This window comes from Sphingomonas sp. BE123 (assembly GCF_031456015.1).
Taxonomy (GTDB): Bacteria; Pseudomonadota; Alphaproteobacteria; order Sphingomonadales; family Sphingomonadaceae; genus Sphingomonas.
In genome coordinates, this window is the sequence record NZ_JAVDTW010000002.1 from 554,395 (window position 1) to 612,065 (window position 57,671).

Here is a 57,671-nt window from a genome sequence, read left to right on the forward strand (position 1 = left end):
CGAACTCGACATCGACTTGCGTGCGGTGCCTCATCCAAGGATCGGCGACGGCATCCCCGACGTCGTCGAGCGTATCCTCGCGCGCGCTGGCCGCGACGGGGACGACGATGATCAGCTGGACAGGAGCGCGGTCGTTTTCCTCAGCGGCGAATGATAGGCGTGCGACGCCGCGTGAACGCCACGGCGACTTCGGCTTGGCCATGTCACTGAGGAGGGGTGGAGGCCTGCGCCGAAGCGAATGCAGCCGTGAACCATAGCATACGGCCGGAATTGCTCGTCTCCCTTCCGCCAACTCTCTAAGCGACTGTCGATGATGTCGATCGATCCGTACACGCAGGCGCACCTAACGCTTTCCATTGAGGTGAACGGGTTCGCCCTTGCCGCTCCCTCGGTTCCGGGAAGCCTACTGCGCTTTGTCCGGCCGCTGGCGTTCTACAACGAGGGCCAAACCCACGAGCTTTCCTTCTCAGGAACCAGCCTCCGCGTCCGGGTGAGGAACCGCAACTTCCTGCTGTGCAGCCGGCACCAACTGACGAATGCGGGTCGCGGCCCGGGGGACATCGTAATGATAATCGATGTCGAGGGCGGCCGACGGGTGGCGATCAACCCGAACGAGGTGAGCCAAGCGGTTCTCGATCCGGCGGTCGACCCCGACTATGCGGACGTGGCCGACATCCTGCTAGCGGAATACGCGCCGCATAGTGCTGAACGCGATCTCGCCCCGCACTTCCTGCAGATGGATCTCCTGAACGTGCCCGACCTACGCGCGGTGCCCGCAGGCTCGATCGACGCGATCTTCACGCTCGGTTTTCCGACCAGCGACACCGACTACGAGACCAGCTACGACGAGGATTATAGCGTCACGGGCGTGGATATCGTCTCGAGATGGTGGAAGCTCTACTTTCGCCAGGACGAGACGAACGATTGGGATAAATCTGGGCTCGTGCCGCTCGAACCGGCGAGGCGCGAGGATCCAATTCCGAAAGACCATGATGGCATGAGCGGTGCACCGGTGTTCTTCATCCATGGGATGAAGCAGCGAAGGCCGGGTCTGGGCTTCGCAGGGATCATCCTTCGAGCGAACAAGCTGGGTCGTGCCAACATGCTTGAGGCAGAGGCGATTCGCCGGGCGTTTAGGATGCATTTCGATGGAGCTTGAGCTCGACGAGCGTGGACTGTTCCTAGTCCAAGACCCGGCGCTGCGATCCATGATCATGCCGTTGTTCGCGATCGATAAGCGCGACCTGTCGGAACGACCAGAGGGACGGGGGACGACCTTCAGGATCAATCCGTGGGGCGCCTGCGCTACTGCGTATCACGTCATCGAGGAGCTGCTAGAGGCCAGGGATGGCAAGGCGGCGTTGCGCGAGAACGTCCGACTTGTCGCGCTGGAGCTGGAAGGGATCCCCTATGGTGCGCCGGTGGTGAAACCGGAGCAATGGCGGACGTTCGAGGAGATGTTCACCATATGCGGTGTGCGCAGCGAGTTCGGACAGGCGCCCGAACTGCGCAACGTGACTGAGCTAGCGTCGTTGCAGATTGCGCGCTCGTCGGTAGCCGCTGGGCCCGCGCTCCATCTGGGCCTTGACCTTCGGCGGTGGCGGCCGACCATTGGCGACCAAGTGAGCGCGTTCGGGTTCGCCGATCTCGACGTCGGTGCCGAGGCCGAGAAGAACGACAAGCTGAGGCCGATCTCCCAGTATCTTTATGGGTCATCGGCGATGATAACGGACGTCGAGCCGGCGGACGCCGGGCGCGGACGGCCGTGGCCGTTCTTCCGCGTCGACCGCGACTGGCCGGGGGGCATGAGCGGGGGACCGGTGGTGAACAAGGAAGGCCACGTCATCGGTGTCGTGAGCACCGGCATGACCTTCGCCGCCACGGGGTCCGCCGTCTTCTTTTCCGGTAGCGGGCTGGCCGAGACGCTGTTCCCGATGGTCGATCCGGGCTCGCCGGGACAGATCTTCTGCTGGGGCGGTTTCGACAAGGATGACAACGTCGCGATGATCGCGCCGACGCGGGAGGCGCTGATGGCGATGGAAGGAGCGTCCGATCTGAAGGAGGTCGGACGCATGTCGTTCAACAGTAGGACCGGCGATTACATCTGCGTGTGAGGTCGGGTTTCGCTGTGCTTCCACCTGAAAGCGGTCGGACCGCTACCGGCCACAATCGGCCAGCGTCAGCGCGGAGCCCTTGGTGAGGCCTCTTGAGCGGCGGGACTATTCCGGTGCGGAGCCCGCCTGTCGGCACAACGGTGATCATTCGCACTATGGCAGACAGGATAAACTACTCGATAGTCTCCAAGTACTATCACGTGAGTCTAAATCCTGTCAAAGTTTATCAACGACTCCCCCGTCAGCTATGATTTAGTCGCACGAAGGTTACTTTCTCTATGAGCAGAGTGATTGCTCAAATGAGGAAATGTTTTGTGTTGAAGGATGCGCAATGCAAGGGGGCAGCTCCGCGCGAGAAGCCGTACAAGTTGGCTGACTCTGGCGGACTTATTCTTTACGTAACCCCGACGGGTCATCGGTCTTGGCACTTCAAATATCGCTTTGCGGGCAAAGAGAAGCAGCGAGTGCTCGGCACCTATCCGGACGTCTCACTAAAGGAGGCGCGTACTCTCCGTGACGAGGACAAGCGGCTGCTCCGCCAAGGGAAGGATCCCTGCGTTGAAGCTAAGCGCGCCGCACTAGCGAGCCGCCTCTCGGCTGCGGATACGTTCGAGCTTCTGGCGCGCGAGTGGCACGGCAAGCAGCTTGCACGCTGGAAGCCGGTCCATGCGGCTGATGTCATCGAAAGCCTGGAGCGGGATATCTTCCCTGATCTTGGCGCTCTGCCCGTTGCCTCGATTGATGCTCCTCTCGTGCTGGCGACGCTCGAGAAGGTTGAAGCCCGGGGCGCCATTGAGACCGCTCACCGCCTCCGCCAGCGGATCTCGGCCATTTTTGTCTATGGAATTGCGAAGAGTCGAGCCGCCTTCGATCCCGCTGCCTCGCTTGGCAAGGCGCTCCAGCCAAAGCCTGCTGGGAAGCGCTGGCCGAGGGTCAAGAATATCGAGGATGTGCGGAAGGTGCTCGGCATCACCGACACCGCCGAGGCATCTCCGACCGTCAAGCTCGCTTCGCGGCTGCTCGCTATCACCGCCCAGCGCCCCGGAATGATCCGGTGGTTGTGCTGGGATGATTTGCACAACCTCGACCTGACCGGCGTGGACGAATGCCCGGGGGCAGTCTGGCGCGTGCCTGCAGCGAAGATGAAGCTCGAACTTGGACGGCAGCATGACGACGACCACGACCACGTCGTACCCCTGGTCCCTGAGGCCGTCGAAGCCCTCCGCGCGTCCTACGCCATTAATTGGGGAAGCGACTATGTTTTCCCTGGAGGACGGTCGATTCTCAAGCCGATGTCCGAAAATGCTTTGAGCTACCTTTACTTGAGGGAAGGCTTGCGAGGCCGTCACGTGCCTCATGGATGGCGTGGGACGTTTTCCACAATTATGAACGAATGGGCCGTGGAGCATGGGCGGGAGAAGGACCGCTTGGCAATTGACCTGATGCTTGCTCACATTCCTGAAGGGGTCTCCGCGACCGAGCTGAAATATAATGAGGCGAAGATTCTCAAGCGGCGGCGGGAGTTGTCGACGATCTGGGTATCCATGCTGATGCAAGATGCTTGCGCCGCCGAAGACCTCGTAGCTGGTCGTCGGCGGCGCAAGAGCTGAGGTGCTGCAGCACGCACTAGGCGCGCCGCTTCCCACGGCGGCTCATGAACCAAGCCAGAACCTCCTCCGCCAGCCAGACCTTCTTTCCCGGGCTGAAATAAAAGGGCTCCGGAAAGTCCGGTCCGATGGAATACCGGTTAGCAGTTAACTCGCTTATGCCGAAACCGGCAGCGATCTGCTTGATGTTGATGAACTTCGGAAAACTAGACTTCATATGACCTCCTTGGCTGGTGAGATCATTGTCGCCGAAGTGCTCCACCCCTGTAGACATAGGGGAATGGATTTTCCCTAACTATCTGAAGTTCCGTTGGATTTTTCGGATTTTGCGCCCTGCTTCTGCGCCTTTCGGCGGCCCTGTCGCCGCTTCAGCGCCGCTCGGATTGCGTCCACCGAGGGTGCGTCAAATCTGTCGTCGTTCGGGAGGTAGGATTGCGCACGAAGTTCATGGAATACACGCTCGACGAAGCGGGCAAAGGGTGAGACGTCACCGTTGGTCAAGGATCCACGATTGGCCTTGGCCTGATACCCTGAGCCTCGCTCATAGATGGCGGCGAGATCCTCAATGAAGGCGTCGCGGTCCCGGTTCGGCCGCTTTCCGCTTTTCATCGGCAGCGTCTTCGGTTTCGATGCTGTTGCGCCCCGGCGCGCGGGTGGCGCGGCGCGCATAATTTTGGCCCATGCCCGATAGTCCTCCAAGACCCGTTCAGCTCGGTCGGCAAGCATGACGCAGTTTGCCATTCCGTGGTTCATATCGAGGCCCCCAAGTGGGTGGCCGCTAAGCCGGGGCATCAACGATCGCTCGAAACTCCCGATTCCCTCATCGAACCCTCCTTCGAGCGCGTGTCCGAGCCGATACAGCGCCTCAGCCCGTAGGCGGTCGACCTGGCCAGTCTCCTGATAGTGCGTAAGAACCTGAGCGGCGAGAGTATCGGCCGCTTGTGCGATCCGGGTCGCGCCATGAGCTATTTGGCGTAGCAGATCCTCGAACTTGCTCTCAGCCGGGCGGTCAATCTGATGCTCGAGGGAAAGAGCGTAGGCCAGGCAAGCTCTTGCGACGGCGTCATGCCCCCCTTTGTTGATCCACCTGCGAAGCGCGAGATCCGAACGCTGCTGCGTGCTGCAGTCCTCGGTTTTGCTCCTTGATCGGTGCCCCCCAGCCTCGAATGCCGCAGTCATGAATGTTTGAGAGAACAGCGCTTTAGCCGCCTCAAGATCGATGACCCGCTTGCGCAGCTCATAACTCGTCGGAAACCCCTTATCTTTCACCAATGCTCTCACCGACGCTAATCCACTTAAGGGGTTTGGTCGGTAAGCATCTGATGATGAAGGAAAGATTTACTTCAGCGTCCGCGTTGCTGCAGCCCACGCCGCCCGTTCACGGCGATAGGCACGAGCCGCGTCCAGCAGCGCCGAACCTTCGATGCCCGGCGCCAGCAGGGCATCGTCGGCCCTCGCAACCCGAGCGTTCAGTTCGATGGCTGCGTCCGTCGCAAGCGCTTTGCGCGATACCGTGAAGTGGAGCCTGGGTGCCGCCCGCCGGGCAAGAGCATCCAGCCACTCCGTGGCGGCCGGCGAAACCACCTCGCGGATGATCGGCTGCGCAGCGAAGGCGAGAAGGCGCTGAGCCATGAGAGCCGTGGCGAGATGGTAATCGCTCGCCGGCGTCCGCAGAACCGTGCTGAGCGGTTCCTGCCGAGCCAAGCGGACAGATTGAATGCCCGCAGCCAACTGCCGCAGGTTGAGTTTCGGCTCCGGCCGACCGGCGAGCTCCTTGGGGAATTCCTTAGAGCCGTCCTGATTGTTGCAGACGATCGCGACCTCACCGAGATCGCCGAAGCTCCGACCGATCCTGTCGATGAAGGAAGAGGTCGGCGCGTTGGTAGACACGACGGCGCAGAAGATGATGCGTGCGCCGCCCTGCTGAAGAAGACTCCAGACGGTCGCCAGAAAGGCCATGATCGGCAGATCGGAACTGTCGATCCCCGCGCCGAGGTCGAAGATCAGCGCGTCGGCGTCAGCGGCGTTGGTTCCGAGCCAGGCAAACGCCTTCATCACCGAGCTCGTCCAGTCTGTCTTAACAACCGACCGTTCGCCAACTCGCCGCTTCAGCCCGCGATTGCCATCGTCGACGTCCACCAGCACGCACTTCGACCCGCTGAGGGTCAGGCCGGCCTCAAGAAGGTCGGCGGTCTCGGTCTTACCAGCACCGCCCTTAGGCGTGCTGGTAACGAAAACGGTGAGACCGGAGTAGCGGCCCAATTTATCAGTCATTATGAATATCCCCAGGAGCATTAATGTTGATGCGAGCGGACCGCCGCGCCCTAATCGCCATCATCGACCCAGCGCTTCTGCGGCCGGTCGACAAGAGTGGCTTGCCCGTCGCTCGCCGCTTCGCCGCCGCACGTGACGGGCTTCTGCGAAGCCTTGTTCGCGGACGAGGAGGGCTTCCGCATTCGCGGTGGTACCACACCACGCTCATTGCAAATGCGCTTGCAAGCGCTCTCAACGGCGTCGGCACTCACCGGCCCATCAGTCTCGAGCGCTAAAGCAATTTGAGCCCACGGCATTCCGCGACGGCGAGCGTTCAGGATGGCTTCGAACCTGTCCTCAACCCGGCCGGTAATCGAATTGATGTTCCGCTTCCGCTCGACCGGAGCCGAGAGCATGCGATCGGCATCACGACGCCACTTGTCTACAGTGTTCATTTCTACCTCTCGGACACATATCTAAAACGAACACGGGCGTCTTGTAAGATCAGGCTATGTTGATGGCGTAACGTGACAGGAATTGACTACGGTTTACGGTAGTTGAGCCAGCAATATCGATAAGACCTGTTGACCAAGGGAACATTCTACTTGATTCAAGCGGAATGGATATTTTGATCTGGTCTCAGTCCGTCTTGTCGCCTAACTCGCCCATGGGCGTACTTCCGTCCTCATGGTTGCGTTGGCCTGCGCGCGGCGGCCCGACTGATTGCGAATTAGCCGGTCTCTCGACCGACAAAGTTGCCCGCCCGATGACAGGTCGGAAGCGCCTGCCAGCGCCAAGCGCATCGCTTGATGCGACGGTGGCCGCTGCCTTCCCGGTTTCCTGCAGGACGGATTGCCTGAGCGCCAAGCGCCAGCCGGTAGACCGTTGTGCTGACTTTCCTCTGGCGGATTTTGCGCAACTGCCCACGGCCGGTGTGCCAGAGCTCAGACGACTTCTCGACTGTCAGGGCGACACTCCCTCTGACAACGCCCAGCCAACGGTTCCCACGACTGCGTTCGTGTCGGCAGATGCAAACCCGTTTTTGACCGCTATGTGGCGGGGCGCCTGGTGCTTAGCCCGCGCTCGCCAGAATCCCACGCTGATCGACATCGCGGCTCGCAACCGTGGCTCTGGCTGCCCGGGATCAAGCCGGCCATCTCGGTGCTTCGCAGAACGCCACTTCGGCGGCTTCCATGCAGCCGACGACATCGCCTCGATGACGGCCGACCCCCGGCCGAGTCTTGCGAGGCTCGTTGGTGACGCGGCGCTTGGAATGCCGCAAGCGGGAGGCTGCTGCGGTTGCGCCAGATGGCCGTCCGCTGTCGGATCCGCCGGCGGGTCACGTGGCTATACTCGAAACTCCTCTTTGACGTGCGGCCTGCTCGGACCAGTAATGCCGTCGCGGTGCCTCCCAGGCCGCTCCGACAGCTCCAATGTGACGGCGGGGCCGGCCGGCGGCCTGCCCCGGAAATTGGAGGAAAAAGGGAAACAGGATGGGTCACGTATACGTGACCGCGTAGCTGCTCGGCGGAGAGCCTTCTCGCAGCTGGAGCTCGCGCAATGACCGCGCGCAAGGAAAAGTCGCCAGAGGCCCGGGAGACCGTCTCCATCCGGCTCCCGCCCAAGCGGGTCAGGTTCTTCGAGGCCAAGGCCGCTGAGGCCAGCACCTACCGTGGCACGTACATCGCCGACTTGCTGCTCGGCGACGAACCGGAGTCTTGGCCGTCAGTGGCCGCGCTTGGATACGTGATCGCCATTCACAACGCGGTCATGACGAGCAGGACGATCACCGCCGAACAGCTGGACGAACTTCGATCGATCCTGCGCGAATTCGCGCGGATCGCGCGCGAGGAGGTCTTGCGGTGATCGGCAAGCTCATCAGGATGAACCGAAGGCAGCGGCGAGCCGCCCTGCAGCGGCTGCGCGAGAACCTGTTCGCGCTGACCCGCTACATCGTCGATGCCGATCCTTACTCGCTCATCGCCGACGTTGGGCGCGATGTTGTCTCCTTGTCCGACTATGCGCTCGCCGTCGAGGCGGCCGGTATCGAACCCGGAGAGAAGGTCGAGGCCTCCGGTGTTCGGAATCTGTTCGGTGCGAACTTGGCCGAGCGGCAGGCCGAGATGCTCGCCGTCGCAGCGCGCGCCCCGAGGATGAAGAGCCCGGTGATCCACATCATCCTGAGCCTTCAGGAAAGCGAGTCGTGGACCGAGGAGCAGCGCGAGGAGGCGATCACCATCATCCTCGAGACGTTGGGACTTGAGCGGTGCCAGGTGATCTGGGCCCAACATTCGAACACTTCGAACGCCCACCTTCATCTGTCGATCGTCCGGGTCGACCCGCTTACCGGCTATAAGGCCGGAACTGACTGGCTCGTCGACGACCTGCATCAGGCGCTGGCTCTTGTGGAGGAGCGCCAAGGTCGGGCCCGGGAGCCGAACGCGCTTTACGTGGCGCGCGAGGGCGCGGTTTACGACGCGGACACCGACATCATGGTTCGCGATGCGAACGGCCAGTTCATCAGCGGCTGGTACAAGGCGATCGGGCGGAAGCACCACCGGATCCCGGCGAGGATGCGGCCCAAGCGTGCTGACATGATTGCGGCTGCGGAGAGCGCTCTCAGCTGGTCGGAATTGCACTCGACCCTAGAAGAGATCGGGGTCGCCTACGATAGGGCCGGCAGCGGTGCGCGAATTTCGTACAAAGGCGCGTCGGCTACCGCTTCGGAGGTTCACGCAACCCTGTCGCGCCCGCGACTGGAGCAGCGGCTCGGACCCTTCGAGCCGGATCTAATCCGGCTGAACCCCGCCTACGAGGCCTACCGCAATGCGTTCGATGGGCAGCTGAAGAGCCTTCGCCTAGCCCGTGACGAGGAACGTCGGCGATTGGCGAACTGGGTGTCGGCGACGACCGCCACGCTGCCGCCGGGCGCTGCCAAGGTGGTGACGCAGTCGATCAAGGCTGAGGCGAAGGCGGCGGACGAGAGCATCGCCGAGGCGTTCAAGCGGGCGATCGCGCGCTGCACCAAGCATCGGCTGACCGAGAAAGCGTGGACCCAGGCGGGCGAGCCGGTGGCGCCACCGCCAGCCATCTCACCCTGCCTGCTCCTTCCGGCGGCCGTCGATGGCGTCGAGGAACAGTGGAAAGTCCCGTCTCATCTTGATCGCAATGAGACAGGCTGGGCGACTGAGTATCGGCTGCCCGAGGGAACCCCGCTCTTCACCGACCATCGGATAGCGATCGTCGTTCATGCCGTCGATCGCTCCGACGGCATCGACGAAGCGCTTAGGATCGCCGCCGCCCGCTGGGGCTCGGTCACGGCTCGAGGCCCGGAAGCCTACCTTCGATTGGTCGCCGAGCGCGCCGCTGTTCTCGGCATCGAGGTTCTTGATGCGGACGGCTTGTCGCTGACGGCGGTGAAGGAGGTCGTGGAACGACCCGATCTCTCGACCCCGGCCACAGCTCCAAGTGCCATCCACTGGGAAGAGCCCGACCTCGCTGACGATCTTGTTCGAGAGATGCGCATCGATCGGGCGATCAGAGAGCTCGAGAACTTCGCTGGCCCTTCTTCGGCGTCGCGAAATGCCCGGAGATACCAAGGAGAGTGGCCGCTCGGGCCCGCTCGAGATCGTGTTGAACGATGACCCGGCCGACGGTCGCAACAAGCGCTTGGCTGAACATGCGATGTTCGACGACAATCCCCGGGTTCAGGAATTCCTGCAGCGGAAGCGTAATGAAGCGCTCGATGATTGGAGCCGATCGCTGTTGAGCTCCTCGCTCGACCCTTCCTACATGTCCGCGCGAGATATGCTGAACTCCCTGCCGAGCCGTTACGAAGTGAGGCGTCCGGCGTTTCTCGCCCTTGAGGACTCCGATTGCATCGCGATGCTGCAGCACGTCCGAGAGCGGATGCTGCTCAGGGGCGAGGCTGAGCCCGAGCGTAGAAGCGCGACGGCCCTCAGGGCTTCGGGTTTGGATCGTGATCGAGAGCCGCTTCACGCCGAAGCTCAACCCCAGGCGGGCTACTCGGCTGAGGATCTGATGGCGTGGCAGGCCGCGCAGATGGAAAGGGACGAGTGAGCCTGCCCGGTCCGGGATCGCCAGCCCGGCGCACGCTCAGCTCGCCAACTTGATAAAGGCGGCGTTGCGGGCTCGGGCGTCGCCGATCAGATCCCGCCATTCGATCACTTCGATCGAGCCGCGAAATTTGCCGCTGAGCTCGGTCCACCGGCCTCGGCCATCGGCCGTCGTCTTCCATGTGGAGGTATGGATATCGAGCGCGCCGACGATGTCGGCGACAACATAGCAATAGAAGACGCAGTCCGGCGCCACTCTCACCCGCTGGCGGTTCAGGCCCTCAATTTAGCCCTTTTCCAGCTGATTGAGATAGCGGGACACCTGGTTGAGCGGTGAATATCGCTCGCTGTAATCTTCACGGCCTGGCTTCTTGAACTCAATCAGCAGCACCCGCTTGAGCGGATCCTCGCTCTCGACACCCAGACCGTGAATCTTGTCCCAGATCACAATGTCGGGTCGCTCGGTGCTCCGGGCTTCGCTGACCAGCTGAGAGATCGGGACGTCCGAGGCAAAATATGTAGCGAAGGTCAGGCGCTCGTCGACCACCCACAGGTCGTGGTCGGAGGTCTCGATCCGGTTCGAATCGTCACCGCGCACGCGCATCGGACAGATGAACTGGTGGAGGGTTTCCTCCAGATGGAAGTCATCCTGCCCGGTCCGCTCGCGGACGCGGGAGATAAGCAATTCTATTACGTCGAGAACGAGCTTCCGGCGAAGCACATATTCGGTCAGCTGACGCTGCTCTTCCGCCTTCACGTCGTCGGCGGCCGCGCGCACCAGCTCGGCGAAGTCGCCGGACAAGGCTTCTCCGGTACCGAGCTTGTTCACCACCTCCTGGACCCGCCGATCACGCTCGGTGTCGCGGCGTATGCGTGTCGGGATTAGAGCCTGGGCGAATTGCTCAGGTTTGACCGCGTTCTTCGGGGTTTTCTCGAGCAACTCCTCCGGGCTCGCGAAGCCAAACGACGGATATTTTTGCAGAAATTCATTCATCGTCGTGAGGCGTGAGCTGTCGAAGGCCTTCACCTCATCGTCCAGTGCTTCTTCCGAGACGGCGCGCGCGCAAACCTTGGTGATCTCGTCCGCAACCGCTTCGCTGAAATTGAAGTTGGTTCGCTCCTGATTGACGCGCTCGTCCAGGAAGTCGCCCTGAACGCACCCGTGATAAACCGCTCGCGCGTTCTCCCCGAAGCGGCCGACGCCGAGCAGTCCGTCGACCTTGCGCGTTGTGACGGTTCGACCGTTGGCGACGAGGTGGAGCTGGTGATTCCCGTCGAAGTCAGAGCTTGCGGCCTTGTCGAACACGAAATGATCGATGGTCAGCGCCCCGAATTCTCCTGCATCTATCTCCGACCGCCCCCTCTCCTCGATCAGCAGATCCTTGATCGCGCCAGGGAACTCCACTGTCTGATCGGCAACGGTCAAATGGACGGGAGGCGACTGGCCCAGAATGAACTCGGCAAGGAAATGCGAGCCGAAATGACGCACGATCGTCTCGGGGCGGCTCGGGAACTTCCCTTGGTAGGCGGTTCCTCGCAGCCCGCGCAGCGTGATCCCGGTTCCGCTTGCGGCGGAGCCTTCCTCAAGCTCCTCGACAATCTCGCCCTGAACCTGTTCGTTCTTAGCCAGAACGAAGTTGAAGGCACGGCGGAAGAGCTTGCCGTCATGCTCATAGATGCTGTCGACCGAGATGCTTTCGAAGGCGTCAAGCCAGAGGAGCCGCCCAATACCCTTTCCGCCCCGGTTGCTTTTGAAGTCGGTGTCCGTCGTCAGAAAGGCCTCAAAGCGACCCGGATCAAGTCCAACTCCCGTGTCGAGAACGGTGATGACATGCTCGCTGGGCTTGGCTCCCAGCGTGATCGTGACGTCGATTCGCCCCGGCCGGCCCAGATCGTCGACGGCGTGCATCGCATTGCTCACAGCCTCGAACATCGGCTGGAGCGCTTCAGCGGCGCTGGTCGGCTTTGGCAGGCGACGGACTCGGTTGATGATGTCGCCGGTCAACGATGGCATTTGGCCCCTCCGGGGTCGCCGATAGCGGGACGCTGCTGGCCGGGAAAGGCGCGAAGACGGTCAGCTCGCATGCGAAATGTTCGCCTCAGCCCTCCGCCTCGGCGACGGGATAGACCTTCATCACTTCGTCGCCGTAGTGATTGATCACCTTGACGGCGATCTTGCCGGTCGTCGGCGCAGGGAAGGCGCGGGAGACAGTGGAGTTGAGCACGCTCCAGGCGTCCTCGTCCAGCTCGGCCTTGAGCGCGGTCTTGAGCTTCTCGTAGGGATCCTTGCCGCCGAGAAAATAAGCCTGGCGGACGAAGAAGCTGGTATCGTCATAATCATCGTCGATGAACCAGCAGGCCACGTCGTCCTCGACCTTGCCGGATGATTTCTGCTCGCCGGTGTTGGGGTTGAAGATGTCCACGCCTTTGATCTCAACCTCATAGTCGCCGTCGCCGCGCCGGCGGAGCTTCACGTCGGGCTCGCCGAACACGACGAACAGGTTGCCCTGATCGGCGGTCTTGAGCCGATCCCCCATGCGGAGATCCTGGTTCATATTGACCTTGAGCACGGTCAGGCGGCCCAGCTGCATGGTGTCGGCCGAGGCATGCGCCTCGAAGGCGAAGCCGCACACGACCAGCACGTCGAACAGATCGGCGGCCTCGCGCGCGGCCTGGACGATCATCGCCCGGGTGACGGTGTCATATTCGGGTCCGATGAAGATGGCGGCGCGGCGCTCGGGAGCGCCCTCTGTGTCGCCCTCGGTGTAGCGCCCCTCGGCATTGACATAGCGGCCGGCGAAGGGGCGGATCGCGGTGAAGCGCAACCGCTCGCCCTTCTTGGTGTTGCCGACGCCCGCGACCTTCAGATTGTCGAGCACGACGCGCATGAAGTCGTCGCTCGCCTCGCCGCCGTCACTCCGTGCCGCGAGCCGGGTCGGCGCCACCTGATCCTCATCGAGCGCGGCGAGCAACAGCGGGTCGTCCTCGTCGGCGGGAAGCACGCGATGGGGCGAGAGGCTGTCGACCGTGAACGGCCCGGCGACCCGCACCGTGCCCTTCAACTCGACGGGCTTGTCCACCAGATATTCGGTCTCGGCATTGTCGGCGATCGACTTGTCAATCTCCGTCTGCCGGCCGATCCGGGCTTCCCACCAGGCGGCGTGCGGCTCCAGCGCGGCAGCGGGAAGCGGATCGCCGGCATGCTCGGGCAGGGTGTCGATGCTGTAGGTGCGGCCGAGCAGCTTGTTCAGCTCTCCGATCGCCTTGCCGATCTTCTTGTCCTGTTTGGCGATGTCGGTCTCGTCGATCTCCTCGTCGCCGCGATCCCAATTCGACCGCATCCGCTCACGCTCGGCGATCAGCGCCTTGACCTTGATGTACACTTTGGTCGGCTTCTCGTCCCACGGATGCACGGGCGCGCGCGGAATCTGCCATTCTTCCCATGAGGTGCCGGCAGCAGCGTTGAGCGCGTCGCGAAGCGGCTCAAGCTTCTCCTGCCACTGATCCCAAATCACATCGATCGCCTTGTTGTTCGCGATCGACTTAAGCGTGATGTGCGGCACGCGGTTCAGGACCAGGCCGTGAGCGATGTCGTTCGTGAACGGGCCTTTGCGCACCTCGGCTGCCTCGGAGTCGGTCGGCTTGCGGCCGAGCGTGAGCGCCAACTCCTCGACTGCACCCGCCTCGCTGTCCTTCAACGCATACCAAGGATAGCGAGCGCCCATCAGCCGCGTCCGCGCGAGCGTCAGCGCGACCCGGCTGGTGTCGATGGTGATCCAGCGCCGACCCCATTGCTCGGCGACAAAGGCCGTTGTGCCTGACCCGCAAGTCGGGTCGAGCACCAGGTCGCCCGGATCGGTGGCCATGAGAAGACAGCGCTGGACGACGGTGAGGCCGGTCTGCACGACATACAGTTTATCGCCACCAAACTGGTTCTGTCCGAGCGTGTCCGTCCAGATATCACCGAGCGCATATGCAGCGAAATCATCGAGATATCGAACGTAGCCTAGCTTGTCCGAGCTGCTAGCTTCAACACGATCTGCTTTCAGCAGCCTAGCCATGCCCTCCTCGTTCGTTTTCCAACGAACCGTTTGCGCTGGTCTGACCTCATTGCCTTTGAGGGTCACGGGAAACCAAGAGGCCGCGCCCTCTCCCTTGCTTCGACCGATGCTCTGACTGGTCAAATTGTCTCGGAAGTATGTGCGCCAGCCTTCAGGAAGCGTGGCTGATCCAGACAGTTCGGCATCCGAGAGGGGGCGACGCTCACCGGAAACTGCGCGCGCATTTTTGTATCCAGTTCCGCCCCTTTCGCCCGGCCTCTTTCTTATCCAGAAAGGTCGCCATTTGAGGCGTTCTTTGTTGACGGCAAACCACAGAATGCGATCAATCGTTGGGGCGATAACCTCACCGGTCGAGCTGCTCGTCTTTGAAAAGACAATCTCGACGACGAAATTTTCTCGCCCGAATACCTCTTCAAGGACTGCGCGAACGCGGTGCGCATTTTCATCGCCAATTTGAACAAAGATCGAGCCGCTCTCGCTCAGCAACTCGCGCATGATGATCAGACGGTCACGCATGTAGCTCAGATAGCTATGGATGCCGTCGGCCCATGTGTCTCGGAACGCCTTTACTTGCTCTGGTTCGCGGCTGCGATCGTTTGACTTGCCGTCTTGAACTTCGCGCGAGCGGGTGCTCACCTGCCAGTTCGAGTTGAATTTGATGCCATACGGTGGGTCGAAATAGATGCACTGGACCTTACCGCGAAGATCTTCCTTCTGCGCTAGGCTCGCCATCACCTGAAGGCTGTCGCCCAGGATAAGGCGGTTGGTCCATTTTTGGGTGTGCTGGTAGAAGTCGAGCCGGTCCTCGTCATCAATGCCGTTAAAGTCGGCGAACAGGTCCGGGGAATCGGTTTCCGGCGCGTTCGCCGCCGCGCGCCGGCGGATGTCGTCGATGATCGCCTTGGGATGGATCTTCTCAGCCGTATAGATCGGCACCGCATCCACGCTCAGCGGCTCCGCGTCCTGCTCGTCCTTGCCCCGCCACGCCAATTGCACTGCCCCTTGTCCGTCATTGCCGTTCGCCCACACCAGCTGCGGGTCGAGCGCCTTGTTTCTTTCGTAAAGCTCCGGATGCGTTGCCGGGCTAGTCGCGCGCGCTAGCGTCACCGTCTCAGGCGCGGCCTCCTCTTCCGAGAGGAAGCTCTGCAGCTCCATGGTTGGATTATTGCGCCGCCGGTCGCGCCGGTGCTGGACGGTCGCCACCTCCACCGGCTTCTTCACCCCCCGCGCCACGATCAGGCCGCGACCTTCTGGGCCGGCGGAACGGCCGCCTCGAACGCCTTCACCATGTCTTCGAAAGCCTTTTCCATGTCATAGGGCTGGGTGATCTCGATCGGCGGCCCCCAGCGGCCGAACCGCCCGTCATTATTCACGGCCTCGATCCAATAGGAGCGCAGCGTGTCGATCTTCGCCTCGTCATCCGCATCGCGCCGCCCCTTAATCTCCACGACGAGCTGGAGCGGATCGGGCTTGCCGTCATCCCAATGGACGATAAGATCGGGGCGATACCTTCGCTCCTGGCCCATGAAGACATAGGGCACCTCGAAGTTCAGACCGTGGTTTTTCACGTAGCCCAGCACCTGCGGGATGCGCTCGAGCCGCTCCGCGAAGGCGCATTCCCAGTCCTTGTCATAGACGACGTAGTTCACCTGGCACTTCGCCGGATCGGTCTCGAGCAGGGTGGTCTTGGCGGTGAACATGTCAACATGCCGGCTCGACCCCTCCTGGTCGAAGGGTGGCAGGACGGGGAGGATCTCCTCCTTACCCGCGCGGTCGAGCGCCTTGGCGCAGGAGCGGACGATCCTCTCCACGGCCTCGTCGCGAAAGCCGGCCAGGCTCAGATAGCCGACGGTGCGCCCGTCGGCGAGGTGCAGGCATTCAGACAGCCAGCGCCGCGCGATGGCGAGAAACTGCGGGAATAGGAACAGAGGCTCGTTGCCCATGTTCTCGGCCATCAGCGCCCAGCGCTCCAGCGCGCGCTTAGCGAGCATATAGGCGATCGTCTGCGGCCGGATCGCGTCAAGCTCACCCAGGTCGAGCCGGTTGCCCGCGCCCACCAGCGGATCGATCTCGGTCTCCCGGGGGATGGGGGTATCCGCGCCCAGTCGCATCGTGCTGCCATCGCCGAACGTGGCGTTGAGCCGGCCCTTTGGGAACTGCACGCGATAGCCGAGAACGCGAGGGAAGCGGATCTCGGGCGCGGGCCGCTTCTCGTCGGCGAAAATGCGAGTGCGTGGTTTGGGCGGCGCGAAGTCCTTGGCTGAGTTGGCCGGCATGAAATCGAACGGCACGCCCAGCACCTCGGCATATTCCGGCCTGAACATGCCCTCGTCGTCGGGCTCGTAGGAAACGCGGCGAAGTGCGCGGCCGACGACCTGCTCGCACAGCAGCCGGGTGCCGAAGGCGCGGCATCCGAGGATGTGCGTAACGGTGTTAGCATCCCACCCCTCGGTGAGCATCGACACCGAGACGACGCAGCGCACCGGGCCGCCGAGCTTGCCGTTCTGCCCGACGGTGTTCATTACCTCCCGAAGCAGATCGGCGTCGGTCAGCGCGTCCGCATCCCGTCCGGGCGTGCGGCGCAGTTCGCGGCGGAAGGCCTCGATCTCGTCTGATGCAACCGCCTTGAAGGCGTCTGAGATCGCGTCACCGCTGTCGAGCTCGTGACTGTCGATCAGGACGGTGCGGCGGCGGTTGAGCGGCTGGCCGTCCTCGACATTGTTGAAAAGCGGCAGGTTGCCCGCACGCCAGCGGCGTTTGGCGGGATCCTCCTCGTCCGGATTCTCGCACCAGCCCGCGATCCAATCGTGGATCAGCTTGGAGGTCGAGGTGTTGTTGGCGACGACGATGAACACAGGCGGCGTCTCCGCGCCCTTCGCCATCCATTCCTCGTAGCGCGCGGCATAGTCGCGATAGAGCGCCTTCAGCGCGGCCTCGAGCTGGGCGGGAAGCTCGCCCGGCGACAGCGAACCACCCTTGCGCCGGCCTTTGCGCGGCAGCCCCTCGCGAACATGTTTGTAGACGTGGCGGAAGATCGGCTCCTCGCGCTTCACCACATCGTCGTGCGTCGGCACGCGCGGCACTTTGACGATACCGGCCTCGATCGCATCCATCAGCGAAAAGTCCGACGCGACCCATGGGAAGAGCTTGCCTTCCTCCTGTCCCGACCCACGCAGGAAGAAGGGAGTGGCGGAAAGGTCGTAGACGACTTTCACGCCCAGCACGCGATCAACGGCACGAATGCCGTTGATCCAGACCCGCGCTTCCTTGCGGCTCGCTTCGGCTTCAGCGTCCGCTTCGGCCTGGCTCTCTTCCTCTGACCGCGCCACCGGCTGGGTGGCTGTCGTCGGCGGCGCTTCGTAGCAATGGTGCGCTTCGTCGTTGATGACGATGATGCCGCGCCGCCCCATCAGCGGCCGGGCGACCCGCATCACCATCTCGTCCTCGGTCTCGCGGAATCGGGCGTCGAACTCCTCGGGATCATCGCGGCCGCGCATAACCTCGCGGGTGCCCTTGCTGATCTCGGTCTTGGTTTTGAGCTGGAAGGCATGAAAGTTGGTGATGACGATCCGCGCCTTCTTGAGATCGTCCATCATGTCGCGCGGCACGATCGACAGGCGCTCGTAGATCGAGTTCGTTGTCTCGGGGAGAAGGACGCGCAGCCGATCCTTGATGGTGATGCCGGGCGCGATCAGCAGGAAGGCATCGGTGAACGTCTTCGACTGCGGGCGGCGGGCCTTGTTGATCGCCTGCCATGCGATCAACATCGCCATGACGGTCGTCTTGCCGGCGCCAGTCGCCAGCTTCATGGCCAGGCGGAACAGGCCGGGATTCGCAGCCTCGCCGGCTTCCTCGAAATAGCCGAGATGGCCGCTGCCTGCCTTCGACGCGACTTCGGTTAGCCAGATGATGGTCTCGGCCGCCTCGACTTGACAGAAGAACAGCGGGCGCTAGCGATCACTGGTGTCTCGCCAATGCTTGAGCAGCCGGGCGGTCTCATAGGTGACGCTCCAGGATGATTCCGGCGCGGCGCGCCACTTGTCGACCTCGGCGCGGATGGCGTTAATTCGATCGTTGGCGCGCTGCTCGGACCGCGCATCCTCGTCGAAGATCATCTCTTCCTGCCCGCCGCGCTTCCGCTTCGGCGTCGCGACCGCGACGATATATTCGGAGCGCCGCCGCTCGGCCACGCACTCGCCGGTCGGCTTGCCGGAATCGTCGAGCACCCAGTGCCGCGTCGGCACACGATAGGGAGAGTTCAGGATAGGATTGTCGAGCGTCGCCATGCGCTTGCTTTGTGCATGGGAGAAGGCTGCCGAGCAAGCGTGACCGACGTCGGGCTTGCAATCCATGCCGCAGCCTAAGGCCAACTGGTGTTAGATTAGCAATCGCACCGTTCGGCCGGGCGCGCCTTGCTAAGGGGGAAAGGGGATGAATGGCGCTAAGGGCGAACGATCGCCATTTAATCAGGGAAAGCTGGGCGGGTATGCTCCGCCCGGTGGAATGAAAGAAGATCGAGTTGAGGAGCGATCCACCTCCAAGAGGATACGCCCTTGTTCATCAACCCTCATCACAAGATCGCCTTCGCGGTCGACCCCATCGACCCCATTCTGGCCGCTGTTCGCAGGCTGGCCGGGCTGCCCGCTAAGGATAGACCCGGCGGGGTGATGGTGGCTGCCATCGAGCAGACCGGCCTCAAGTTTGCCGAGATCGAGCGTACCGGAGAGCGGCTCAGCTCCGACATCATCCTGGGACGCCTCAACATCAAAGTCGGAGCGGCTCCCGCCCCTGTGTTCGCCATGGGGGTTCGGCTTCACTGGAAGTACATGTGGCACCCCCGCTTCTACCTGTGGCTCCCGCGCGCCGACGAGCCGGCAGTGTTTGTGCCCGCGATGGGTCGGGCTGGTCCGTGCTTCCGGATCGAAGATCACAGCCTGTTCGCCGACCAGAACATGCCTTTCGCGACCATGGACGAGCGCCAGCGGGGCATCCTTGACGCCCGCGCGGCCCTCTCTGCGTGTTGGGAGGGCTGAGCCATGTCGGATTACAAAGCTGACCGAACCAAAGTGGCAGCGGACGTTGCCGGCGGCATCATCCCGGGGGAGCACCGAGGCAGGTATAACCACACGCACGAGGTCATCGGCCGCAGGTTGGCTCTGCATGAAGGTTCATCGAGCTGCCATCGGCACGAGCTTCTGATCCCGCCGCGAGCGACGGACATGCTGCGCGACCTGAGCACGATTCTTCAGCGGTATGAAGGGCAGCGAATCCCGGACACGCGCGACCTGATGATCCTGTTCACGGTAAGGTTCGAAACCGGGGGGACGTTTCACTCACAATTCGAAATCGCACGATCCTTCGCCTGGACCAAGCTTTGCGTGGAGCGGGCGGTCCCTCTTGTCCTGGTACAGCACCAGCCGGGTCTGAGCGGTTACGCCGGAGGCAAGCCGCACTGCCACCTGCTGATTTTCGCCCGCGAACTCCACGACAGCAATTTTCTAGGCTTCACGCCGCTGCTGAAGGGACCGCCCAAAGCCGTGCTCGCAGACGAGTGGGTCGGTTGGCTCGCCCAGCACGGCTGACCGCCACAACCGATCCCTCGCTCTCCCGCTCACGGGCGGGAGAGCTCGCCTCAACACACCCGCTTCCACAGGCTTGCCCGATGAAAACTGTCTCATTCGATATCGAAACGGTCCTCGACCACGAAGTCGCAGAGCGCTGCGATTATACGCCCTCCGACGAGTTCGCGCCGTTTACGCTGCACCAGATCGTTTGCGCCAGCGCGTTCTCCGTTACGCGCATGGTCGACGGCGAGCACCTCTACGCAGTCGAAAGCTTTTCCAGGCGCACCCATTCCGAAGCTGGACTCATCGCCAGTGTCGAAGCGGCGGTTGCAGATGCAAACGTAGTGTTCACGTTCAACGGCATCCGCTTCGATCTGCCAGTCCTCGCTACACGGGCCATGGTGCACGAAGTGCACGTCCCCAGGCTCATCGATCTGCAAAATCGGTCGCGCGTTGGGAGACACGCGGACCTCTTCGAGCAGGTCAAGCGCGACGCCGCGCCAGTCAGCCTGCGCCAGCTCTGTTCGCCATTTTCGATTCCCGTGAAGCAGACACCAGCTGCGCGCGTGGCGAAGCTCGTTGCTGACGGGGACTGGACGAAGCTTGAGAGCTACTGCGAGACTGACGCCGTAGGATGCTGGCTTGCAGCTCAGTTCTGGGGGAAAGTGCAGGAGCCCGGCCTCGCCCGCCAGACGTGGCGCGATTTTGCCACCTGGATCACCGATCATGTTGACGAGCACCCTGGACTGGCCTCCTTCGCTGAGGTGCCGGATGTACCCCGCTCATCATTTCGCTGGGCCGATGTCGATAGCCTCGTTTTTTGATCGAAAGTGCGGCGGGATCGGACACGGTACCGTCGTCACCGTCTCGTCCTCCGCCGGCAGAGACAGGGGGAGTGGATGTAGAACCCTGCTGGACGAAAGAAATGACGATCAACAATTCCGAGACATGTGATGCTGTACTGAGCGATTGGGTCCGCTGCGTTCTGAGTGACGGGCGGTTCTTTATCGCAGGCAAGGTCAGCGGCGACCGCAGGCAGCGTTTCCGCGACGGCACCCATATCACGACCTCACTGGTGCAGAGCCCGCCGGAGACGGTGGTCGACGGAAACATCGTTCAGACGCTGAACGGCCGATATCTGCTTGTTCAACGATATGCTGTTGACGACGCCTTGTTCGCGAAGCTCGATGCGTGGATCGCAGCGCAGCCCGAGCCGCCGACACTCCGCGACGTGCTTGCGGCCGACGATCGCGAACTGGCAGCGGCCTACATCCTGCGCGGCTTCCGGCTCGCGACGGCTGAAGCTGTTTGGCAGCGCGATGGCAACGACCAAGCCTAACACCACCCCTCCTCCTGAAAAGATGTATTCGCGTGCAGCGGGGTTATCGACCTCGGACCGCGCTCTCGCTGCTAGCTCAGCGTTACCTGTCCTTCGCGACTGGCCTAAGTGCTGCTAACGGATCGCGAAACGGGGGAGAAACCATGGAATATGATGAGGCGCGGGAGTTACTGCGCAGAGCCACCGAGGGTGCTGCGTCAGAGTTCAAGGACGGCCAATGGGCCGCGATCGATGCCATAGCGAACAGCCGACAGCGCGTTCTCCTCGTCCAGCGCACGGGCTGGGGCAAGAGCATGGTCTATTTTCTAGCGACTCGCATTCTACGCGACACCGGCGCGGGGCCGACACTCATCATCTCTCCGTTGCTGGCTCTAATGCGCAATCAGCTCGAAGCTGCGGAGAGGCTCGGCATTCGGGCGGTGACCATCAACACGACGAATCGTGAGGAATGGGACACAATCATGGCATCCGTCCGCGCCGATGAAATCGACCTCCTCCTTGTGTCCCCGGAGAGGCTGGCCAACCAAGACTTCCTCGACAACTGCCTTCTGCCGATTGCAGATCGAATACAATTTCTGGTCGTGGACGAGGCGCATTGCATCTCTGACTGGGGGCACGACTTTCGGCCTGATTATCAACGAATAGACCGTATTCTTGCCCAGCTGCCGCCGAACGTGGCGGTGCTCGCGACGACTGCCACGGCCAATGACCGCGTTGTGGCCGACGTTATGGCGCAGCTCGGCAATGGCACCCACTTGCAGCGTGGACCGTTAGCTCGGCAGAGCTTAAGCCTTCAGACAGTGGCGCTGCCTGATCGCGCGGTGCGGCTCGCTTGGTTGGCAGAGGCGCTGCGCCAGCTCCCCGGGAGCGGCATTGTCTATGCGCTCACAAAGCGAGACGTGAATCGTGTTACAGAATGGCTCGTGTCACAGGGGATCGACGCCCGCGCCTATCACGGCGGCGTAGGCGGAGAGGACGAGGATGGCGAGCCAGTAGCTACCCGGGAAGAGCTCGAGGGCATGCTGCTTCGGAATGAGATCAAGGCCTTGGTAGCGACGAACGCCCTCGGTATGGGATTCGACAAGCCGGATCTGAGCTTCGTCGTTCACTTCCAGGCCCCGCAGTCCATCGTCCATTATTATCAGCAGGTAGGCCGAGCCGGGCGTGGCATCGAGGATGCATATGGGGTGCTCCTCGGCGGCGCCGAAGATGACGAGATCAACAGCTACTTCATCGGCCAGTCGTTCCCTCCGGAGTGGCAAGTTGAAAGGATTCTGGAAGCTCTGGGGCAGGCTGAGAATGGCATGTCCGTGATAGGCCTCACCCAAGAGATAAACCTTCGCAGGTCGCAGATCGAAAAGGTTCTTAAGATGCTCTCGGTTGCGAGTAGCGGCCTCGTGACGAAGGAAGGGTCACGTTGGTACCGGACGGTAAATCCATACCAGCCCGACCAAGAGCGTGTTATGCGGCTGACCAACCAGCGACAGGAAGAGTGGGATCATGTCCAAGCCTATCTGAAGACTGATCAATGTCTCATGCGATTTCTGGGGGAGGCGCTCGACGACCCCGATGCCGCCGATTGCGGACGCTGCGCCAACTGCCTTGGACATCCTGTGGTCGATGTCGAGGTTAGCGCCGCCGCGATCGCCGAGGCGAGCCGTTTTATCAAGCGAAGCGACGTGGCAATCAAACCTCGGAAGCGTTGGGAGGGTGGAGCGTTCCCCGCTTATGGCTGGACTGGTAATATCCCGGCGGAGCTTCAATCCGAAGAAGGACGGGCACTTTCCATCTGGAGAGACGCAGGGTGGGGGACTCGGGTCGACGACGATAAGGAGGCGGGACGGTTTAGTGATGAGCTCGTCGAAGCGTGCGCAGAAATGATCGAGGAGCGGTGGCACCCGCAGCCCGTTCCGACGTGGGTGACCTGCATCCCCTCCCCGCGGAGTGAAGCCCTCGTTCCCGACTTTGCGGCGCGCTTGGCCGCTCGGCTTGGCATTCCATTCATCGATGCTGTGTCAAAGGTGAAGGAGACGCAGCGCCAACGAAACATGATGAACAGCTGGCAACAATCGAGCAACCTAGACGGAGCGTTCGAGGTCGACAACGACCTGGTGCAGGACGGACCAGTGCTGTTGGTCGATGACGTTGTCGACTCCCGGTGGTCACTCACCGTCATAGGAGCGCTGCTCCGGGAGGCTGGAGCAGGTCCGGTATTCCCGCTGGTGCTGGCTTCGGCATCGGCAGCAGGAGATTGAGTCCTGTGCTGGAAGCATTGACGCCGGACACCCAGACAACGTTGTTACTAGTAGGGCGCTTTTCCAAGTCGTCTGAGGCCAAGCCCCTAACGACTGTCGAGTACAACCGGCTGGCGAAACAGTTGCACGAGCTTGGTCTACGACCAGCGGACATCATGCACGAGGTTCCGAAGGGTCTCGTGGCGGACAGGGCTCGACTAACGACTCTGCTGTCCCGTGGAACGTCGCTGGCCTTGGCTGTCGAGCGCTGGGCAAGGCTTGGGATAAGGGTCGTTGGCCGAGGCGACACCGCATATCCTAAGTCCCTAAAGAAGAAGCTGAGGGGCGCAGCGGCGCCGGTCCTTTACATTGCTGGGAACTCTGACCTGCTGGATTCTGAAGCAGTATGCGTCGTCGGATCTCGGAACGTGTCGCCCTCTGGACTGGAGTTCGCGGCCGAGCTGGGAAAACGATGCGCGTCAGAGGGTCTTACTGTCGTTTCTGGCGACGCGCGCGGCGTCGACCGTGCAGCAATGGACGGGGCGCTCGAGGAGGGAGGCAGCGTTACTGCGGTCCTTGTGGACGCGCTCACAAAGGCAGTTCTGGCGAAGCGAAACCGCGATCCCATTCTCGCCGGCAAGCTCGTGCTTATCTCTCCCTACGATCCGGAAGCAAACTTTACGGTCGCTAAGGCCATGGACCGGAACAAGTATATGTACGCGCTCGCCTCGGCGGCGGTGGTTGTGGATAGCGATATCAAGGGCGGGACGTGGTCCGGCGCCATCGAGAATGAGAAACATCGGTGGACTCCCGCATTTGTGCGAGTGGCCGCCGACGCGCCAGCGGGCAACCCCCGCCTTGCCGACCTCGGTTTGCGGCCTATCCCCCAGCGTTGGGTCGGCGAATCATCAAGCCTCAAGGAGTTCTTGTTCGCGGGCGAGGACGCAGGCTCATCACAGCTAGACCTGTTGGCAAAAGAGAACCCACCGAGCCGTGCTGCAGTCACCGACCCGGCGAAGTCGCTGTACGCATTCTTCTTAGAGGGGCTTACCGCTTGGCTGACGGATGGACCTCAACCGGACACGGCGATTGCCGATCGATTCGAACTGGAACGCTCTCAAGCCCGGCTTTGGCTGGATCGGGCGCACAAGGCCGGCATTCTCGAGAAGCTGCAGCGCCCCGCCCGGTACGCCCTCCGACGCGACGATCCTAGTTCTGGCCTCGGAAAACGATCTCAGTTCATGTCCGAGCTGCCCCTCTAAGCGGCCATTAGGAAGCGTTGCACCGATTCATCGAGCATGCGCACGCTCACCCGCGTGCAACATGCGTCTTTGGTGTGCTCGCGATGGTATTCGAGCCGGCCGACCCGCGTTTGTAGGAGTTGGCGCTCGCTTCGGCGCGCCAACTCGAAACCGCAGTGCGGCTTGGCTTAAGCTTGCGTCTGGCCGAGGCGTTGGGCAACCTGCAATCTAGGGGGAAAGACCAATCGCCACCGCCGCCGATTCGACCGATGTGCACTTCGGAGCAGTTGCGCCGATACCTCGTGCGCACGTCGAGCGCATAGCTACGCGCAAGATCACAGGTTTCCTGGGCACGATCGATGATGACGGCGAGTACTACGATCCTGTCCACAAGCAGAACCAGAGTCTCTCGCAGCACATCATTGCCGACTACCATGGCCGTTTCCTGATCGAATTGATTCAGAACGGCCACGACGCGCACGACAGGGAGCGTCGAGACGGTGAGATCGCGATCCTGCTCGCCAGCGATGAAGGTGAGAGCGGAACGCTATATGTCGCAAACCGGGGCCGGCCGTTCGGACCGAAGAACGTCGACGCGCTCTGCGAGATGGGCCTGTCTAGCAAACCGCCGGGTGAAGCGGTCGGGAACAAGGGGCTCGGCTTCCGCAGCGTTCGCCACGTCACCGACGCACCGCAGGTTTTCTCGCGTCTGATCGAGGGCGGGCCCGGCGATGGTTTTGATGGGTACTGCTTCACTTTTGCACGCGGCGCGGAGCTCGATCCGCTTCTGCCGGACGAGACCACGCGCGCGCTAGCGCGCTCGGACTTACCGGCCTTCTACATCCCGCGCTGGATTGACGACGTGCCGAGCGCGGTGGTCGATTTCGCGTGTCGCGGGTTCTCAACCGTGATTAGGCTCCCGATTCGCAACGGTGCGGCGCTTGAGGTGGTCCGTAACGAGATGGTCGGCTTGGCGAAGGCCGAGGCGCCTATGCTGCTATTCCTGCGGCGCATCGGCCGCCTCGAAGCCAAGATCGAGGGCGAACGTCTCAAGGATGACGCATTCGCGCTTGAGCTCGACAGGAACGAGGAGCCGCTCGTCGGCACGTCGGGCCCGAGGTTGGTCGATCTTGGCGAGAACGGGCGGTTCTGGGTGGCGCGGGCGGATATTCCCGAGCCAGAGATGCAGGCTGCCGTGGCGGAGGGCCTCGAGTCCGGGGAACTCCCGCAGAGCTGGAAGGGCTGGAAGGGCACGGGCGAGGTGGCGGTGGCCGTGCCAGTAAGTGAGGACCGGCAGAGCTTCCATCCGCGCCTCTACACTTTCCTTCCGATGGGGCGCGGTGCCACGTCGCCATTCCGAGGACACCTCCACGGCAGCTTCTTCCCTAGCTCGAACCGCGTGAGCCTGGACCCGACGGTCCGTGTCAATTCCTTGGTGTTGGAACACGCAGTTAGGCTGGCATCGGACACCGCGCGGTGGCTTGAGGAGCACGGCTCGACCGAGAAGGACTCGCCCGTTCCAGTCGTCACCGCCGCGAGGGCAGCGGTGGACTTTCTGATCTGGACGACGCCGACGAGTCTGCTCGCCGGCTGGGATGAAGATGAAGACGACGAGGAGGCCGTCGATCTCGGCAAGGTTATGGCGGCCGAGATCGCGCGTCGCTGGTCTGCGTCGTCGCTGGGCAATGCGGCGTTCGTGCCGTGCCTCGGGGACTGGACGGGCGATGCCCTCGGGCGGCCAGAATTCGGCCCGATTACGTGGATGAGTCCAGCGACTGCGAGACGCCCAGCCGCCGGAGTGTTCTTCTCGTTGGAGGTCATCGCGCGCTACGGGCGTTCCGCAGGTGTCGCTCCGATTTGGCCAGGCCTTGGGCAACGCCGGACCGAGCTGCTGGCAGATTTCCTCCGGCTCCATGCACCCGGGCGCTTCAAAGAACAGATGACCACCATGGAGCGCGCCGAGATCGTGGGTGGTGTAGCGAAAGCGCTCGCTAAAGCGAGGAAGCCTGATTGGAAAAGTTGGACTGCCTTCTACCGCGACCTCTCTGATTTCATGGGTGGCGATTCTGGCGGGCTGGTCGGGCTAGAGATACTGATTTGTCAGGACGGCACCCTGAGGGCGATGCGGCCGAACCTATCTGCGGAGTTGACCGACGCTGATGGCGCGAAGCGGCGCAGGCGCCGAGGCGCGCGTGAGGCGTCGGTGTTCGTTCCTCCCCGTCGCGGCGACGCCGAGGAGAGCATTGGCGAGGACTTCTATCCTCCGGCACCGGTCCGCGAGTTCTTTGCGTTCCTGCATGACGCGCTCCCCTGGTACGGAGACCTGGCCGCCGCGCGCCAGTTCCTCGAGAAGGACTTAGCGACGCCGTTTGAGAGCGAGGCGCTGCTGACGCGGATCTCGCAGATCGTCGAACGAGACGCGACGAAGAAGGTCCGGACAGCAGGTCTTCGCTGGGCATTCGCCATCTGGCGCCGTTCCGTCGCCATCAAGCGGCCGGTGGCGCTTTCCGCCGCCTATCGACTGTTCGTCCCGACCATGGACGGCGAGTTCGTTCGAGCCTCGGAGGCGGTGTTCTCGTCTTCTTGGCCAGACCGGACACTCGGCGACCAGCTGCAACAGTTCCTCGAGCTTGCGCCAGCAGACTCGAGGGACATCGACGAAGTGCGTGCACGACGGATCGCGCCGCCCTCCAGCGCGGTGTTCGGGACGCGGTTCACTGAGGAGTGGACCGATTTTCTCGCCGGTGTAGGCGTCCAGCGAGGACTGCAGCCTCGGTCTGACGAGCTGAAGCACTACGTGTCTGCATCGCGCGTCACGAGCTTCGACTTCCTGGGGGATCTCGGGCTCCCGGAATCGTTCGGCCCGTTGCTCAAGAAGGACATTGCGAGCCGGGCGGGGATTTCGCTCTGGTTGCCGACTTCGACCGACTACGACGTGGGCGCGCTTTGGTGGATGCCAGGCCAGGCCGACATCGACGAGTTCAGCGACGACGCCCTAGACGCTTACGCGAAGCTGATCGTGGAATGGGTTGGCCGTGTGGAGCGCAGGCATCTCTGGACCGAGGTGAAGCACCGTTACAGCTACCGATCGGACAACCGCGACTGGCCGACTCCGCTCGCGGCGTTCCTCCGTTCTACGGCGTGGATACCGTGCGACGAGCCCGGCGGTGACGGCCTGAGGCGGCGGCGATGCACCGGTCACGAGGTGTGGCTGTCGAGAAGCACGGACCGCTACCCGCCGTTTCTGCGGCGTCCATCTTACAAGCTGGCCAGGGCACTGGACCGCGCCTCCGACGGCGCGATCGACAATCTGCGAAAATACGCAGAATTCCGGACCTTCAACGCGAATGACACGCTACTGGAGCAGGCCGGCTTCCTCGCCGCGCAATTCGCGGAGGGCTGCGTCAGGCGGTTCTACGAACGCGAACTGATGAACATCTATAGCCGCTGCTGGGCGCGGCTGGCGGAGCAACACGGCTCTCCCGACGCGGCTGCGCCGATAGGCGAAGCGCCGTGCTGGCTAATCGTCCGGCGATGCGGTCAGTTGGGTGTCGCGAGGGTCACCGGGAGCGATGCTGAGACAGTGTACGTCCGCGACAGCGCGGACTCGATTGCGGCAAGCCTGGTGGAGGTCATCGGGGATCCCTTGGTAGATGTCCGATTGACCGAGCCCGGTCGCTTGGGAGTGCTGCTGCAGAAGCTGTACGGCGAGCGCATCCGCCGCACGTCCGAACTGGCCTACGCGATCCAAGTCGATGGTGCTCCGTTGGAAGAACTGCCGGTCGGACCCAGACTAGTGGAGCGGTGCCCATGGCTCCGGCCCGTGCTGGCGGTGGCGCTTGAAGCATTGGACAGCGTGGATCTCAACCGCCTGCCGGCGGACAGATCGGGCATCGTGCAGGCGCTCGACCGCATCGAGCTGCAGTTGCAGGCGAGCGTCAAGTTCCTGCTCGAGGGGCGTGATGTGACCCCGCCGACAGCGCGGGCAGCCTATCAGTTCGAGCGGGTTGAGGGCGAGCCGCTCGTGATCATCGTCGGCGAGGGCGCCTTGACTTGGTCGCATGTGGAGGCAGCGTTGCCCGCGATCGGCGAAGCGGTCCAGCACTCCGCCGTGGTGCCCCACATGAAGCTGCTAATCCGGCAGCTATCCTTGGAGGGCGCGGCAGTCGAAGACAGACCGATGGGGCAGGAGGATCTGCTCCACCTTTGCCAGGCGCTCGATCTCACTGAGCAGGCGAGCGAGGCCGCGAGGGATTCGCTTGGGGAGCGGATCGACCGCCTGCTTCCCTGGTTCAGGGCGGTTGTTTTTCATCTTGGCGGCGAGGCAGCACTCGAGCGGTGGTCGGAGAGCGAGCTCGCTGCGACCGGGGACCGCGCGACCTTAGTGGATCTGTTGCGCTCGTGCCTTCCCCCAGACGGCACGGAGCCGGAGGAGGTCATGGAGGCGGTGAAGGTCAGCTTCTCGACTGGCGAGCTGCGCGAGAGGCTGGGGTTGGATTTTGCCGAGTTCAACGCGAGCCTAATGGCGATCGGCAGCCCGGCGGACGTCGACCCGGAAGGTCAGGCGCACCAGCTTGAATTTTACGTCCGGGACAACCGCATCGCTGTCGTTGACGCACTGCGCAATATGGTGGCGCCCACGATTCTCAAGTTTGAGCCGGACTCGCGCTACAAGTCCGCCTTGGAGGCACTGTCCGGTCTGAAGCCCGATCCAGAGTGGCTCTGGCGGTACGAGCGGATACCCGAGGATCTCCTTGCGGCGCACATAGCGACGTGGCTGACTGCCACCGGAGCCCCGTCGATGGGTGGGAACCCGAACGGCCTAGGCGAACTGATGGCGGTGCGCGCCGCCAACACGGCGACCCTGCGGCAATTCGCGCGCATTGCGCAGCCGCTGGTTCGAGCCTGGGGTGTTCAGCGCTCCGTTCAGGTTCACGACCTCTGGCGCGACGCTGCCCAAGCGGAGGTCGAGCTTCGGCGGCACCTCGACGACGCGGGGGCGTTCGACTGCCGCACCTGGAGTGAGGCCGAGTTCCTGATCTGGTTTGCGAGGCTAGGCGCATGGCCGGCAAACATGCCGCGCACTCTGGATCGTGATGAGCTCGGCGTTCCCGAAACCGAGATCGAGGCGGAGGCTCAGAAGGCGCGCCTGGAACGTGACCGCCGGAATCGGGAGGCGCGGTCGGTGCGTCTCAACGGTGAACTCCGAGATCCGCAGGACGTGGATTGGCTGAAGCTGTCGGAGGAGATATCCGAAAACCTGTCGAAGAAGCTGCTGAACCGACCAATCGGTAAATTCGTCGATCTCTCGCCGGTCGAGTCGGCACGCAGGCGGGGTCGGACGCCGGGGAGCGGCGGAGGCGGTGGCGTCTATAAGGGGATCCCGCAAGAAAAGAAGGACATGATCGGTCGGCTCGGTGAACTGACGGTCTACCACTGGCTCAAGGCGCGGCAGCCTGGCCAGGATATTGATCGCTGCTGGGTGTCGGGAAACGCAGGTCCGTTCACCGGCCGCGAAGGCGAAGATGGCCTCGGCTATGACTTCTGCATCAGCTTCAACAAGCAAACTTGGTACATCGAGGTGAAGGCGAGCACCGAGGATCCCTGTCAGTTTGAGCTGGGGGAAACCGAGGTCCGTCGCGCGCGCGACATCGCGCGATCGAGATCGGCCGACCGCTACGTGATCGCCTATGTGGCAAACATCGGCCAGACCGGCTCGACGACGATCGACATCTTGCCCAATCCGCTCGGCCCGGATGCGGACGGGGTCTTGAACATCGCTGGCGACAGTATCCGGTATACGTTTGATAGGGCGCGCTAGCAGCATTCTCCCCTCCAGAGCCGAGAACCAACAGAGCCTTCTAGAGGCGTCGCTGCCGCCAATGCGATGGCAGCCTAAAAGTGGACCACAATCGTGAGGAAGGTTTGCGCTGTAGCCGCTCAAGCGTGGTCGATATCGATCGATGATTGCGGCACGCGAACGACTGGGGGCACCGCAGGGGGCATTCTCGTCCCTCCCCGTCGGACTCGGGACCGGATTTCCCTCAGTCGGTCGGGAGTAGTTCGAATCCCTCCCGCTCCGCCATATCCACGAACTCGCGAAACCGATTGTCGTCCCTCGTCCCGCCGGGGGCCCGGAAGGGTGCCCGGCCCATATCGGAGCTCAGGCACACTTCATGGTCGGGCGCTCGGAGCGCCGTTGCACCCGGAACGCGCACGTTCCGGCACAGCGGTCTGGCCTGCCGCGTGCAGGCCAGACGCCCCTTGCGTCAGTTCACCGCCCAGCGCAGCCTTAGAAAGGCGGATCGACCCGCGCCCGGCAGTCGCGTGTTGAGCGGGACGTCCGATCCCTGAACCCGATTGTACCCGGACAGATGCTCAAGATAACAGCGATCGAACAGATTCTCGATGCCGATGTCGAGACGGAGTCCGGCGCGGACCATCCAATGTGCGTACAGGTTGGCCAGAAAATATCCGCTGCTCGCTGCCTCTCCATTCGTGCGCGATACGTTCCGCTGCGCAGCAACGGCTTGCCCTTCCATTGCCATTGACCAGTGTCCGGCATCCCAGGTCAGTGCAAGACGACCATTTGCAGGCGCCATGCGGTAAAGGTCGTCGGCGATGTCCCGCCGCGTGCCGCGGACATAGCTGGCCACGCCATCGATCCGCAGCGGCCCGGTAATCCTCGTACCGAACGCGACGTCGGCGCCCCATATCTCAGCGTCGGTATTGGCAAACCGCAACGGCGTGGCGTCGCCGTTCGCCTGAGCGACCATCTCCACACGCGTATCGACCAGACCCGGCGTCGCATCGAAGGGCACGCCCTGGATAAAGTCATCGATCCGCCGATAATAGAGTACCGGACGCACATGGGCGGATGCGCCAGACCAGTCGAACCCGGCTTCGGCGATCCACGCGCTTTCGGGCTTGAGCGCTGGCGATCCGACATAGATGTTGCCGTCGGCAAGCCCTCCACTCGCCTCGGTCGGGAGCCATGAGAAGCGTTCGATCAGACTCGGCGCGCGGGTCTTGCGGGCGAGGGTGAGGCGGGGCGTGATCGCGCCGAGCTCTGCCCAGAGCCGCGCGGAAGCGTCGACTGTCGTGCCGGACCAGCTCCGATCCGCACCGGCAAACGCCCGGGCAAGATCGGCAGGCCCCGCCGGCACGCCGGGACCAAAGCGAGGCGCGCCGGTTTGCGCGCGATGCCGGTCGATGCGGGCGCCCAGTTCCAGCTCGATCGGGCCGACCCCGCTGCGCCATTCGACAAAGGCGCCCAGCCGGTCGCTCTTCGCATGATCCAGCGGGTGGATGAAGAAGGCGGCCGCCAGCGGATTGTAGAGCATGTAGCCCTTGTCGATCAGTTCGACATCGGCACCCAACCGCACATGACGCATGGCCGAACCGAACCGAAGCGCCATGCCTGTACCCATGGTGTCGGCATAGGTGTCCGACTGGCGCGTCATCGCGGTTGCGGGCGCCGGGCGCTGTTCGAAATTGTTCATCCGGTGGCTCACCCCGGCATAGCTTGCATGCGCTTCGAGCCGGACCCGGTCGGACAGGTTGCCTTCGAACGCCAAGCGCGCAAAGTCTGTGTTGAAATAGATGATATCCATCGCGAATGGTGGGTTGCCGGAACGGCCGGTTTGCTGCCGGCGATATTCGATGCTCAGTTCGCCCGAATCCGTGCGGAAGCCGGCATGTGCGCCATAGACGGCGCGTTGATATCCGGTCGTGGCGACCCGGCCGCCGGGAAACCGCGTGTCACTGCCCCGTTCCTCGGATGCGATCAGACCAATCCGCCAGCGCTCGCTGGCAAGGCCGGCAATCCCGCCAAGTGCGATCCCGTCATCGACGCTGCGATACTGCCCGGACAGGTCCGCTTGCAGCGCCAGGGTTTCGCCCGCGCTGAAGCCGACTTGTTTCAGGACCGTGTTGATCCCACCGCCAAGGCCCGGTCCGTCGCGCACCGGGGAAATGCCGCGCGCAATCTCGACCCGGTCGATCAGCACCATCGGAGCATAGTGCATCGCCGGGTCCATTGCGTTCGGACCGCCCGTGGCGAAATGCTGGCCGTTGATCCGGAGCGCGATCCGTTCGCCGAACAGCCCGCGCATCTGCACCTGGCCGGACAGCGCGCCATTGTCGACGAGCGCTGCGCCCGGCTGTTGCGCGATGAATGCAGCGCCGTCCGGGCTCGTGGCGGGTTCATCTTCGGCGGTGGCGACCTTCTCCAGGGCAATGATCCTGGGCGCGGCAACCACGATCGTTTCAGCTGAAGCGCGTTGATCCTCGTCGATGGGGGGCTGGGACTGCGCCGCCAGCGCAACGGAGATGGCAAGCAGGGAGGCGTTCATTTCGCTGTCTCTTTACATTGGGTCCCATGCAGAATCGGGTGAGGCAGGCGCGGTACGTGGCGCGCTTGCTCCGGTCTCTGAAGCGATGGAAAACCCCGTTTACTGGATCGCTGATCACCCCGAACGGGTGTCAGATGCACGCGCAGGCACAGCCCGGACGCGGGTCGGCAGCGAACGTCGCGTTGGCGGCGCGCCGCGCGAGATCAGCTCAGCGCGGGCGGTCCCTGAGAGGGCGGCGGCGGCGCTGCAAGCCGGTTGCTGGTCAGATCCGCGATCGCGGTCCCGACGACAGGGGGCCGCCCGAAAACAACGGGCACGATCGTCGACAGTTCGGCGCCTGCCATGACGCCAGGCGCGGAGCCGCCAGCGAAGAGGCAGGGGCCGGCAGTGGGGTATTGTGGCTGCTCGCCGGGGTCCGTTTCGCCGAGGTCGATCGTGACCGTCTCGCCGCCGACGCTGGAGCAGAGCTGGACCACCAGACCCTGGTGGTTGACCACTGGCATGAAGCCGGTTGGCAGGAGTATGCGCAATGACAGGGCGAGCAGGAGCGCAATCGCGAAAAGCGCCTTGCCTACCGTCGACTCTCGGACCCATGCGTTCATTGCCGGGCCGCGCTAGCGCAACAACGTTACCATGTCATCCGACAGCGTCGTCCACCCGCTTGGCCGATGTCGTCGCGGCCATGCTGGCCCGAGTGCCGATGTACAGCTAGCCGGCGAGGTAGATCGGGTTCGAATAGAACCACAGATCCTGCCACGGATCCTCCCCGGGGACATCCGCCTCGGGTTCTCCGGCGTGGGTATTGGTGCCGCGTAGGCGCAGATAGCCGGTGCCGGGGGCGGGCAAGCGGTGGCGAATGACCCGCATATCGCCCTCGACGGTCCAGTCGGCGGCCGTAAAGCGGCGTACCACGCGCGTTGTCGGATTCTGGTCGCTCCGCTCGCGTGTGCGACCGCCGACGATCAGGTCAACATGATCGACCATGGGCGTTGCACCGGCCGGATTGGGCCGCTGTGCCGGGCGAAAGCGGATCGTGACCAGTAGCTCTGCCCCCTTGCGCACGACAATGCGGTCGCCCATCGCTCCGCCTCGCTGCGGCGCACGCGTCGGTACGGCGCTGAACTCCAGCCCCTCGATCAGCCCGCCGGTCGCGGCAAAGACCCGCCCTGCGCGCAGCCCGGCGAGAAGGTCGGCAGGGGTGGGGCCGGCATGGACCCAGGTCTTGGAATATTCGCCCGGCCAGAAGTCGGCGCCACCCGCGCTCCAATGCCCATGCGAATCCGACGTCGCGGTGATCGTCCAGCGTATGCCCTGGCCAAGCAGGGCGTCCCAGCCTCCGCCCAGCACCGCGACCATCTGGTCGAAGCCGCCCAGCGTCGGATAACCGCCATAGAGGCCGCGGCTGCCATGCGCGGCATCGCGCCCGGTGCGCGGCATCGCGGCCTGATGCCCCGGTGCGCCTTCCATGCCGATCGCGACCTGCGGTGCGGTGCGGTACCAGTTGCGATATTCGGACGGGGCATGCAGGCCCCAGCGCCCGCGTCCGGTGGCGGTACGCGCGGGATGATTGGCGATCAGCACGGGCGGCGCAGGCAGACGCGCCATGTAGCGCAACGCTGCAATCATATGTGGCTTGGTGTTTCGCACGGGGTCGACGGGCCAGACCTCGCGCTTGCCGAAGCGGGCCTCGATCGCGCGCAGCATGTCGCGCTCGCGCGGATCGTGCGGCAGGATCAGCGTGGCGTGCTCGCCGCCCGGAACGTCGAACTCCCAGCCATAGAACAGCGTGAGTTGTGGCATTGCCTGGCGCACGGCTACCAGATCGGGCCAGGCGCGGGCGTGATTGAGCGCGGCATGAACCGGGCCGCCATGATCGGTAATGACCATCCAATCGAGGCCGAAGCGCCGTGCCATCTGGGCGTTCTGCAGGATGGTGTGGGCCGAATCGCCGCCGATTTCGGGCTGCGGGACGCGGTCGGGATGCGCCGGGTCGGGCCGATAGCGCGCGCTGTAGATGCTGTGAACATGATGGTCGCCGGCGCGCCAGCGGCGCTCGGCGCTCGGCTGGGCGGCCGCCGGAACCAGCAGGCCGCTGACCAGCAGCATGGCGGCAAACGATCTGCGGTTCATGCGGCGCTCCGGGGGGAGAATGAACATTGTGCACAGGCGGACGTCGCAGCATGCTGCGACGTCCGCCCGGCACCGGTGGGTGCGATCAGAATTTCGCGCGCACGCCGAAGTTCACGGTGCGCCCGAAGGTGTGGATTTCACTGAACTCGCTGCGCGTTCCGGCGAACGACACCTGACGCTGGTCGAGCAGGTTGACCGCCTGGCCGAACAGTTCGATGCCCGGCTTGACCCGATAGCTGATGCCAAGATCGACGATGCCGAAGCCCTTCTGGTAATAGGCCACGACATCCTCCGGCGTCGGCAGCGACGTCACCAGTGCGCCGGCGTCGGTGATATAGTCGCTGCGATAGGTGTAGCTGACATTGAATTCGAACGGCCCGCGCTCGAAAAACGGGGTGATCGAGTAGCTGACGTCCGACACGCCCTGGATCCCCGCAGTCTGCAGGCCGACCCCGGTGCGGTCGAGCTCGAGCTTGGTCGTCGCAAAGGTCGCGGTGGCCGTGACGCCGAGGCCGAAGCTCAGCTTGTTGGTATAGCCGAACTCGACGCCCGAAATCTTGGCGGTGCCGACATTGGTCGGGGTCGCGACGAGGATGTCGACCGGCAGTGTCGATCCGTCGCGGACCGCAAAGGCCAGGGTGCGGGTTTCGAAGTCCGACGCGACATAATCGTCGATGTTCTTGTGGAATGCCGCCACCGTAAACGCGCCGAAGTTGTCGAAATACCATTCGAACGAGGCGTCGAAGTTCCACGCCGTATACGGGCGCAGATTGGGATTGCCGGCGCTCGCCTGCAGATTGAGGGTCGGATCGGCCAGCGCAGCGGCGCCAAGATTGTAAATGCTGGTGACCGTCACGCTGTTGGTGTTGATCGAGTTGCGCAGCTCCGACAGCGACGGTCGCGTCATCGTCTTCGCCACCGCGAGACGCAGCTGGACATTGTCGGTGAATTTAAGGGTCGCGTTGGCGCTGGGCAGCCATTCGACATAGCGTGCGCGCGTGGTCGTCGGCGTCACCGCCGTGGTCACGCCGCCCGATCCGTTGGATACGGGCGATACCGTCGTGCCGCGCACATCGGTGCGCGTTTCGACATAGCGCAGGCCCAGATTGCCGGTCACCGGCACACCGCCCATGGTCGCTTCGAAATCGAGCCGGCCATAGCCGGCAAGGATTTCCTCCCCGATCCGGTACGAATTCTGGAGATCGGCGGCGGTCGGCGCGAGGTCATAGGCGCTCGGGTTCACACCGTCGAACTCGGTGCCGAGCGTGTAGTTCTGGTTGAACAGCCCCCAATCGACATTGGCCCAGGCCTGGCCGCGCGCGATCGACTGGTCGAACGCATTGGCCGGAACCGGATAGCGCAGAAACGCTTCGGTCCGCGTCGCCCCGCTGCGCAGCGTGGCGTTGTTGCGGTCGCGGCGCTGATAGTCGCGATAGCGGTCCGAATATTGGCCGCCGAAACGCAGACCGGTGAAGGTCAGCCCGCCAAGGCCGAGGTCGAGGTCCCGGGCGATGTTGAGCACCGCCGTCTTGTCCTCATCCTTCGAATTGATCGGGCGGACGGCGAAACTCTCGAAGTTCATGACCCCGGTGGTGAGGTCGAGATCGGTGAACAACGCATTGACCCGTCCGTCGTTCAGCACATCGTTGCTGAAGTCGAAGGTCAGGTTGCCGCCAGCGCCACTGGCCGTGCGATACTGGACCCGCTGGATCGGCGTATCGAGATCGCTGGTCGCGCGCGCAAAGCTCAGCCGCGGTTCGATTCGCCAGCCGCCAAGGTCGAGCGCGAACGACGCGTTGAGCTGCAGGTTCCGGTGCGACTGGTCGAGATATTCGGCATAGTTGCGGATGCGCGCGCCGCGGATCGTGCCCGCCAGCAACCGGCCGTCGCGGACCACGGCCGTGGTCGGGTCGAGCCGGGCGATCTGGCTGGGGATGTAATAGGTCAGGCGGCGTTCGATCGTTTCGTTGTTGAACTGCGAGAACAGCCCGTCGAACTTGAACTCGACGCCATCGGCCGGGCGCCACTGCAGGCCGGCGACCGCGCTGATCCGCTCACGATTTTCCAGCTCGAGATAGGGCTGCGCATCGCCCGGCGCGCGGATGGTGCCGAAGCCGGGGACGGCGGTGTCCTGCCAACCGAGCCGCAGGCGATCGAACTGCACGTCGCGTTGCGTGTAGGACAAGCCGGCGAGGACGCCGAAGGTGCGGTCGGCGTTGCGCCAGCCGGCGGCGATCGAGCCGTTGGGCTGCAGCGCATCGGTGCGTTCTTCATAGCCGGCATAGGCGCTGGCAGCGATGAAGCTGTCGCGGTCGAGCGGGCGGATCAGGCGGATGTCGACGCTCGATCCCACGCCGCCTTCGACCAGATCGGCGGTCGGCGATTTGGTCACCACTACCGAATCGATCAGCGCGGCGGGCAGCACCTGAAGCCGGAACTGTCGGCCCGACTGACCGGAGTTGCGGATATTCTCGTTATACGCGAGCGGCATGCCATCGAAGGTGACCGCCTGGAAATTGGGGCCGAGGCCGCGCACGCTGATGAACTGACCCTCGCCTGCTTCGCGCACGATCGTCACACCCGGCACGCGCTGCAGCGCTTCGGCGATGTTGTTGGCGGGCAGTTTGCCGATATCGGCGGCGACAACCGCGTCAGAGATCGAATCCGCCCGGCGCTTGACCTCGAGCGAGCGCTCGACACCGTCGGAAAAATTCGCCGTCACGACGACTTCCTCGACCTCTTCCGTGCTTTGCGTCGCGCTCGACGGGGTCTGGCGCGCGGCCGGCGCGGCGGCGCGGACGATCAGCGCGCCCGACCCGTCGCGCACGACCGTCAATGTCGTGCCGGCGATCAGGCGGCGCACCGCAGTTTCGGCATCGAATTCACCCGACAGCGCCGGGGCACGCAGCTGCGCCACGGCGGCGCGGGTGAACAGGATGTCGCTGCCGCTCTGCCGGGCGAGCTGTTCCAGCGCCCGGTCCATCGGCTGTTCGGCGATCGTCACGCGCACACGCGGCGCATTGGCCTGCGCCGCAGCGTGGGTCGCGATGGCAAGCGTGGACAGTGTGAGCGCGAGCGCGGCCGATCGGCACAGCTGCCGCTTCAAACTGGTCATGACGTCAATTCCCCCGGTTTCGCGCTCCCTGCGAGCGCCCGGTCCCTTGACGATCCAGGACCCGGTTACCTCACCCGGTCAGGACAGATTTTTTTCCGGCTGGGCGACGATGCGGATCGCATCGCCATTCGCCTCGACCCGTATCGGCAGCAGCAGCGCGACCGATCGGGCGAAAGCCTCCGGGTCGCCCACGCGATAGACGCCGCTCAGCCGCATCGCCGCCGCGCGCGGATCGGCAATGACGAGCGCGCGGCGCGAATAGCGGTTCATCTCGGCCGCCGCCTCGGCCAGCGTTTCGTCGTGAAAGGCAAGGCGCCCGCTCTGCCAGGCGGTCAGTTCGTCGAGTTCGGGCCGGTCGACCCGCGCCGCCTGTCCGGTAGTGACGGCGAGCCGCGAGCCTGATGCCAGCGTCACCGGCGCGGCGCCTGCCGGCCCCGCGTCGATCTGCGCCACGCCGCGGAGCGCGGTGAGCGCAATTGCCCCCTGGTCGCGGCGCAGGTCGAGCCGGCCCGAGCGCACCGTCGCGCTGCGCAGGCCAAGGTCGATCCGGAACGGGCGACGGTCCGTGGCAATGTCGAGATCGACGCGCCCCTGCGCCAGCGTCAGGACGCGCAGCGTGTCGCGCGCGCGAAACCGGATCTGCGTATCGGTGTCGAGCATCACCCGGCTGCCATCGTCGAGCACCAGCCGCCGCTGTTCGCCGATTTCGGTCCGGATCACGCCGGCATAGGCCTCGCGCCAGCCCAGCGTCGCGCCGCCTGCCACGATCAATGCGCTGCCGCCCGCCAGCACCATCCGGCGCGACAGCTGCGGCCCGGTTGGCAGTGGCTGCGGCCGTGCCGCATCGCGCAGCCCCGGCAGCGTGTCCCACAGCGCCGAGGCGCGTTCGAACGCGTCGCGATGCGACGGATCGGCGCCGAGCCATGCGCGAAAGGCGGCATCGTCATCGGGGGTCCGGTCGTCGGCATGGAGCCGTGCCAGCCACTCTCCCGCTTGCCGGTTGGCTCCGTCCGGCACGCTGCGGAAGATCACGTCACCAATGCTCCATCCATTCGGCCAGTTCGGCCATCGCGCGGGCGATATGCTTCTCGACGGCGCTCTGGCTGATCCCGAGATCCAGCGCGATCTCGCGATATTTACGCCCCTCGAGTCGGTGCATCAAGAGAATCTCGCGCGTCCGCGGATTGAGCCGCGCGACCCCCAGGCGCAGGCGCTCAAGCCGATGGCGGGCAATGACCAGCTCGTCCTGCAGTGGCCCGTCGTCCGCGATTCCGTCTGCGGGAGCGGCGCGGTCGCTGACCAGCATTCGTCCGATCCGCTGCTCGCGCCGATAGGCATCGATCCCGCGATTGGCAGCGCAGCGGGCGAGCAGCGCGGCCGGGTTCTGCGCAACGGGCGTGTGTTCGGCGACGGCAATCCAGGCGTCGTGCAGCAGGTCCTCGGCATCGTCGCGGCGGGTCATGCGCGCGACGCGGGCGCGCAGCCGGCCCCAGCCGGTGCCGCGCATGATCTCACTGGCGAACTGGCTGACCCCCATGCGGGGCCAGCTAGAAAGCGTGCGATACGCTTTGATGACAGGTCGGCGTCACATCGATGACTCGATGGCGCCGGCGCCGCAGCCCCCGATCAGTCGGTGGCGACCCCGGCATAGCTCCACTCGAGCGTCGTTCCGGCGTGATAGGGAACCACGTCATGACCGCCCAGATCGTACAGCGTCGGCACTTCGGCGCGTGTCCGGGTCAGCGCGATCCGGGTGTCGTTGAGCGGCAGGCCATAGAAGCGCGGGCCATGTTCGGAGGCAAAGCCTTCCAGCCGGTCCAGCGCCTGTTCCTCGTCGAACACCGCCGCATAGCTTTCGATCGCGACCGGCGCGTTGAAGATCCCGGCGCAGCCACAGGACGCTTCCTTGGCGCCAACCGCATGCGGCGCCGAATCGGTGCCAAGGAAGAATTTCGGCGATCCGGAGGTCGCGGCGCGGCGCAGCGCCAGCCGGTGCTGCTCGCGCTTGACGATCGGCAGGCAGTAGAGATGCGGGCGGATCCCGCCGGCAAACATGGCGTTGCGGTTGATCTGCAGGTGGTGCGGCGTGATCGTCGCGCCGACATGGGCCGGGGCGTCCTCGACAAAGGCGACCGCGTCGGCGGTGGTGATATGTTCGAACACCAGCTTGAGCGCGGGGAAATCGCGCAGCGTCGGGCGCAGCACCCGTTCGATGAACACCGCTTCACGGTCAAAGATGTCGACGTCATGGTCGGTCACCTCGCCATGGACGAGCAGCGGCATGCCGATCCGCTCCATCCGCTCGAGCACCGGATAGATTGCCCGGATGTCGGTGACGCCGTGCGCGGAATTGGTGGTCGCGTGCGCGGGATAGAGCTTGCACGCCGTGACGATGCCCTGCGCGAACCCCGCGGCGATGTCGTCCGGATCCGAGCCGTCGGTCAGATAGATCGTCATCAGCGGCGTGAACGCCGTTCCCGGGGCGAGCGTGGCGAGAATGCGGTCGCGATAGGCCTGTGCCGCCGCGCTGGTGGTGACCGGGGGCGACAGGTTGGGCATCACGATCGCGCGCGCGAACTGGCTGGCGGTCCATGCGGTCGCGGCGGCCAGCATCGCGCCGTCGCGCAGATGGACGTGCCAGTCGTCGGGACGCCGGATGACAATGCGGTCCAGGCGGGAATGGTCGGGTGCGTCGGGCATGCCGTGCTGATGCCCGATGGCGGCTGGCAAGGGAAGCCCCGCGCTGCGCTGCGCAACCCTGAGTTGCCGGCTCGGCGCCTTGACGCCGGTTGCGCGCGCACCCTATCCGCCGCGTGCCGGGGGGCGAGGTTCGATGAAAGTTACGCGGTACCAGATCATTCCGGCGATCCTGCTGACGCTGGGCGCGGCCGCGGGCGGCTATTGGGCGCTGACCCCGCGCGAGCGTAGCGTTGCAACGCTCATGATCGAGCCGGCACCGGCGAGCCGCGTCCTTGCGGTCAATGGCCGCATCCGGCCGCGCTTGCAGGTCGATATCCGGCCCGCGCTCGGCGGCACGCTGATCGATCTGCCGTTCGATGTCGGTGACCGGGTCGGCGCCGGGGCAATGATCGCGCGGATCGACGATGGCCCGGAACGCGCGGCGATCCAGGAGGCCGAAGCCGCCGTCGGTGCGCAGCAGGCCGCGCTCGCGCAGGCGCGGCGCGATCTGGCACGGTTCGAGGCGCTCGGCCAGTTCGCGACCCGGCGCGAGGTCGAACAGCGCCGGCTGGCGGTGGAGGAGGGCGCGCGGGAGCTCAGCCGCCGGCGCGCAACGGTGGTGCAAGTGCGCGAACAGCGCGATCGCCGCACGCTGCGGGCGCCCTTTGCCGGGATCATCCTCGAACGCCCGGTCGATCCCGGTCAGACCGTTGGCCTCGACACGATCATCTATCGGCTGGCCGATCTGGCGCAGCCCGAAGTGACCGTCGAGGTCGATGAACTCTACGCCGCCGAAGTGCGGCCGGGCATGGCAGCGCAGGTCAGCCTGCCCGGCCAGTCGCGTCCGCGCAGTGCGCGCGTCGTGCATGTCGAACCGCGCGTCGATCCGGCCACCGGTGCGCGCGATGTCCGGCTGCAGCTCGTCGAGCCCCTGGACGATGTGCCGGCGGGACTGACCGTATCGGTCAATCTGCTGATCGAGCGGCGGGACCGCGCGCTCAGCGTGCCGCGCAGCGCGCTGATCCCGGCGGCGGATGGCGCACGGGTGCGGGTGGTGGGTGCCGACGGCCTGGTCGCCGAACGCGCAATCGCCTTTGTCGACTGGCCGGCGGAGTCGGTGATCGTGACGCGCGGGCTGCGGCTGGGTGATCGCGTGCTGGCCGACCCGGACTCGGCCAGCCCCGGTGAGGCGGTTCGGGCAACGCCGTGACATGAGCCCCTATGCCGTCAAGCTCGCGACCCGGCACCTGCTGGCCCATCCGGGACAGACGCTGTTGCTGATGGCCGGGGTTGCGGTCGGGGTCAGCGTGTTCATCTTCATGAGCGCGCTGATCGGCGGGCTGGCCACGCTGTTGACCCAGCGGACCGTCGGCAGCATCCCGCACATCGTGCTGGAGCGGCCCGATCGCGACCCGGCGATCCTGCCGCAGCCGGGGAATACGCAGGTGGTCGTGCAAAAGGATCTGAGCCGGCGCGAACAGATTGCGATCTGGCAACCGGCACTCCCGATCATTGCGCAAACCGCCGGGGTCACTGCCGTTTCGCCGCAGATCCGGGGTTCGGCCTTTGTCGAACGGGGACAGGCGGTCGCGCCGGTCGGGGTGATCGGGGTCATGCCCGGCAAGCTTTCGGCAATTGCGGATATCGAGGGCGCGATCGTTGACGGCGGCGCCGCGCTGGCCGCTGACGGTATCCTGATCGGCAGCCGGCTGGCGCGCGATCTCGGCTTGCGCGTGGGACAGGTGGTGCGGCTGAGCTCCGACCGTGGCCGCGCGCGCAGCTTTCGCATTGCCGGGATCTTCACCCTGGGCGTCGCCAGCGCCGACCGGCAGGCAGTCTATATGAATTTCGCCACCGCGCGCGCGCTGTTCGATCTGCCCACCGGGATCTCGCGGATCGAGATCAAGGTCGCACCCGCAACCGACGCACCGCGCGTCGCGGCGGCGCTGCGGCGCGCGACGGCGCTCAAGGCGACGGCGTGGACCGAGGACAACAGCCAGTTGTTCGAAGGACTCGACGCCCAGGCGCGGACCGGAACGATCATCAAGGCGTTCGCACTGATCACCATCATCGTCGGGATTGCCAGCGCGATGCTGTTGTCGATTGTCCGGCGTCAGGCAGAGATCGGCATCATGCGGGCGATGGGCGCAAGCAAGCGCCTGGTGATCGCGATCTTCGTGCTCGAAGGGACGTTGATCGGACTGGTCGGCGCGCTCGCCGGTGCGCTGCTGGCCTGGGCCGCGCTGCTGCCGTTGCCGCCGGTGGGCGAGGTGCGCGGCGGCGGCTTGCCGATCGATCGCGCGCAGGGCGATTTCCTGCTGGCGATCCTGCTGACCACGCTTGCCGCGATGGTCGCGTCGATCCTGCCGGCGCGCAACGCGGCGCGGATCGATCCGGTCGAGGCGATCGGCCAATGACCAGTGCCCCGGTCTTTGCGGTTACCGACCTGACCAAGAGCTTCGGCGAGGGCGAGGCGGCAACGCTCGTGCTCAAGGGCATCGACCTGGCGATGAAGCGGGGCGAGGTTGCGGCGCTGCTCGGCCCGTCGGGCTCGGGCAAGAGCACGTTGCTGACGATCCTCGGTACGCTGATGCGCGCCAGTGGCGGCACGCACATGATGCTCGGCGCCGACCTGATGCATGCGAGCGATGCCGAGCGCACCGCCTTTCGCAGCCGGCATCTGGGGTTCGTGTTCCAGTTCCATCATCTGCTGCCCGATCTCTCCGCCCTCGAAAATGTGATGATGCCGGCCGCTGCCGCGGCGGGCCGGGAGACGCGCGCGATGCGCAGCCGCGCCACCGAATTGCTCGACGCGGTCGGGCTTGCGCATCGTCGCGACTACCGGCCCGCCGCAATGTCGGGCGGCCAGCGGCAGCGGGTCGCTGTCGCGCGCGCGCTGATCAACAATCCGGCGCTGGTCCTGGCGGACGAACCGACCGGCAATCTCGACCGCCAGTCGGCCGAGCAGGTGATGGCGCTGCTTCGCGCCATCAACCAGAGCATGGGGACCAGCTTCCTGATCTCGACGCATGACGAGATGATCGCGGCGCAATGCCCGCGCCGCATCGAGCTGCTCGACGGGCGCATCCTGCGGTCCTGACCAGCGACGCGCGACCGCTGCCTGCCGCGGCGCCGCTCCCCGCCCCGATTTGCTAGGGGAATCTACGCACATACGCGCCGCTCCCTTCCGGGGCATGGGCCCGATGGGGTGCAATTCGACCTCCCCGGGGAACGACGGCTGCCATGCGGGCGGCCGGTAAGTGGAGCTGTGCATGGAAGACGACATCATCTGGCAGGGGGGTGCCTGGCTGTTGCTCGGGATTCTCGCCGTGTTCGTCGCGGCGGTGTCCGTCGATGGCGCCTTTGCGGTGCATATGGCGATCCTCGCCGCGGCCGCGATCGCGACTGCATTTCTGACGGTCAACCGCGTTGGCCTTACCGCGCCGGGATCGGCCGGGCTGGCTGACGGCCAATATTATGACGACGTCATCCGCTGGGGCGTGATCGCGACGGTCTTCTGGGGCGTTGTCGGTTTCCTGGTCGGGATCGTGATCGCCGCTCAGCTCGGCTATCCGCAGCTCAACCTGTCGTCCGAATTCACGACGTTCGGCCGGTTGCGCCCGCTGCATACCTCGGCGGTGATCTTTGCCTTTGGCGGCAACGCCCTGATCGCCACCAGCTTCTACGTGGTTCAGCGCACCTGTCGCGCGCGCCTGGCCATGCCGTGGCTCGCCCGGTTCGTATTCTGGGGGTATCAGCTGTTCATCGTCCTGGCGGCGACCGGCTATGTCCTCGGCGTCACCGCCGGCCGCGAATATGCCGAGCCGGAATGGTATGTCGACATCTGGCTGACGATCGTCTGGGTTTCCTATCTCGCGGTATTTGTCGGCACGATCCTGAAGCGGTCCGAACCGCACATCTACGTCGCCAACTGGTTCTATCTCGGCTTCATCATCACCGTGGCGATGCTGCACCTCGTCAACAACCTGACCATCCCGGTCAGCTGGGCGGGGTCCAAATCCTATTCGCTGTTCTCCGGCGTGCAGGACGCCCTGACGCAATGGTGGTATGGCCATAACGCGGTCGGCTTCTTCCTGACCGCGGGCTTCCTCGGCATGATGTACTATTTCGTGCCGAAACAGGCCGAGCGACCGATCTACAGCTATCGCCTGTCGATCATCCATTTCTGGTCGCTGATCTTCCTCTACATCTGGGCCGGTCCGCACCATCTTCACTATACCGCGCTGCCCGACTGGGCGCAGACGCTGGGCATGGTCTTTTCGATCATGCTGTGGATGCCGAGCTGGGGCGGGATGATCAACGGCCTGATGACGCTGAACGGCGCCTGGGACAAAATCCGCACCGACCCGATCATCCGCATGATGGTCTTCGCGCTCGCCTTCTACGGCATGAGCACCTTCGAAGGCCCGATGATGTCGATCAAGAGCGTCAACTCGCTCAGCCACTACACCAACTGGACCATCGGCCATGTCCACAGCGGTGCGCTGGGCTGGAACGGGATGATCACCTTCGCCGCCATCTATTACATGGCGCCGCGTCTGTGGGGGCGGCAGCGGCTCTACTCGCTGCGGATGGTCAACTGGCACTTCTGGTGCGCGACGCTGGGCATCGTGCTCTACGCGGCCTCGATGTGGGTCGCCGGCATCACCCAGGGGCTGATGTGGCGCGAATATGGGGACGATGGCTACCTCGTCTACTCCTTCGCCGAGGTCGTCGCTGCGATGCATCCCTATTACGTGATCCGCCTCGCGGGCGGCGGCCTCTACTTCCTCGGCGCGCTGTTCATGGTGTGGAACATCTGGATGACGATCGCCGGGAAGCAGCGCGACGAAGCGCCGCTCAGCGACGCGCCGTTCGACCCCGCGCGTGACCATCCGCTCCCCGCACAGCGCGGCCGTGCGGCCGCCGTGCCCGCCGAATAAGGAAACCGACCGATGGCAAGCCTTGTCCAAGGCCACAAGAAGATCGAGCGCAACGTGACGCTGCTTGGCGCACTGGCGCTGGTGGTGGTCGCGATCGGCGGGATCGTCGAGATCGCGCCGCTGTTCTGGATCCAGTCGACCGTGACCAAGGTCGACGGGGTCCGCCCCTACACCCCGCTCGAGCTGGCGGGCCGCAACATCTATATCCGCGAAGGCTGCTACAATTGTCACAGCCAGATGGTGCGTCCGTTCCGCGACGAGACCGAACGCTATGGCCATTACAGCCTCGCTGCCGAGAGCATGTACGACCACCCGTTCCAATGGGGCTCGTCGCGCACCGGTCCCGACCTGGCGCGGGTCGGCAACCGCTATTCCGACGAATGGCATGTCCAGCATCTCAAGGATCCGCGCGCGGTGGTGCCGGAATCGATCATGCCGCCCTATGCCTTTCTGGCGGAGCGGGCGCTGAAGCCGGGCGACATGGCGGCCCATCTCAACGCGCTGCGCATCACCGGCGTCCCCTATACCGAGGCGGACATCGCCAAGGCGCAGGAGGATCTGGCAACCCAGGCGGGGCAGGGCGGCGATCCGGCCGAGCTCGCCACGCGCTACCCCAAGGCCCAGTCGCGCGACTTTGACGGCAAGCCGGGCGAAGTGACCGAGATGGACGCGATCGTCGCCTATCTGCAGATGCTCGGCACCCAGGTCGATTTCCGCGCTGCCGCAGCACGGGAGCAGGCGAAATGAGCTACGACGCCCTGCGCCATTTCGCCGACAGCTGGGGCCTGCTGGCGATGACCATTTTGTTCCTGGGGCTGACCGGCTGGACCTTCCTGCCCTCCGCCCGTCGTAACGGCGCGCGCGCCGCGACCAGCATCTTTGAAGACGAGGATCCAATCGATGGCTGACGACAAGCGCATCGACGCAAAGACCGGCACGCAGTTTGTCGGACATGAATGGGACGGGATCGAGGAACTCGATACGCCGATGCCGCGCTGGTGGCTGTGGACCTTCTACGCCACCGTCCTGTTCGCGATCGCCTATTGCATCGCCTATCCCGCCTGGCCGATGATCAGCGGGGCGACGCGCGGCATGCTCGGCTGGACCAGCCACGGCCAGCTCGAGCAGGAGCTTGCCGCCGAACGTGCCCGGCGCGCGCCGGTGATCGAGGCGCTCAACGCGACGCCGATCGAACGCCTGCCCGACAATCCCAAATTGTTCGCGGCTGCGGTCGAGGGCGGGCGGTCGGCGTTCAAGGTCTATTGCGCCGCCTGCCATGGCGCTGGCGCGGCGGGCAGCAAGGGTTACCCCAACCTCAACGACGATGACTGGCTGTGGGGCGGTGACCTCGCGGCGATCCAGAAGACGCTGGAACATGGCATCCGCCAGCCGGGCGATGCGGCGACGCATCAGTCGATGATGCCCGCCTTTGGCCGCGACGGTATCCTGACCGACGCGGAAATCGCCGATGTCGTTGCCTATGTCCGCGTGCTGTCGCGGCAGCAGCCGCTCGATGCGGCGGCGCGGCGCGGGCAGGCCAGCTACGCCACCAACTGCGTCGCCTGCCACGGCGCCGATGGCAAGGGGAGCCGCGCGCTCGGCGCGCCCATTCTGACCGACCCGATCTGGCTCTATGGCGGCGATGTCGCATCGCTGACCGAAACGATCGGTAAGGCGCGCGCCGGCATGATGCCCGCCTGGTCCAATCAGCTGGATCCGGCGACGATCAAGATGCTTACCGCCTATGTCCACGCGCTGGGCGGCGGTGAAGCGACGCCGACGCCGGCGCCCGCCGCAACCCCCGTCGCGACCGCCGCGGCCGGCGGCAAGTGAGGCAGCGATGAACGCTCCCCTCGGCCTTGGTCCCGGCTCGCGCCTGTTCGAAGCGCGGCGCAAGGTGTTGCCGAAAGCGGTCGAGGGGCCGTTCCGCCGCTTCAAATGGCTGGTCATGGCCGCAACCCTGCTGGTCTATTACGTGACCCCGTGGCTGCGCTGGGACCGGGGCCCCTATGCCCCGGACCAGGCGGTGCTGGTCGATCTGGCCAATCGCCGCTTCTATTTCTTCTCGATCGAGATCTGGCCGCACGAATTCTATTATGTCGCCGGCCTGCTCGTCATGGCGGCGATCGGCCTGTTCCTCGTCACCTCGGCGGTGGGCCGGGCATGGTGCGGCTATGCCTGTCCGCAGACGGTGTGGACCGATCTGTTCCAGCATGTCGAGCGGATGATCGACGGCGATCGCAATGCCCAGATCCGGCTCGCCGCTGCGCCGATGAGCGTGGCCAAGGCCGGGCGCCGCGTTGCCAAACATGGCGCCTGGCTGCTGATCGGCGCGCTGACCGGCGGCGCGTGGATCTTCTACTTTGCCGATGCGCCGACGCTGGCGCGCAACCTGTTCACTGGCGACGCGCCGTGGATCGCCTATTCGACCATCTTCACGCTGACCGCCACGACTTACGTCCTGGGCGGGCTGTTGCGCGAACAGGTATGCCAGTTCATGTGCCCCTGGCCGCGCATCCAGGCGGCGATGATGGACGAGCGTTCGCTGACCATCACCTACAAATTCTGGCGCGGGGAGCCGCGTACCCATGGCGTCAAGCGCGCCAAGGATGCACCGGCACTGCCGACCGGCGACTGTATCGACTGCGATGCCTGTGTCGCGGTGTGCCCGACCGGGATCGACATCCGCCAGGGACCGCAGATCGGGTGCATCACCTGCGGCCTGTGCATCGATGCGTGCGATTCGGTCATGACCAAGCTCGGTCGCGCGCCCAAGCTGATCGCCTATACCACCGAACTCGACGCCCAGGCCGAGCAGCGCGGCGACGCGTCGGTCCCGGCGCTGCGCCGGCTGCTGCGCGCCCGCACACTCGTCTATTTCGCCGCATGGTGCGCGATCGGCCTGTTCATGCTCGCGACGCTCGACGGGCGCAGCCGGCTCGACGTCAGCGTGCTCCAGACACGCAATCCGCTCTGGGTACGCCTGTCCGACGGGTCGATCCGCAACGGTTATCAGATCAAGATCCGCAATCTCGAGGCGCGACCGCGGACTGTCGAACTGTCGATCGACGGGGTCGGCGTCCTGTGGCGCGAGGAAGGCGATCGCACGAGCGCAACGCGCAGCGTGCGCCTGACGCTCGAGGCGGACAAGGTGGCCAAGACCCGCTTCTTCATCGCCGCGCCCGCAGCCGGGCCGCAACGGCAGGACGTGCGCTTCACCGTTCGCGCGCTCGACCCCGCCGGTGAGACGGCAGTGGCCGCAAGCCATTTCGAACGCCCGGAGGCCCAGCCATGACCCGCACCTTCACCGGACGCCACATGGCACTGATCATGGTCGCCTTTTTCGGCGTGATCATCGCGGTCAACCTGTTCATGGCATCGAATGCCGTCCGCACCTTTGGCGGGGTCGTGGTGCAGAACAGCTATGTCGCCAGCCAGCGGTTCAACGGCTGGCTCGACGCGGCGCGCGCGCAGGACAAGCTGGGCTGGGTCGCGCGCGCGACGGTGCAGGGCGACCGGCTGGTCGTTACGCTCGCCGGTCCGGATGGCGCGATTGACGGCGCATTGGTGGCGATCGATGCCGAGCATCCGCTGGGCCGGATGCCCGGGCGCGCCTTTGCGCTGAACCCGGTCGGCGCAGGGCGCTATGTCGCGCCGCATGCGCTTCCCGCCGGGCGCTGGCGGCTGCGCATCCAGGCGGAGCGTGACGGCGTCGATGCCCGGTTCCTGCAGGAAATCCGCCTGTGAATGCCGTAACCGCGCCGATCGGCGGGCGCGCGGCCTTGTCCGCCACCGATCTGGTGGTGGAGGGCGTCAGCTGTGCCAGCTGCATCGCCAAGATCGAGCATGGCCTTGCCGCCGTGCCGGGAATCGCCGCGGCGCGGCTCAACTTCACCACGCGCCGCCTGCACGTCGCGCATGACGCGACGCTGGACGAGGCGGGGGTGATCGCCGCGGTGCGCCGCATCGGGTTCGAGGCCCATGCACTCGCCGAGCAGGAGGCCGGGCCGAACGAAAGCCGGCGCCTTGCCCGCGCGCTCGCGGTCGCCGGCTTTGCCGCGATGAACGTGATGCTGCTGTCGGTTTCGGTCTGGTCGGGCGCGGACGGGGCTACCCGGACGCTGTTCCACTGGCTGTCGGCGCTGATCGCGTTGCCCGCCGTCGCCTATGCCGGGCGCCCGTTCTTCGACAGCGCGTGGCGCGCATTGCGTGCCGGTCGGACCAACATGGACGTGCCGATCAGCGTGGGAGTCGTGCTGACCTGCGCGGTCAGCCTGTACGAAACCGCGATCGACGGCGCCCATGCCTATTTCGACGGGGCGGTCATGCTGCTGGCATTCCTGCTGGCCGGCCGGCTGCTCGACAGCCTGATGCGGGAGCGCGCGCGCGATTCGGTGGCGTCACTGCTGCATCGCCTGCCCGCCACCGTCCGGGTCCTCGATGACGACGGGACGCTGCGCGATCTGCCGGTGGCGCTGGTTGCGCCGGGGATGCGCGTGCTGGTGCCGGCCGGCGACCGGATCGGCGTCGACGGGGTGGTCGAACATGGCAGCAGCGATATCGATCGCAGCATCGTGACGGGCGAAAGCGTGCCCGAGCCGGTCGATGCCGGCGGGGCCGTCCTGGCGGGGACGTTCAACCTGACCTCGCCGATTACCGTGCGGGTCACCGCCGCTGCGTCCGACACGGTCATCGCCGACATTGCACGGCTGATGGACGCGGCGGGGCAGCACAAGTCGCTCTATGTCCGCATCGCCGACCGGGCGGCGCGGCTCTATACCCCGGCGGTCCATTTGCTGGCGGCGCTGAGCTTTGCCGGGTGGATCATCGTCGGCGCCGGATGGCATGACGCGCTGCTGATCGCGGTGGCGGTGCTGATCATCACCTGCCCCTGCGCGCTCGGACTGGCGGTGCCGGTGGCGCAGGTGGTGGCATCGGGCGCGCTGATGCGGCGCGGGATTCTGGTGCGGGACGGCGCGGCGCTGGAGAAGCTGGCCGGGGTGGACACCGTCCTGCTCGACAAGACCGGGACGGTGACGCTGGGCGAACTGGTGCCGGTGGACGGTTTGCCGGTCGATGCCGGGCAGCGCCGAATCCTGCTGACCCTCGCGCTCGCGACCCGGCATCCGCACGCGCGCGCAATCGCGCAGCAGCTGGAACAGGACGGCGTGGTGCCGGTCATTGCCCAGGAATGGCGCGAGCAGGTCGGCTGCGGCGTCGAGCTGATCGCCGATGGCGTTCGTGCCCGGCTGGGCCGGCAGGACTGGGCCTGCCCCGATGCGGCAGTGGCTGGCGATGCCGACGCGGTGTCGACATGCTTCGCGATCGATTCCGGTCCCTGCTACCGGATCCTGTTTGCTGATGCGTTGCGGCCCGATGCAGTCGAAGCGGTCGCGCGGCTCGGGCGGCTTGCGGCGAAGGTCGAGTTCGTGTCCGGCGACTCGCCGCACGTGGTCGGGCCGCTGGCCGCGACACTGGGTATCGCCGCACGGGCGCGCATGTCTCCGGCGGACAAGCATGACGCGGTGCGCGCGCTCGAGCAGGCGGGGCATCATGTGCTGATGGTCGGCGACGGGGTGAATGATGGCCCGGCGCTCAAGAGCGCATCGGTCGGCATGGCACCCTCGGCGGCGAGCGATGTCGGACGCCAGGCGGCGGACGTCGTGTTCTTTGGCGAGCGGCTGATGCCGGTTCCCGTCGCGATCGTGGCGGCGCGGCGGACCATGCGCGTGGTGCGTCAGAATTTCGCGCTGGCGATCGGGTATAATATCATCGCCGTTCCGCTCGCGATCCTCGGCTATGTCACCCCGCTGGTCGCCGCGGTGGCGATGTCGGGATCGTCGGTCCTGGTGATCGCCAACGCCTTGCGGCTCAAGGGCGCGGCGCGATGAGCATTGTCGCCTTTTTGATCCCGATTGCGCTGCTGCTGGGCCTGGTCGGCCTCGGCGCCTTTTTCTGGGCATCGTCGAGCGGCCAGTTCGAGGATCTCGATGGCGCCGCGCTGCGCATCCTGATCGATGACGACCGTGCGGACGGGCCGAATGGCTAGGCCGGTCCCGCAGCTGTGCGCGCTTGCCGCAGCACTCGCGCTCGCGGTCCTGCCGGTGCGTGCGGCGATTGCCGGGGATGTGGTCTGGGTGCCGATGTGCGGCGGTGGCATGCAACCGATCCCGGTCAAGGGCGACCGCCGCGGCAGCGACTGTCCGGGTGCCTGCCATGCCGCCTGCTCGCGCACCTTGCGCGGCGACGACGCGGACGAGGGCGACTGACCCCCGTCCGCTTGCGCTCAGCGATCAGCGACCGTCTGCTCGATCACCCCGAAAATCGGATGATGGCGATCGTCCTCGGCCCAGATACGGACCGTGTCGCCGGCCTTGAGGAACGGCGTGCTCGGCTTCCCGTCGCGGATCGTTTCGACGGTGCGCACCTCGGCCAGGCACGAATAGCCGACCCCGCCCTGTGCAATCGGCTTGCCGGGGCCACCATCAGCGTCGCGGTTCGACACCGTGCCCGACCCGATGATCGTGCCAGCGCCCAGCGCGCGCGTCTTTGCCGCATGCGCGATCAGCGTGCCGAAGTCGAAGGTCATGTCCTCGCCCGCTTCGGCGCGACCAAAGGGCTGGCCGTTGAGGTCGACCATCAGCTTGCGATGCAGCTTGCCATCGCGCCACCAGTCGCCGAGCGCGTCCGGCGTCACGAACACCGGCGAGAAAGCGCTGGCCGGCTTGGACTGGAAAAAGCCGAAGCCCTTGGCCAGTTCGCCGGGGATCAGGTTGCGCAAGCTGACGTCGTTGGTCAGTCCGACCAACCGGATCGCGGCCAGCGCTTCGTCGCGGCTGGCGCCCAGCGGCACGTCGCCGGTGACCACCACGACCTCCGCCTCAAGGTCGCATCCCCAGCTTTCATCGGCCAGCGGGATGGAATCGCGCGGGCCGAGAAACCCGTCGCTCCCGCCCTGATACATCAGCGGATCGTGCCAGAAGCTCTCGGGCATCTCGGCGCCGCGCGCCTGACGGACGAGCGCGACATGGTTCACATAGGCCGACCCGTCGGCCCATTGATAGGCGCGCGGCAGCGGGGCAGCCGCCTCGCGCTCGTGAAACCGCTCGCGCGGGATCACCTCATGGTCGAGATCGGTGGCAAGGTTGCGAAGCGCCCCCTCATAACGATCCCAATCGTCAAGTGCCGCCTGCAATGTGCCGACGATATGGCCGGCATCGGCATACCAGGCGAGATCGCTGGACACGACGACAAGGCGACCGTCACGTCCGTGCTTAAGACTGGCCAGTTTCACGCTGATTCTCCTGCTCAAGGCTCGCCTGCCGTCTAACCGGCTGGTTTCGGTCGAATACCTTCGTACCCTGCATTGACAGGCGCGAGCGCAACCCGCAACGCTCAACGCATGTATTCCGAGCTTCGATTCCTGGAGCAAGGCGGCGAGATGGGTCGCCGTATTCGGGAGCATGACTGGGCCGCAACCCCGCTTGGCCCGCCTGACACCTGGCCGCAAACGCTGCGCTTTGTCCTGGGCATCTGCCTTGGTTCGCAGATGCCGACCGCGATCTACTGGGGCCCGGAGCTGCGCTTGTTCTACAACGACGCCTGGGCACCGATCCCGGCCGAGCGGCACCCGGCGGCACTGGGTCAGCCGGGGCGCGACATATGGCCCGAAATCTGGGATGTGGTCGGCCCGCAGTTCGAGCATGTCCTTGCGACCGGCGAGGGCTTTGCCACCTATGACCAGCGGCTCGACATGCTGCGCGACGGTGTGCCGCGCGAAACCTACTGGAATTACAGCTTTACCCCGATCCGCGATGAGCATGGCCGGGTCTGCGGCATCCTCAATCAGGGGAACGAGACGACCCGCACGATCGTCGCCGAACGCGAAGGGCGCGCGGAGGTCGAACGGCTGCGCGAGCTGTTCCAGCAGTCGCCCGGCGCGGTCGCGCTGCTGCAGGGACGCGATCATGTCTTCGCCCTTGCCAATCCCGCTTATTACGAGCTGACCGGGCACCGCGAACTGCTCGGCCGGTCCGTCGCACAAGCACTGCCGGAGGTGGCCGATCAGGGGTTCGTCGACCTGCTCGACCAGGTGTTTGACAGCGGGACCGCCTATCGCGCGTCGGGCCAGCCGGTCGAATTGCTGCGCGATGGGGTAAATGAGACCCGCATGGTCGATTTCGTGTTTCAGCCGATCAAGGACACGACCGGCGCCACGACCGCGATCTTCATCGAGGCGAATGACGTGACCGAGCGCGTCGTCGCCGAAACCCGGTTGCGTGAGAGCGAGGAGCGGCTGCAGCTGGCGCTCGATGCCGCCAACGGGGTCGGCATCTGGGACTGGGACCTGGTTCACGATCGCGTCCGCGCCGACGCCCGCTTCGTGCGACTGTACGGCGTCGATCCGGCGGTCGCGCAGGAAGGCGGGCCGGTCGAGCTGTTCTTTCGTCAGATCCATCCTGACGATGCAGCGCGCGCGCGCGCGGCGATCGACACCGCGATCCGCAGTGGCGATCGGCTCAACATCGAATATCGCCTGATCGACGGCGATGGCCGCATCCGCTGGGTCACCGCGCAGGGGCGGTGCAGCTACGATGCAAGCGGCCGTCCCGTCCGCTTTCCCGGCGTCAGCTCCGACGTCACCGAGCGCCGGGAGGCCGAGGAAGCGGCGCGCCGGACTGCGGCGGACCTTGAGGCGCTGACCCACGACCAGACCTTCCTGTTCGACCTCGCCAGTCGCCAGCGCGCGCTCGATACCCCCGATGCGATCATGCGGTTGAGCGCCGGTGCGCTCGCCGAGCGGCTCGGCATCGACCGGGTCGGCTTCTACCGTGTGCTCGGCGAGGGCGCGGTCGAATTCGGTGCATGCGTGACCAACGGCCTGCTGCCCGCGCTGGATGGCTCGGTCCGCATCGACATGGGGCCAGCCAACGCGCTGTATCGCGACGGGATCACGCTGGTGACCGAGGATTCGGCCCGCGACCCGCGCTTCGCCGGGAGCGATCTTGGCCGTTACTCGCCCGCTGCGGTCGGCGTCCCGCTGATGCGTGGCGGTGCCTGGGTGGCGACCCTGTACGCCAATCAGGCCAGCCCGCGCCGATGGAGCGACAAGGACGTCGCACTGATCGAAGCGGTGGCGCAATCGGCCTGGGATGCGGTCGAGCGTGCGGTTGCAGTGATCGCCCTGCGCGAAAGCGAAACCAAGTTTCGCGCCATCGCCAATTCGATCGATCCGATGGTGTGGTCGACCCGGCCCGATGGCTATCACGACTATTTCAACGACCGCTGGTACGAGTTTACCGGCGTCCCCCATGGATCGACCGACGGCGAGCGCTGGACCGGGCTGTTCCATGCCGACGATCAGGCGCGGATCCACAGCTTGTGGCAGCACAGCCTGGCGACGGGCGCGCCCTATCATATCGAATATCGGTTGCTGCATCACAGCGGCGTGTATCGCTGGGTGCTCGGGCGGGCGCAGCCGGTGCGCGATGCCACTGGCGCGATTACCCGCTGGTTCGGCACCTGTACCGACATCCAGGACATCGTCGATGCACGCGAGGTGCTGGCGCAATCGCGCGAGCAGCTCGAGACGGCGGTGGAGGAGCGCACGCGCCAGCTGATGGTCGCCGAAGAACGCTTGCGCCAAGCCCAGAAGATGGAGGCGGTTGGCCAGCTTACTGGCGGCATTGCGCATGATTTCAACAATATGCTGGCGGTGATCATCGGATCGCTCGACATGCTTGAGCGGCGCATCGCGCAGGGTGTCACGGATCTCGATCGCTATATCGTCGCGGCGCGCGACGGCGCGACCCGCGCTGCCGCGCTGACGCAGCGGCTGCTCGGTTTCGCCCGGCAACAGCCGCTGGCGCCGGTCGTGCTGGACGTGAACGCGCTGGTTTCCGGGATGATCGACCTGCTGATGCGCACGCTCGGCGAAAAGGTGACGGTCGAGACGCGGTTGGTGAGCGGGCTGCCATCGGCGCTTGCCGATCCCAATTTGCTTGAAAATGTCATTCTCAACCTGTCGGTCAACGCCCGCGACGCGATGCCCGATGGCGGGCGGCTGACGATCGCCACGGCGCTGCGCGTGCTCGATGCCGAAGCGGGCGCGGACCTGGGTCTGCCTCCGGGCGACTATCTGGCGCTAACGGTGGGCGATACCGGATCGGGCATGGCGCCCGATGTGGCGGCGCGCGCATTCGATCCCTTCTTCACCACCAAGGGTGTCGGCAAGGGGACTGGGCTTGGCCTCAGCCAGGTGTTCGGCTTTGCCCGGCAATCGGGGGGGCATGTCGGGATCGACACTGCGCCCGGTGCGGGGACGCGCGTCACGCTATTGCTGCCGCGTCACGATGCCCGGCCGGACGTGAAGTCCCCTGCCGCTGCGGAGCGCCCGCTCACCGGCGCACCGCCGCCAGGTTCTGCGGATGAGGTGATCCTGGTCGTCGAGGATGAGGAGCGGGTGCGCCACCATTCGGTCGAGGCGCTGCGCGAGCTTGGCTACACCGTGCTCCAGGCGCCCGACGGGGTCGAAGCGCTGCGCGTGATCGAACGCAGCCCGCCGATTGCGCTGCTGTTCACCGATGTCGTGATGCCCGAAATGACCGGGGACGAGCTGGCACGCCGCGCCGTCGCGCTCCAGCCCGGGCTCAAGGTGCTGTACACCAGCGGCTATACGCCCGACGAAGCGATCATTGCCGCGACCCCCGGTGTCGCGGCGGCGCTGATTCCCAAGCCATTCGGCGTCGATCTGCTGGCGGCGCGGGTGCGCGCGGCGCTCGACGCCTGATCGGGCCAGCGCTGGACGCGCGCGCCCGGGGGGATTAGGGGGACCGGGACCGGCCATATGGCCATTCTCGAAGGACCGGAATTTTGGCGAACGTCGCGGTGATCGGCGCCCAGTGGGGCGATGAGGGCAAAGGCAAGATCGTCGACTGGCTCGCCAGCCGCGCCGACCTCGTCGTCCGCTTTCAGGGCGGACATAATGCTGGCCATACGCTCGTCGTCGGCGACAAGGTGTACAAGCTCTCGCTGCTTCCGTCCGGCCTGGTGCGCGGTACGCTGTCGCTGATCGGCAATGGCGTGGTGTTCGACCCCTGGCACTTCCGCGAGGAAATGGAAAAGCTGCGCGCGCAGGGCGTGGATATCACGCCCGACACGCTGCAGGTCGCCGAGACCGCGCCGCTGATCCTGCCCTTCCACCGCGACCTCGATGCGCTGCGCGAAGATGCGAGCGGGTCGGGCAAGATCGGCACCACCCGCCGCGGCATCGGCCCGGCCTATGAGGACAAGGTCGGTCGCCGCGCGATCCGCGTGTGCGACCTCGCGCATCTCGACGATCTCGGGCCGCAGCTCGACCGGCTGTGCGCGCATCACGACGCGCTGCGCGCCGGCTTCGGTCAGCCGCCGATCGACCGCGACCGGCTGATCGAGGAATTGCGTGAAATCGCGCCGTCCGTGCTGCCCTATGCCGCGCCGGTATGGCTGACGCTGAAGGGCGCGAAGCAAGCGGGCAAGCGCATCCTGTTCGAGGGTGCACAGGGCGCGCTGCTCGACATCGACCATGGCACTTACCCGTTCGTCACCTCGTCCAATACGGTGAGCGGATCGGCAGCGTCGGGCTCGGGCCTTGGGCCGGGGTCGGTCGGCTTCGTGCTGGGGATCGTCAAGGCATATACGACGCGCGTCGGCTCCGGCCCGTTCCCGAGCGAGCAGGATAACGAGATCGGCGAGCTGCTCGGCACGCGCGGGCGTGAGTTCGGCGTTGTGACGGGGCGCAAGCGCCGCTGTGGCTGGTTCGACGCGGTGCTGGTGCGCCAGTCGGTCGCGCTGAGCGGGGTGACCGGCATCGCGCTGACCAAGCTCGACATTCTCGACGGGATGGAGACGCTGAAGATCTGCACCGGCTATACCGTCGGCGACAAGCATTACGACTATCTGCCCCCGAGCCCGCAGGATCAG

General features: G+C 65.0%; 45 protein-coding genes (2 of these 45 only partly in view). 28 read left to right on the top strand and 17 right to left on the bottom strand.

The features are described from left to right. The 4 genes from J2Y54_RS10940 to J2Y54_RS10955 all read left to right on the top strand — a co-directional run. A protein-coding gene (locus tag J2Y54_RS10940) for a DUF6615 family protein (RefSeq protein WP_310039541.1) crosses the window boundary here: on the top strand, positions 1–154 show its end. It extends 683 nt beyond the left edge of the window; only the last 154 of its 837 coding nucleotides appear in the window; its start codon lies off the left edge, out of view; it ends in the stop codon at positions 152–154. A gap of 156 nt (positions 155–310) precedes the next feature. Further along, a complete protein-coding gene (locus J2Y54_RS10945) occupies positions 311–1,159 on the top strand; it encodes a hypothetical protein (protein WP_310039542.1) in 849 nt (282 codons plus the stop codon). Then, positions 1,149–2,114, top strand: a complete 966-nt coding sequence (locus J2Y54_RS10950) for a trypsin-like peptidase domain-containing protein (protein ID WP_310039543.1) — start codon at positions 1,149–1,151, stop codon at positions 2,112–2,114. Before J2Y54_RS10945 ends, J2Y54_RS10950 begins: the two co-directional genes overlap by 11 nt. A 314-nt stretch (positions 2,115–2,428) precedes the next feature. Continuing rightward, on the top strand, positions 2,429–3,724 hold the full coding sequence (locus J2Y54_RS10955) for a phage integrase central domain-containing protein (RefSeq protein WP_310039544.1): 1,296 nt from the start codon (positions 2,429–2,431) through the stop codon (positions 3,722–3,724). A gap of 16 nt (positions 3,725–3,740) precedes the next feature. Here J2Y54_RS10955 and J2Y54_RS10960 read toward each other — a convergent pair whose 3' ends face one another. The 4 genes from J2Y54_RS10960 to J2Y54_RS10975 form a co-directional block, all read right to left on the bottom strand. Next, positions 3,741–3,938, bottom strand: coding sequence for a hypothetical protein (locus J2Y54_RS10960; protein WP_310039546.1), 198 nt, complete (start codon positions 3,936–3,938; stop codon positions 3,741–3,743). A 74-nt stretch (positions 3,939–4,012) separates the two neighbouring features. Continuing rightward, positions 4,013–4,993, bottom strand: a complete 981-nt coding sequence (locus tag J2Y54_RS10965) for a hypothetical protein (protein ID WP_310039548.1) — start codon at positions 4,991–4,993, stop codon at positions 4,013–4,015. Between the two features lie 66 nt (positions 4,994–5,059). Then, entirely contained in the window at positions 5,060–5,995 is a 936-nt protein-coding gene (locus J2Y54_RS10970; protein WP_310039550.1) for a hypothetical protein, read from the bottom strand. Between the two features lie 50 nt (positions 5,996–6,045). Beyond that, positions 6,046–6,177, bottom strand: coding sequence for a hypothetical protein (locus J2Y54_RS10975; RefSeq protein ID WP_310039551.1), 132 nt, complete (start codon positions 6,175–6,177; stop codon positions 6,046–6,048). Between the two features lie 1,357 nt (positions 6,178–7,534). Here J2Y54_RS10975 and J2Y54_RS10980 point away from each other — a divergent pair. The 3 genes from J2Y54_RS10980 to J2Y54_RS10990 are packed head-to-tail and all read left to right on the top strand — an operon-like array spanning position 7,535 to position 10,054. Then, positions 7,535–7,840, top strand: a complete 306-nt coding sequence (locus J2Y54_RS10980; RefSeq protein WP_310039553.1) for a hypothetical protein — start codon at positions 7,535–7,537, stop codon at positions 7,838–7,840. Continuing rightward, on the top strand, positions 7,837–9,618 hold the full coding sequence (locus tag J2Y54_RS10985) for a relaxase/mobilization nuclease domain-containing protein (protein WP_310039554.1): 1,782 nt from the start codon (positions 7,837–7,839) through the stop codon (positions 9,616–9,618). The genes J2Y54_RS10980 and J2Y54_RS10985 overlap by 4 nt, the downstream gene beginning before the upstream one ends. Then, complete coding sequence (locus J2Y54_RS10990; protein ID WP_310039555.1) at positions 9,608–10,054, top strand: hypothetical protein; 447 nt, start codon at positions 9,608–9,610, stop codon at positions 10,052–10,054. Before J2Y54_RS10985 ends, J2Y54_RS10990 begins: the two co-directional genes overlap by 11 nt. Before the next feature lie 36 nt (positions 10,055–10,090). On the opposite strand, the gene J2Y54_RS10995 is transcribed toward J2Y54_RS10990, so the two are convergent. From J2Y54_RS10995 to J2Y54_RS11015, 5 genes are all read right to left on the bottom strand, one after another. After that, entirely contained in the window at positions 10,091–10,312 is a 222-nt protein-coding gene (locus J2Y54_RS10995) for a hypothetical protein (RefSeq protein WP_310039556.1), read from the bottom strand. Positions 10,313–10,336: 24 nt separating this feature from the next. Next, on the bottom strand, positions 10,337–12,064 hold the full coding sequence (locus J2Y54_RS11000; RefSeq protein ID WP_310039557.1) for an ATP-binding protein: 1,728 nt from the start codon (positions 12,062–12,064) through the stop codon (positions 10,337–10,339). Positions 12,065–12,149: 85 nt separating this feature from the next. Further along, positions 12,150–15,332, bottom strand: coding sequence for a site-specific DNA-methyltransferase (locus J2Y54_RS11005; protein WP_310039559.1), 3,183 nt, complete (start codon positions 15,330–15,332; stop codon positions 12,150–12,152). A 14-nt stretch (positions 15,333–15,346) separates the two neighbouring features. Further along, positions 15,347–18,055 carry a BPTD_3080 family restriction endonuclease gene (locus J2Y54_RS11010; protein WP_310041290.1) on the bottom strand — a complete coding sequence of 903 codons (2,709 nt, stop codon included), beginning with the start codon at positions 18,053–18,055 and terminating at the stop codon, positions 15,347–15,349. A gap of 6 nt (positions 18,056–18,061) precedes the next feature. Next, complete coding sequence (locus J2Y54_RS11015; RefSeq protein ID WP_310039561.1) at positions 18,062–18,397, bottom strand: hypothetical protein; 336 nt, start codon at positions 18,395–18,397, stop codon at positions 18,062–18,064. 267 nt (positions 18,398–18,664) lie between these two features. On the opposite strand from J2Y54_RS11015, the gene J2Y54_RS11020 reads away from it, so the two are divergent. The 7 genes from J2Y54_RS11020 (at position 18,665) to J2Y54_RS11050 (ending at position 30,310) form a co-directional block, all read left to right on the top strand. Further along, positions 18,665–19,144, top strand: a complete 480-nt coding sequence (locus J2Y54_RS11020) for a hypothetical protein (RefSeq protein ID WP_310039563.1) — start codon at positions 18,665–18,667, stop codon at positions 19,142–19,144. Between the two features lie 3 nt (positions 19,145–19,147). After that, positions 19,148–19,693 carry a hypothetical protein gene (locus J2Y54_RS11025; protein WP_310039566.1) on the top strand — a complete coding sequence of 182 codons (546 nt, stop codon included), beginning with the start codon at positions 19,148–19,150 and terminating at the stop codon, positions 19,691–19,693. A gap of 80 nt (positions 19,694–19,773) precedes the next feature. Next, on the top strand, positions 19,774–20,499 hold the full coding sequence (locus J2Y54_RS11030; protein ID WP_310039568.1) for a ribonuclease H-like domain-containing protein: 726 nt from the start codon (positions 19,774–19,776) through the stop codon (positions 20,497–20,499). Between the two features lie 101 nt (positions 20,500–20,600). Beyond that, a complete protein-coding gene (locus J2Y54_RS11035; RefSeq protein WP_310039570.1) occupies positions 20,601–21,014 on the top strand; it encodes a hypothetical protein in 414 nt (137 codons plus the stop codon). A gap of 143 nt (positions 21,015–21,157) precedes the next feature. Next, the gene (locus tag J2Y54_RS11040) at positions 21,158–23,269 is read left to right on the top strand and encodes a RecQ family ATP-dependent DNA helicase (protein ID WP_310039571.1); all 2,112 of its coding nucleotides are present in this window, start codon (positions 21,158–21,160) and stop codon (positions 23,267–23,269) included. A 5-nt stretch (positions 23,270–23,274) separates the two neighbouring features. Then, positions 23,275–24,510 (top strand): DNA-processing protein DprA, encoded by a 1,236-nt coding sequence (locus J2Y54_RS11045; protein WP_310039573.1) that lies wholly within the window; start codon positions 23,275–23,277, stop codon positions 24,508–24,510. Positions 24,511–24,760: 250 nt separating this feature from the next. Next, the gene (locus J2Y54_RS11050) at positions 24,761–30,310 is read left to right on the top strand and encodes a sacsin N-terminal ATP-binding-like domain-containing protein (protein WP_310039575.1); all 5,550 of its coding nucleotides are present in this window, start codon (positions 24,761–24,763) and stop codon (positions 30,308–30,310) included. A gap of 448 nt (positions 30,311–30,758) precedes the next feature. On the opposite strand, the gene J2Y54_RS11055 is transcribed toward J2Y54_RS11050, so the two are convergent. From J2Y54_RS11055 to pyrC, 7 genes are all read right to left on the bottom strand, one after another. Continuing rightward, positions 30,759–32,843 carry a TonB-dependent receptor domain-containing protein gene (locus tag J2Y54_RS11055; RefSeq protein WP_310039578.1) on the bottom strand — a complete coding sequence of 695 codons (2,085 nt, stop codon included), beginning with the start codon at positions 32,841–32,843 and terminating at the stop codon, positions 30,759–30,761. Positions 32,844–33,046: 203 nt separating this feature from the next. Beyond that, positions 33,047–33,445 (bottom strand): hypothetical protein, encoded by a 399-nt coding sequence (locus J2Y54_RS11060; protein ID WP_310039579.1) that lies wholly within the window; start codon positions 33,443–33,445, stop codon positions 33,047–33,049. Between the two features lie 106 nt (positions 33,446–33,551). Beyond that, positions 33,552–34,973, bottom strand: coding sequence for a phosphoesterase (locus tag J2Y54_RS11065; protein WP_310039582.1), 1,422 nt, complete (start codon positions 34,971–34,973; stop codon positions 33,552–33,554). A gap of 85 nt (positions 34,974–35,058) precedes the next feature. Then, positions 35,059–38,088 carry a TonB-dependent receptor gene (locus J2Y54_RS11070; RefSeq protein ID WP_310039583.1) on the bottom strand — a complete coding sequence of 1,010 codons (3,030 nt, stop codon included), beginning with the start codon at positions 38,086–38,088 and terminating at the stop codon, positions 35,059–35,061. Between the two features lie 78 nt (positions 38,089–38,166). Then, complete coding sequence (locus tag J2Y54_RS11075) at positions 38,167–39,120, bottom strand: FecR domain-containing protein (protein ID WP_310039584.1); 954 nt, start codon at positions 39,118–39,120, stop codon at positions 38,167–38,169. 1 nt (position 39,121) lies between these two features. Next, a complete protein-coding gene (locus J2Y54_RS11080) occupies positions 39,122–39,625 on the bottom strand; it encodes an RNA polymerase sigma factor (protein WP_310039585.1) in 504 nt (167 codons plus the stop codon). Between the two features lie 89 nt (positions 39,626–39,714). Further along, positions 39,715–40,788: a dihydroorotase gene (pyrC, locus tag J2Y54_RS11085; protein WP_310039586.1), complete on the bottom strand. Its 1,074-nt coding sequence runs from the start codon at positions 40,786–40,788 to the stop codon at positions 39,715–39,717. A gap of 133 nt (positions 40,789–40,921) precedes the next feature. Here pyrC and J2Y54_RS11090 point away from each other — a divergent pair, with 133 nt between their 5' ends. The 12 genes from J2Y54_RS11090 (at position 40,922) to J2Y54_RS11145 (ending at position 51,979) form a co-directional block, all read left to right on the top strand. Continuing rightward, positions 40,922–41,977, top strand: a complete 1,056-nt coding sequence (locus J2Y54_RS11090) for an efflux RND transporter periplasmic adaptor subunit (protein WP_310039589.1) — start codon at positions 40,922–40,924, stop codon at positions 41,975–41,977. Position 41,978: 1 nt separating this feature from the next. Next, positions 41,979–43,184, top strand: coding sequence for an ABC transporter permease (locus tag J2Y54_RS11095; RefSeq protein WP_310039590.1), 1,206 nt, complete (start codon positions 41,979–41,981; stop codon positions 43,182–43,184). Then, positions 43,181–43,867, top strand: coding sequence for an ABC transporter ATP-binding protein (locus J2Y54_RS11100; protein ID WP_310039591.1), 687 nt, complete (start codon positions 43,181–43,183; stop codon positions 43,865–43,867). The genes J2Y54_RS11095 and J2Y54_RS11100 overlap by 4 nt, the downstream gene beginning before the upstream one ends. Positions 43,868–44,039: 172 nt before the next feature. Continuing rightward, complete coding sequence (ccoN, locus tag J2Y54_RS11105) at positions 44,040–45,710, top strand: cytochrome-c oxidase, cbb3-type subunit I (protein ID WP_310039594.1); 1,671 nt, start codon at positions 44,040–44,042, stop codon at positions 45,708–45,710. 12 nt (positions 45,711–45,722) lie between these two features. Beyond that, a complete protein-coding gene (gene ccoO, locus J2Y54_RS11110; protein ID WP_310039595.1) occupies positions 45,723–46,457 on the top strand; it encodes a cytochrome-c oxidase, cbb3-type subunit II in 735 nt (244 codons plus the stop codon). Further along, positions 46,454–46,618, top strand: a complete 165-nt coding sequence (locus J2Y54_RS11115; protein ID WP_310039597.1) for a cbb3-type cytochrome c oxidase subunit 3 — start codon at positions 46,454–46,456, stop codon at positions 46,616–46,618. The genes ccoO and J2Y54_RS11115 overlap by 4 nt, the downstream gene beginning before the upstream one ends. Next, positions 46,611–47,543: a cytochrome-c oxidase, cbb3-type subunit III gene (gene ccoP / locus J2Y54_RS11120; RefSeq protein WP_310039598.1), complete on the top strand. Its 933-nt coding sequence runs from the start codon at positions 46,611–46,613 to the stop codon at positions 47,541–47,543. Before J2Y54_RS11115 ends, ccoP begins: the two co-directional genes overlap by 8 nt. A 7-nt stretch (positions 47,544–47,550) precedes the next feature. Beyond that, entirely contained in the window at positions 47,551–49,005 is a 1,455-nt protein-coding gene (ccoG, locus tag J2Y54_RS11125; RefSeq protein WP_310039600.1) for a cytochrome c oxidase accessory protein CcoG, read from the top strand. Beyond that, positions 49,002–49,457, top strand: coding sequence for a FixH family protein (locus J2Y54_RS11130; RefSeq protein ID WP_310039601.1), 456 nt, complete (start codon positions 49,002–49,004; stop codon positions 49,455–49,457). Before ccoG ends, J2Y54_RS11130 begins: the two co-directional genes overlap by 4 nt. Continuing rightward, a complete protein-coding gene (locus J2Y54_RS11135; protein WP_310039602.1) occupies positions 49,454–51,601 on the top strand; it encodes a heavy metal translocating P-type ATPase in 2,148 nt (715 codons plus the stop codon). Before J2Y54_RS11130 ends, J2Y54_RS11135 begins: the two co-directional genes overlap by 4 nt. Beyond that, positions 51,598–51,759 carry a cbb3-type cytochrome oxidase assembly protein CcoS gene (gene ccoS / locus J2Y54_RS11140; protein ID WP_310039603.1) on the top strand — a complete coding sequence of 54 codons (162 nt, stop codon included), beginning with the start codon at positions 51,598–51,600 and terminating at the stop codon, positions 51,757–51,759. The genes J2Y54_RS11135 and ccoS overlap by 4 nt, the downstream gene beginning before the upstream one ends. Continuing rightward, entirely contained in the window at positions 51,752–51,979 is a 228-nt protein-coding gene (locus J2Y54_RS11145; protein WP_310039604.1) for a hypothetical protein, read from the top strand. Before ccoS ends, J2Y54_RS11145 begins: the two co-directional genes overlap by 8 nt. A gap of 17 nt (positions 51,980–51,996) precedes the next feature. Here J2Y54_RS11145 and J2Y54_RS11150 read toward each other — a convergent pair whose 3' ends face one another. Then, positions 51,997–53,004, bottom strand: a complete 1,008-nt coding sequence (locus J2Y54_RS11150) for a fumarylacetoacetate hydrolase family protein (RefSeq protein ID WP_310039606.1) — start codon at positions 53,002–53,004, stop codon at positions 51,997–51,999. Between the two features lie 108 nt (positions 53,005–53,112). Between J2Y54_RS11150 and J2Y54_RS11155 the strand changes: the two genes are divergently transcribed. Together J2Y54_RS11155 and J2Y54_RS11160 are read left to right on the top strand one after the other, a co-directional pair. After that, on the top strand, positions 53,113–56,499 hold the full coding sequence (locus J2Y54_RS11155) for a PAS domain-containing protein (RefSeq protein WP_310039608.1): 3,387 nt from the start codon (positions 53,113–53,115) through the stop codon (positions 56,497–56,499). An 83-nt stretch (positions 56,500–56,582) separates the two neighbouring features. Further along, on the top strand, positions 56,583–57,671 hold the 5' portion of the coding sequence (locus J2Y54_RS11160; RefSeq protein ID WP_310039610.1) for an adenylosuccinate synthase. Its footprint extends 201 nt past the window's final position; only the first 1,089 of its 1,290 coding nucleotides appear in the window; it begins with the start codon at positions 56,583–56,585; its stop codon lies beyond the right edge, outside the window.

Coding starts and splice junctions, on each gene's coding strand:
- J2Y54_RS11145 (WP_310039604.1), top strand. CDS start 51,752: ATGGCTAGGCCGGTCCCGCAGCTGTGCGCGCTTGCCGCAGCACTCGCG.
- J2Y54_RS11155 (WP_310039608.1), top strand. CDS start 53,113: ATGTATTCCGAGCTTCGATTCCTGGAGCAAGGCGGCGAGATGGGTCGC.
- J2Y54_RS11000 (WP_310039557.1), bottom strand. CDS start 12,064: ATGCCATCGTTGACCGGCGACATCATCAACCGAGTCCGTCGCCTGCCA.
- ccoS (WP_310039603.1), top strand. CDS start 51,598: ATGAGCATTGTCGCCTTTTTGATCCCGATTGCGCTGCTGCTGGGCCTG.
- J2Y54_RS10945 (WP_310039542.1), top strand. CDS start 311: ATGATGTCGATCGATCCGTACACGCAGGCGCACCTAACGCTTTCCATT.
- J2Y54_RS11035 (WP_310039570.1), top strand. CDS start 20,601: ATGACGATCAACAATTCCGAGACATGTGATGCTGTACTGAGCGATTGG.
- ccoG (WP_310039600.1), top strand. CDS start 47,551: ATGAACGCTCCCCTCGGCCTTGGTCCCGGCTCGCGCCTGTTCGAAGCG.
- ccoO (WP_310039595.1), top strand. CDS start 45,723: ATGGCAAGCCTTGTCCAAGGCCACAAGAAGATCGAGCGCAACGTGACG.
- J2Y54_RS11025 (WP_310039566.1), top strand. CDS start 19,148: ATGTCGGATTACAAAGCTGACCGAACCAAAGTGGCAGCGGACGTTGCC.
- J2Y54_RS11130 (WP_310039601.1), top strand. CDS start 49,002: ATGACCCGCACCTTCACCGGACGCCACATGGCACTGATCATGGTCGCC.
- J2Y54_RS11040 (WP_310039571.1), top strand. CDS start 21,158: ATGGAATATGATGAGGCGCGGGAGTTACTGCGCAGAGCCACCGAGGGT.
- J2Y54_RS11115 (WP_310039597.1), top strand. CDS start 46,454: ATGAGCTACGACGCCCTGCGCCATTTCGCCGACAGCTGGGGCCTGCTG.
- ccoP (WP_310039598.1), top strand. CDS start 46,611: ATGGCTGACGACAAGCGCATCGACGCAAAGACCGGCACGCAGTTTGTC.
- J2Y54_RS11090 (WP_310039589.1), top strand. CDS start 40,922: ATGAAAGTTACGCGGTACCAGATCATTCCGGCGATCCTGCTGACGCTG.
- J2Y54_RS10975 (WP_310039551.1), bottom strand. CDS start 6,177: ATGCGGAAGCCCTCCTCGTCCGCGAACAAGGCTTCGCAGAAGCCCGTC.
- J2Y54_RS11070 (WP_310039583.1), bottom strand. CDS start 38,088: ATGACCAGTTTGAAGCGGCAGCTGTGCCGATCGGCCGCGCTCGCGCTC.
- J2Y54_RS11080 (WP_310039585.1), bottom strand. CDS start 39,625: ATGGGGGTCAGCCAGTTCGCCAGTGAGATCATGCGCGGCACCGGCTGG.
- J2Y54_RS10970 (WP_310039550.1), bottom strand. CDS start 5,995: ATGACTGATAAATTGGGCCGCTACTCCGGTCTCACCGTTTTCGTTACC.
- J2Y54_RS10960 (WP_310039546.1), bottom strand. CDS start 3,938: ATGAAGTCTAGTTTTCCGAAGTTCATCAACATCAAGCAGATCGCTGCC.
- J2Y54_RS10950 (WP_310039543.1), top strand. CDS start 1,149: ATGGAGCTTGAGCTCGACGAGCGTGGACTGTTCCTAGTCCAAGACCCG.
- J2Y54_RS11095 (WP_310039590.1), top strand. CDS start 41,979: ATGAGCCCCTATGCCGTCAAGCTCGCGACCCGGCACCTGCTGGCCCAT.
- J2Y54_RS11030 (WP_310039568.1), top strand. CDS start 19,774: ATGAAAACTGTCTCATTCGATATCGAAACGGTCCTCGACCACGAAGTC.
- J2Y54_RS11100 (WP_310039591.1), top strand. CDS start 43,181: ATGACCAGTGCCCCGGTCTTTGCGGTTACCGACCTGACCAAGAGCTTC.
- J2Y54_RS11060 (WP_310039579.1), bottom strand. CDS start 33,445: ATGAACGCATGGGTCCGAGAGTCGACGGTAGGCAAGGCGCTTTTCGCG.
- J2Y54_RS11065 (WP_310039582.1), bottom strand. CDS start 34,973: ATGAACCGCAGATCGTTTGCCGCCATGCTGCTGGTCAGCGGCCTGCTG.
- J2Y54_RS11015 (WP_310039561.1), bottom strand. CDS start 18,397: ATGGCGACGCTCGACAATCCTATCCTGAACTCTCCCTATCGTGTGCCG.
- J2Y54_RS11055 (WP_310039578.1), bottom strand. CDS start 32,843: ATGAACGCCTCCCTGCTTGCCATCTCCGTTGCGCTGGCGGCGCAGTCC.
- J2Y54_RS10980 (WP_310039553.1), top strand. CDS start 7,535: ATGACCGCGCGCAAGGAAAAGTCGCCAGAGGCCCGGGAGACCGTCTCC.
- ccoN (WP_310039594.1), top strand. CDS start 44,040: ATGGAAGACGACATCATCTGGCAGGGGGGTGCCTGGCTGTTGCTCGGG.
- pyrC (WP_310039586.1), bottom strand. CDS start 40,788: ATGCCCGACGCACCCGACCATTCCCGCCTGGACCGCATTGTCATCCGG.